We start from the raw sequence: 55404 nt of genomic DNA, 5'->3' as shown, positions 1-55404 counted from the left end.
TCTTCAACTTGCCAAACCCGATCATCGTCGGGGAAGTCCACGAAGATCGGCCGCATTGGTGGTACCCCGTCGCGGGCGGCAATCCGCATCTGATCATGGATGTACGGTCGCAACTTCTCTCGCAAGTGGAGGGCAGCCGAGATATGTTCGTACGCTTCTTCCCCGAACGACCAAACTTCGTTGGGCCCGCCAGTTTGAGTGTGACCCGTCGGCATTCTTGGGTCTCTGTTGCCGTGTGTACGGAAAATTGGACAAAAGACTCCATACTGAAACCAACGGACCACCAACTCAGCAAACGCGGGATCTTCAACATTCCCGCCATGGAAGCCACCAACATCAGTTGTCCACCAAGGAATTCCCGCAATAGCAATACTGAGCCCGGCCGAGATCTGCGCACGCAACGACTCCCATGTCGACGCAATGTCACCCGACCAGACTGCCACTCCGTATCGTTGCGAACCTGCCCACGCGGACCGCGCAAGCAAGACCGTCTGGTCAAGCCCGGCGGCCGCCATCCCATCTGAGAACAGTCTTGCGTTTTCACGCGGATAGATATTGGTGACTTGTGCGCCAGGACCAGCGAAGTACCTTGTGTTTGCAGGTGTTGCCGGGTTGATTTCAGGTTCGGAAGCGTCCAGCCAAAAGACGCTGATGCCCTTATCCACGTAATTTTGCCTCACACGGTCCCAGACCGTCGCTCGCGTCTCTGGGTTGGTTGGATCGTAGTACGCGACCGCCATCGATTCGGCCATACCCTTGTCCCTGATTGTCTGGAAGAATTCCACGCCCTGATCGGCGCCAATCAACAGCCCACGGTCACGAAAGTCCTTATAGTTCTCTGAAAGTGGTGAGACCGTGGGCCAGACTGACACCATAATTTTCACACCGAGGTTGTCAAGCTCGGTTACCATCCCTGCTACATCGGGCCACTCCGTCTCGTCGAATCGGAAGTCGCCCATCGCTGTCCAGTGAAAGTAGTCGATGACGATCACGGACATTGGCAATCCGCGCGACTTATGCTCGCGAACGACTTCGAGCAGTTCGTCCTGTGTTCGATATCGCAGTTTGGATTGCCAGAATCCGCTGGCCCATTCAGGGAGTTCAGGGGTGTGCCCTGTCGCATCGGCATAGCGGCCGAGAATCCTCTGTGGGTCTGGCGAAGCGGTGAACCAGTAATCGACGCCCAGCGCTTGGTCTGACCTCCAGCGAGTATGGTCCTGGCTGAATGCGACGCTCCCCAACGCCGGGTTATTCCACAACATCCCATAGCCGCGACTCGACAAGACGAAAGGTATTGAAACCTCGCCATTGCGCTGCTGAAGATCGATCGACATGCCTTTGAGGTCGAGTCGTCCATGGGTGTACTGACCCATGCCATAGAGACGCTCGCCTTCATAAGCTGCGAACTGTTGACGCGTCTCGTAGCTTCCTGCGCGATTGCCGATGTAGACCCTTGCTCCCGGCACCCAGAAATGCTCTCTCTGCTCAGCGAGCAGCTCTTCTCCCGTTGCCAGGCTGGTAAAACGCAATAGAGGCTCGGGGAACTTTGACGCGACGTCGAACGAGACATTAACGCACAACTCGCCTACAGTGATGCGAGCCCAAGAGTCAAGAATTTCTACTTCAGATTTGGTTCGAGGCGCCTCGACGGCCAGAGCCCCGTGTTCTCCGTGTGGAAGTCGGTAGGGGGCCGACCTCACACGCACGGAGCCATCCCCCCAAGGCTGGATGAGCATCACTTCATGTTGATGCCGCACCTCTAGGGCGTTGTCCACTTGCCGAAATCGGACCATAGTCATTCTCTCCTTCTACCTCTGGATGTGTTCAGATGCTTGTGTCGCCGCGTCCAATTGCGCTCGGGACGGCAGACCTTCCCAGTCGCCCGAGCGGGTGACGGCGAAAGCGGCGAATACCCGAGCGCGTGCCATCCGTTCCGTGACACTCGCGCCGTCTACAAGAGCTGACAGATAGCCCGCAACGAATGCATCCCCAGCACCGATGGTATCGACTGCGACTGCGGGAAAAGCGTCGACTGTCACCTCGCTACCCTGCACGAATGCGGACGCACCAAGAGCGCCTCGCGTCACGATTAATTCTTCTACACCGAAAGAGGGAAGCTCTCGCTGGATTCGCTCCAGAGCGTCATCACCAGGCCCCTCAAGGAGCAGATCCAACTCTTCTTCGGAGGCAAATATGATGTCTGCGTTGCGAGCCAAATCCCGCAGCGCGATGCCGGCATCTTTGCGGGACCAGAGCTTTGCCCGATAGTTGAGATCGAGGCTAACGAGGGCCCCGCTTGCTCGAGCTGCCCGCATCGCTACATCGGTCGCCGCCCGAGCAGAATCTGAGAGGGCTGCGGTCACTCCAGTCACGTGAACGATTCGCGGTGCCCTTTCCGAAACCTTCTCTCCGTCGACCTTGCCGAGGAATGAACCAGCGGATCCGTGCCGGAAGTAGTTCACACTCAATACGTTCCCGGCCGGCCTGTCGAACGTAATCAGGCCGGTGTTGGCCTCGTCGATGACACGAATATCCTCTACATCGACTCCCTCAGCACGCAAGGTCCTCAGGACGAGGTCACCGAACGGATCAGATCCGACAACGCCGACCAGGCCCACCTTGTGGCCCAGCCGAGCCATTCCGATCGCCACGTTGAGTTCAGCGCCAACCGCTGCGAGCATCACCGCCTCTCCTGCAGCTATAGAGCCGCCACTCCGGAGTCCAACGAGAGGTTCACCAATGGCTACGAGATCGAACCCATGGCGCGCCGTCGACTCACTCATCATGGCCAAAATCAGCAACGGCGGCGCGGTATTCATTCAAGCGACGATGGATCTCGACACTGTCCAGCCGAGCGGCGCCCGATCCAACGAGAGGACTCCCGACGCCTACAGCGGTCGCGCCCGCCGACAAGTAATCCGCCACGCTGGCGGCGTCAATGCCCCCGACTGGAACGAAGGAAATATCGGGAAAGGGTGCCCGAAGCTGACGAAGCAGCCCGCTGCCACCCCAATTAGCTGGGAACAGCTTTACCGCTGTAGCGCCTCTGCGGTGCGCTTCAAATACTTCCGTCGGCGTGACGGCTCCAGCGAAAACCTGCATTCCTAGTTCGCGCGCAACTTCTATTGCAGGGCATAATGCTGGGGTTACAACGAACGCCGCACCGGCTGAGTGTGCCCTTCGAGCGTCGTCGGCCGAAAGAACAGTCCCCGCCCCCAAGATGTATGCGGTGGAGTTATCAGAGCGGTATCGGGCGATCGTATCCTCCGCGTCAGGTGTGGTGAGGGAAACCTCGATTACCCTTACGTTGCCTCGAACAAGCGATTCGACCATGTGCGAGGCGATGTCGACTCGTGAAGCGCGAACAATGGCAAGCAGTCGACTCTCCACAAGTGCCCCGAGAGCGTCCACGGGGTCTCGGACCGATCCTTTTTCGGAGTCATGCACGAATTGACGGCTCCTCGATATGGGGCAGCTGAGCGCTAAGCCCGCCGTCTACTGTCAACGTGATCCCTGTAATGCCCGACGACCGCTCATCGGCTAGGAAAAGAATGGCTTGCGCTACTTCAGCGGGTGAAACCATCCGGCCTAACGGGTGCAGTCGGGCCACGGCGGCGGCGGCGGCGGTCGGGTCGGCTTGCCGTGACAGCCAAGACTCGACCAGACGCGTAGTTGTCCAGCCCGGTGCAACACAATTGGCTCGCACGCCCTCAAGGCCAAAATCGATGGCGATTCCCCTTGTCATTGCCTCGATAGCTGCTTTTGCAGCAGCATAGGGAAATGATTGCCGGGAGGTCATGCGCGCGTGAACCGAACTAACGTTTACGACGCTCGCTCGTTTACTGAGGCGGAGGAAAGGCAGGGCACTCTGAAAAGTCAGCCAACTCGCTTTCAGGTCGATGTCCATCACCTCATTCCACGCCTTTTCATCAGCGGTCTCGGCGCTGTCGTTTGCATTGATACCTGCGCAGTTCACGAGAATGTCTATCCCGTCCAAATCCGCAGCTGCCGACCCGATCGCGCTCCGAACCGCCTCACTGTCGCGAAGGTCGCAGACACGCGAAAGTGCCTTCTCGCCGTTGTGGAGGAGTTCGCCTTCAGTCAAGTCAAGCGTGGCTACTCTCATGCCTGCGTCCAACATCGCTTGGGCTGTGGCGCGCCCGATACCACCTAGGCCGCCTGTCACAATTGCCTTAGTCGGAATGGAGTGGTGGACGGATCGGGAGGGCGACAATTCCGGTTTCCCTGCAGTGTTCATTTGACCGATCCTGCTGTGACGCCCGCCGAAATGAAGCGCTGCGCAAAGACTAAGAGGACAATCGCAGGGATGGAGCTGATGACAGCCGTCGCCATCACTGCATTCCAGTCCGTCGCGTTTACGCCGATGAATTGATATAGCCCGACAGTTAGTGGCACAAACTTTCCGCCGGAATTCAGCGTCACGGCGAACAGAAAATCCCCCCAACCGGACAGAAAGGCAAAGAGACCTGCCGTAACAAGGGCGTTTCGGCTGAGCGGAAGAACTATCGACCAGAACACGCGGAATCTGGAAGCACCATCAACTTCCGCAGCCTCAATAAGCGCTGGCGGCAGTGTCGACATGAATGCCGTAATGATGATCACCGCGAAGGGAACACTTGCCGTGCTATCGGCGAGGATAAGCACGAATAAATTATCCAGCACCCCCAGCTGACTGAAGATCGAGTAGAGGGCGTTCGCCATGACGATGCCCGGAATCAACTGCACAACAAGAATTACGATGCTTACCGCCATCCCGCCTCGAAGCTTGAATTGGGCCAGCGCATAGGCGGCTGGTGCTGCAATGGCCAGAGTCAGGAGGACCACTCCGAGTGCCACTACGACGCTGGTAGCGATGGAGGCACCCTGAACACGGAAGGCGCTTTCATATCCGGCCCAGTTCGGCACGCTTGGAAACCAAGACGGCGGGATCCGGAACAGATCGCTTGCCTGTTGAACGGACGTGTTGAACATCCAATACAGCGGGAAAAGCATGATCAAAATAATCATTGCTGCACCGACCGTATAGGCCACACCGGCGCCACGAATTCGTTTCACTGGGACACCTTCCATTTCTCGCTGTTGGTCACCCGAATGTAGAGAAGGGCGAAGACCATCGCAACCACAATGAGGATGTTGCTGATGGCACTGCCTTGCCCGAAGTCGAATGTGGTGAAGGACCTGAAATAGGAAAGCGTAGCTAGCGTCTGAGTTGAATTAGCGGGCCCACCCTGGGTCAACAAAATGATGAGGTCGAACGCACGTATCGTGTAAATAAGACCGAGAAGCTGCACAACAAGGATCACCGGTCGAAGCAGTGGCAATGTAATCGACCAAAAAACCCGAATTGCCCCCGCGCCGTCAATTTTCGCAGCCTCAATCACGTCGTCTGGGATTCCTTGCAATCCGCCATACAGCGTCACGAAGACGAATGGGATGCCGACCCAGATATTGACCAGAGTGACGGAAAGTAGGGCGATCTGAGGGTCAGACAGCCATGGGACTCCCTCGGATGCAAGCCCGACATTAACGAGAATCGCATTGAAAACTCCATGGTCCTGATCGAGTGCCCACCGGAAGATAGTGCCCGAGACAACGAGCGGCAGAAGCCAAGGAAGAAGAAGGAGCGCCCGAAACAAACGGTTCAAGGCAAACCGCCGATTGAAGTAGACGGCAAATGTGAACCCAATTACGAATTGGCCGACGAGTGACACGACCGTGAATATTGCTGTGTTCGCAACAGCTCGCCAGAATAGGGGCTCATTGAATATTGCTGCGTAGTTGTCAAACCCGATAAACGGAGCGTTGCCCCTTAGAAAGGTTTGAATTGTCGAGCCGCGGAAACTCTGCTCCAAGTTTGTCAAGACGGGGAAGAAAAAGAACATCGAGACATAACAGATGACGGGAAGCAGAAACAGCCACTTATAGATCAGTTGCCGCCTCGCGGCTGAGGGATTGCGAGTCATCTGTGGTCAGTTCACTTTCGGAAGAAGGATTGGTGGCCGGCGCTAGCCGACCACCAGTCTGAAACGAGTTCGCTCGATAATCGAGCTGGGAGTTATTTCACGGAGGCCTGAGCTGCGTCGAGCGCTTCCTGTGCTGTCTGCTGCCCGGTGAGCGCAGATTGGATGGCTGTCCACAATGCCTGGCTGACGGTTGGCCACGCGTCGCCGACAAGGCCAGCACGCGACTTTGCAGTCTGAATCTGCGTTACGAACGGGGCGAGAGCGGGGCTAGTGGACGCGACCTTTGCCCCAAGATCCGTCAGCGAGGGGATCCCTGCAATCGTGTCGTTGAAGGTTGTCATGACCTCCGGAGAGACGAGACAAGCCAGAACCTTGCCCGCTGCGTTCTGCTCGGCCGTATTCGTTGTGGGGACGGTCCAGACCTCTCCGCCAAGCGGCACGACCGGTGCATCCCCAACCTTCGGGGTCGGGATAGTAGTGGTACCCCAGTTCAAACCAGCGGCTGCGTCAAAGGTCGGGATGTTCCACGGTCCGGTTTCGGCCATCGCTACATTGCCTGCAGCGAAATCACTTGCAATATCGCCGTCGCCATAAGTGGTGACCGACTGGGAAGCACCTCCGCTCTGGACCAGGTCGATCCACAGCTGCAGCGCTTCAACCGCCTGAGGAGAGTTCAGCTTGTCCAGCTCTGCGCCGTTTGACCAGAACCACGGCAGAAACTGCCACGTAGCGCCGCCGTCCGCTGCGGCGCTGAACGCAATTCCCTTGACATTTCCTTTGGACAAAGTCGCCGCGGCAGACTTCAGTTCGTCCCACGTCGTCGGGGGCTGGATTCCGGCCGCGCTGAAGAGATCTTTGTTGTAAAACAGCGCCAGATTATTCACTGACCAGGGAAGGCCATAAAGATTGTTCTGGTATGAACCAATCGACAATGCGCCGTCGCTGAACCCCTGGGCATCCACACCCACGTCCTTCAATGGCACCAGGACCCCTGACGCTGCAATGGAGGGCATGTCGGGATTGTCGAGCATCAGCAAGCTCGGAAGAGTTTTCGTCGCTGCAAGTTGAAGGACTTTGGTGACGAGCTGATCGGGCGGCGTGGCTTGGCGGTCGATCTTGATACCCGTCTGAGCCGAGCACGTATCCATCGCCGCGACGGTTGCCGCCGATTCGGCTTCGCCGACCCGATAGTCCAGGACGGTAATTGAGGTTGCTGCTTCACTCGACGTGCCAGAACTCGCTCCTCCCGAAGCGCAGCCCGTGACGGCGAGAAGCGACAGTACCGTGCCGGCGGCCATCACTATCCTAAGGTTTTTGCTTTCCATGCTGCTGTTCTCCTCTTTGAGATAGAGGTTTTCGGGGTGTGCCGAAAACACAAGTGGATTTTTGTGAGCTTCCACTTGATTATCATATAATATACACATATTCGGTTTATCGGCAATGGGGCTCTAATGAAAATTGATCGCATCGAAACATTCTTGGTTCCACCTCGGTGGCTCTTTTGCCGCATAGAAACCGACTCGGGCATTGTCGGTTGGGGGGAGCCAATCGTAGAGGGACGCGCTGAAGTCGTCCGAACTGCCGTAGAAACATTGGCCGAATACTTGCTTGGAGCTGATCCTCTGCGGATTGCTGATCACTGGCAGGTCATGTCGAAGGGCGGCTTCTACCGAGGCGGCCCAGTGCTGTCGAGTGCGGTGGCCGGATTGGATCAGGCGCTCTGGGACATCGCTGGAAAGTCGGCGGGATTGCCTGTATCTTCGCTGCTTGGCGGCGCGGTACGTGATCGAGTTCGGGTTTATTCATGGGTCGGCGGTGACTCGCCGCACGAACTTGAGGACGCCGTGGCTGAACGACTACAACTTGGCTTCACGGCCGTCAAAATGAATGCAACCGACAAAATGTCGCCAATTGCTACCGTTGCCGAATTGAACGCTGTCGTCGGCCGCGCAGAGCACGTCCGAAATTTGCTCGGCCCCGAGAGAGATTTCGCCATTGACTTCCACGGGCGGGTCAACGTACCGAACGCGATAGCTCTGGTGCGTGCATTAGAGGCAGTCCGGCCCATGTTCGTCGAGGAACCGCTCCCCCCCGAGTTAAACGTGGCGCTACCTCGCGTCATCGACTCGACATCCATTCCAATCGCGCTGGGGGAGCGGCTTTTTAGCCGCTCCGAGTTTCTGCCCGTGCTGCAAAGCGGTGTCGCTGTTGTTCAACCGGATCTATCTCACGCAGGCGGAATCTCGGAGGTAACGCGCATAGTCGCCCTATCCGAGACCTTTGGTGCGTTGTTTGCGCCACACAGCCCACTAGGCCCCATTTCCTTAGCCGCGAGTCTTCAAGTCTCATTTTCTACCCCGAGCTTTCTGATTCAAGAACAGAGCGTCGGTATCCACTATCACGACAGCACGGAATTTTTTGACGTCGTGGCAGATCCGACCCCGTTCGATTTCATCGATGGCTATGCGACGCTTTCCACTGAGGTCGGGCTCGGGATCAAAGTCGATGAAGCCGCTGTACGAGCGGCAGATCGCACTGGGCACTCGTGGCGGAACCCTATCTGGCGGGGAAAGGACGGGGCTTTCATAGAATGGTGAACCGCCCTTCGTCCGCCCTGAACTTCCGAGGTCGGGAGTCTCTGAGAAACGCAGACGCGCTATGGCAATGTGTAAGCCTGTAAAGTCGGGCTCAAGCTAATCGAGGAGACCATGAGCTACCGCCAATACCTCAACCCGCGAGAACAGATCGTCGAAACGATCGGGCGCCAGATCGTTCAGGGAACGATTGGGCCGATAATTGACGTGGCGAGCCTAGAGACGGAATTCGGCGTAAGTCGCACCTTAGTTCGCGACGCGATCCTCGCCCTCTCAGAAAAAAATCTTGTCGACGCCAAACCAAAGCGGGGAACGATGGTTCGTCCTCGCTCTGAATGGAATCTTTTAGACCTTCAGGTACTGCAGTGGGACGTCGAGACCCGCAATCATGCCAGGCAAGATCTCACTGAAGTACGACGGGTTATAGAGCCGCTCGTCGCTGGCCTAGCCGCCGAACGTCGACAGGAGAGCGATATTGTTGCCCTCTCTAGTGCATTGTCCGCGATGAGGGAAAGTATTGGAGACGCCGCATCGGCGGCGAACGCGGATGTAGAGTTTCATCGAGCGATTGCGCGCGCCTCCTACAACGACTTCCTGGTCCCAGTTCAAGAGGTCATCCTGGTGGGCCTTCGTGTACGGGATCTTTCCATTGAGGGAACTTCTCAAGACAGCGCCCTTGATATTCATGTGGCGTTGGCCGAAGCCATCGAGCAAGGCTCCGTAGTGGACGCGCAGCACTTTGCGGAGCAGATTGTTCGTCGTGCCGAACTTGATGAAACGAGGGCAGGGCACGGTATCGATAGACCTACAGATTCCTGAGCAGACGTTCGCCGCCAGAGTCCAATTGACTACGGTCCCGCTTGTCCCGCATTCGCTACGAAGTGCTCGGGTACTTCCGGCAGGGTGACGCGGTGTTTTTCACCTTCCTCTTTCCGGTGGTGATGTTGACCATATTCTCGGTCGCATTCAGCGAACAAAGCTTCGGTGTGGATGCGGCGGGTCATGTGGTCAACGCAGCCAGCTACTACCTTCCGGGCATGCTCGCCGCGGGGGTGCTCCTGAGCGGTCTGCAACACATGTCGATCGACATTGCGATGGAAAAGAGCGACGGAACGCTCAAACGCCTTGCCGGTACGCCACTCTCAGTGATCAGCTACTTCGCCGGAAAGATCGCGCAGGTGCTCGTGACCGGAGCGCTGCAGGCGGCCGCACTTATCCTGATCGCCCACTTCGCGTTCGGCGTGAACCTGCCGACCGAACCCTCTGCGTGGCTCACGTTCGCCTGGGTCTTCCTGCTTGGGGTCACGACCTGCGCCATCCTCGGGATCGGGCTGAGCGGGCATCATTGCAGGTACCTTTCCTTGTAGCTGGCTAAAATTTACGTCGGCGGAGCCTGAATCGCCATGAACTATCCCGCTGAGACACTTAGATTTTTTACTCTGCGACCCACTGGTCCTCCAGCATGGCCGACCGACGGAGAGCGGCCTCTGGGAGAGCGGGTCGTCGCCACCCCGGCGACTATCGCAACCTTGTGTCGCCTCTGCTTACCCTTATCTCGGTGTCAGCCGTTAGCTGCTGGACACCTTCGAGAACTTTGGGGTAGCTGTTCGGTTGCGCGCCGCTATCAGCGCGCACGAAGAGAGTCTCGTGAAACGTGGGCGACCGGTGGCCGATAGACCCGAAATTGATGGCATGTGCCGCTCAATTGTGGGCAATTGGGGCTTATGGCAGCCAAACAATGGACTAAATAGTGCCTCTGACCAGCATTTTTGACGTGTGCCCCTGGAGGGACTCGAACCCCCAACCGTTTCCTTAGGACGGAACTGCTCTTCCATTGAGCTACAGAGGCTGGCGTGGAAAGCCTAGCCGAACCTTTTAGAAAGGTGCGCCGAGGAACGCTTCCACAGTCGAGGCGAGGATGGTGCGCTGCCCGTACGAGCTCTGCACGTAGTTGTACTCCTCGATGACGATGTATCCGCCGTCGAGAACGGTCTTCACGTACGCGACGTGGTTCTGCGAACCGAACCAGGCGACGTCACCGACGGTGGGGGTGTCGTTGATCGGCCAGCCGTGCTGCTGCCAGGCGTACTTCCACTGGCTGGCGTTGCCGCCGGTGGGGGTCATGTTCGACCAGACCCACTTGAACGGAGCCTTGTACGAGCCGGCGTCGCGGTTGATGCGCCACGCCACGAAGTCGGTGCACTGGCGGTAGTAGTAGTTGAGCTCCGAAAGGCCGCCGCCCTGCTCCTCGCCCAGCTCGTAGAACCATGGGTAGTCGTCACCGAGTTCGCGAGCGCCAGAGAGCAGGTACTTGGCGTTGTTAGCGGCCCGCACGTCATCCCGGGTCGCCGCGGCGATCTGCTCAGCGGAGGTGGCCTCGTAGCTGTCACGCACAGTGGCGACCGACGACGATTCGCCGTTGACGGTCACGGACTGGATCGCGGCGACGGCACTCACGCCATCAGTTTCGGGGGTCGAGATTGCGTAGGCGGGAAGGCCAGCAACGGCGAACAGCCCACCGACGACAGCCATCGTGGCCAGCACGCTCACTGGGTGCTTGCGGGGCGCCTTGGGGGCGGCGGTGCCAGCGTGGATGTGACGCACCTCGGCACGACGCAGCTTGCGTGGCGCAGCAGCGGCACGAGCGTTCGTCGAGCGGCGGGTGGGCGCATCCTGAACAGACGGAGCAGAAATCTGGATGCCGCCGGCCGAGAAGTCGGGAACCGACACCGACAGGCCGAGCAGGTCGTTGAAGTGCGGCTCAGCAGCCGCCGGAGTCACGTCAGCCGGGGTTACGGCGACCTCGGTCACGACCAGATCGGCCACAACCTCGTCGGCGGCAACGGTCTCGACTGCGGGTGCCTGAGCGGCTGCCGCGGCGGCCTCAGCGGCACGCATCTCGCGGCGGGTGAGGAACTGCTGCGGCGCGGCGGGTGCATCAGCAGGCACAGCGGCACCGGGTGCGGCCGTGTCGAACAGGTCATCCATGTTGCTGGATGGCATGACATCAACCACGTTTAGATAATTCCTTCAGATTTTTCAAACCTCAACGAGGTTAGGGGAAGTACTGCGATTTGTCTAACAATCACAGAAGAATGACAGATAGCGGGGGTCAACCAGGGGGGTAGAGATAGGTCGCACTGCCCGCAGAGATGACGCGCTGGCCGTACTGGTGGTAGTTGCCGAAGTTGTATTCCTCGATCAGAACTGTACCGTCGCCGCGTACCTCTTTGACGTAGGCGACATGCATGTATTCGGTTACGGCCACAGCGCCAGCGACCGGAGTGCCGCTCACGGGCCACCCGTGGCTGTTCCAGGCGCTGATCCACTGGTTGGCGCTTCCGCCGCCCGGGGTGAGGTTCGACCAGTCCCACTTCCACGGGGCGCCAGTCGAGCCGGCGTCGCGGTTCAGGCGCCACGCGACGAAGTCGGTGCACTCGCCCATGTAGTAACGAAGCGCTGACAGCCCCGTGCCCATGCCATTGAAGGGGTAGTCGTCGCCGGCTGCGCGAACACCCGGGTCGTTGTAGACGTAGCTCGAGACGAGCGCTGCGGCTGACGCCTGCTGCGCGGCCAGGGTCTCGGCGGCGAGCTTCTCGGCCGCCAGCTCTTCTGGGGTGGTCGCGGTGAAGCCGTCCCGAGCAGACACGACGGTGTCTGCACCAACGGATGCCGCTACAACGGACTGCGCGGGAAGGCTGCTCACATCGGTGGTCGTGGCCGAATCGACGGGATTGACTGCGTACGCGGGGAGCCCGATAACGGCGAACATGCCACCGACGGCCAGCATCGTGAACAGCACTGCCAGCGGGTTCTTCCTGCCTGCGCGGGCGGCCTCGGCCTTGCGAGCGGCGGAGCGGGAACCACGAGAAACTGACGAGCCTGAGGCCGAAGGTTCTGGGTTGACCGAAAGATCCAGTTCACTGGATTTCGTCAATTTTACCAAAGTTTCGTATACCTTCCGGGGGTCAGGACGTGAACGAGATTACCCGACCCATGGCACGCTGTCCACTCTTTGTCACAAATTGGTAACAAACTATGCGGCCGGGGCGAGGTACTCCTCCCAGTCCGGAAGCGCCCTTTCGACGCCCCGAATCAGCCATCCGGTTGTGTGTGGCGGTCGGGGTGTCATCCTCAGATTCCACCCCATCTCGGCCGGCGTGCGGTCGCCTTTGATGTTGTTGCAGCGGAGGCAGCAAGCCATCAGGTTCTCCCAGCTGTCTTTGCCGCCGCGCGACCTGGGCATCACGTGATCGATCGTGGTGGCCGAGCCACCGCAGTACCCGCAGCGGTTGTTGTCGCGCCGCAGCACGCCGCGCCGCGAGACGGGCATGTGCCGACCGCTGGGGATGCGCACGTAGTTGCGCAGGATGATGACCGACGGGCGATCCCATGCCCCAGCGGCGGCCCAGACGGGATGCCCGACATCGGCGGCAATGATCGTTGCCTTTTGGTTCATCACAAGCACCAGGGCTCGTTTGAACGACACGATGGCGAGCGGCTCGTAGCCGGCATTCAGGACAAGGGTTCGCATAGTCATCCTCTCGAAAGTGCCTGCACGGCTTGCAGGCAATCACGCTCCAGGAATCCCGTTGTGGAGAGGGCAGAAAACACAAAAGGCACTGTCGTAAGACAGTGCCTAGGCGTTACGGACGCGAACTATCTCGCATCGCTTGCTGCTGCGTCGTATGTAAAGGTGCGCACGCGCGTCCACGGTTTGGATGCTGTGCACTCTCGACATTCGACTCTCCGGTTCACTCGTGAACTCCAAGAGCTTCAGAGTACCGCGGAATTCGCGGACGACCGTCGCGCCACAGTGGTGCGGCGTGCGAGCTATTTCGCGACGAAAATGTGCACGGCCACCTCGCTGGGCAGCTCCAGCCCGTCGCCGAACCCGTCGACCTGCACCGAGACGTACGATCCGGCGGCAGAGATGGATGCCACGGCTCCCGGCATCACGCCGGCTGCCTGCAGCTGCTGCAGCAGTTCCGGCTCGAACTGCACGGGTTCGCCGAGGCGACGGATGACCGCGCTGATGGGCGTCGTGCTTGCGCCGACGGCATCCACGAGGTTGATGACCCCATCCATGAAGGCGGGCGCCGCTGGGTCGCCGAGCTCTTCCAGCCCCGGGATCGGATTGCCATACGGGCTTTCGGTCGGGTGGTCGAGCATCTCGAGCAGGCGACGCTCGACCTGCTCGCTCATGACGTGCTCCCACCGGCAGGCCTCGTCGTGAACGAAGGCCCAGTCGAGTCCGATGACGTCGGCGAGCAGTCGCTCGGCCAGGCGGTGCTTGCGCATGACGTGCACGGCGCGACGGCGGCCCTCGATGGTGAGTTCGAGGTGACGGTCGCCCTCAACAACGACGAGGCCGTCGCGTTCCATGCGGCCGATCGTCTGCGAGACGGTGGGACCGGAGTGGCCGAGACGCTCGGAGATTCGCGCCCGAAGTGGCACGATGTGCTCTTCTTCGAGATCAAGGATGGTACGCAGGTACATCTCGGTTGTGTCCACGAGATCTGTCATGTTCTCAGCCTAACCGGATGCCGACAATACAATTGGACGCATGGCCAGCCTGACTATCCCCTCCGACATCCTGCCCGCCGACGGTCGCTTCGGTTGCGGTCCATCCAAGGTGCGGCGGGAGCAGCTCGACTACCTCGCTGGTGCCGGCGCCGCCATCATGGGCACCTCGCACCGCCAGGCTCCCGTCAAAGACCTCGTCGGTCGCGTGCGCAGCGGTCTGGGCGAGCTGTTCCGCATCCCGGACGGCTACGAGGTCGTCATGGGCAACGGTGGCTCCACAGCATTCTGGGATGCAGCGGCCTTCTCACTCATCGAGAAGCGCAGCCAGAACCTGACGTTCGGCGAGTTCGGCTCGAAGTTCGCCGCGGCTGCGGCCGCCCCGTTCCTCGAGGCGCCGATGGTCATCAACGCTCCGGCAGGCTCTCGGGCCGAGTTCGAGATCGCCGACGGAGTCGACGTCTACGCCTGGCCGCAGAACGAGACATCCACCGGGGTGATGGCGCCCGTGACCCGGGTGGCAGCGCCCGGTGCACTCACCGTCATCGACGCCACCTCCGCAGCGGGTGGCATCGACTTCGACGCCAGCCAGGCCGACGTCTACTACTTCGCACCGCAGAAGAACTTCGCCTCGGATGGCGGGCTGTGGTTCGCTCTCTTCTCCCCCGCCGCCATCGAACGGGTCGAGCAGATCGCGGCCTCGGGTCGCTACATCCCGGAGTTCCTGTCGATCAAGAACGCCATCGACAACTCGCGACTCAACCAGACGCTGAACACCCCGGCGCTGTCGACGTTGCTGCTGCTCGAAAACCAGGTCGACTGGATCAACGGCAACGGCGGGCTGGCCTGGGCCTCCGCGCGCACCCTCGAGTCGTCGGGCGCGCTCTACGACTGGGCAGACTCGGCTTCATACGCGACCCCGTTCGTCACCGAGGTGTCGCACCGCTCGCAGGTTGTCGCCACCATCGACTTCGACGACGCAGTGGATGCCGCGGCCATCGCCAAGACCCTGCGGGCCAACGGAATCGTCGACACCGAGCCGTACCGCAAGCTCGGACGCAACCAGTTGCGCGTCGCAACGTTCGTGGCCATCGACCCCGCCGACGTGCGCCAGCTGATCGCTTCGATCGAATACGTGGTCGAGAACTCCTAGCCCGCTCGACTCCCGGTCAACGGAACGGGGCGCCCGGCTACCTCTGGCATCTCAGCACATTTGTGTGAGTCCTTTACGAATGTGCTGAGCTACCAGAACGTTGTGGAGGCAGGGCCGCTAGTAGGACTTTTCCTGCTCGTCGTCGTCTGAATCGTCGTCTGCGTCAGAGTCGTCGTCGGAGTCAACGTCGTCTGAGCCAGCGTCGTCGAGCGAGTCGATGTCGACACCGTCGAGGTCGCCGCCGTGAAGGACGTCGTTGTTCAGGTCGTCGTCATCGTCGTCGTCCGACTCGTCGTCGTCGTCGTCGGAATCCTCGTCATCGGACTCGTCGTCGTCATCCTCGGAGTCGTTATCGTCGTCGTCATCCGAATCGTCGTCGGAGTCGTCGTCCGACTCGTCATCGGACTCATCACCGTCTGCGGCGGCCTGGGCCGCCTTGTACTCGGCGAGGCGGTCAGACCACGGCACCCAGTCCGGTGAGAGCAGCGCGCCCTCACTGGGCATCAGCTCGGCCTCGAGAACCGACGGCTCAAGACCCTCAACGTGGGCGATGGAGACAATCCACTTCCAGTCCGGATATCCGGGCATGGCCGAGTCGAAGCGCACGGAAACGACTCCGTCGCCCTCATCAACCTCGTCGAAGTACGCCCCGACGTTCTCGGCTGGCGTGATTTCGAGCAGAGCGGTGCGAGCGAGGCTTTCGAAAGCCGACTCAGGCATCCAGTTCGTCCGCGACCTTGCGCAGCATCGCTGCGATCTTGGTGCTGTGCGACTTGTCGGGGTAGCGGCCACGCTTGAGGTTGGTGCCGATGCCATCCATCAACTTGACGAGATCTTCAATGATGATCGCCATGTCGTCTGCTGGCTTGCGGTTCAACTTCGCCAGTGACGGCGGAGACTCGAGCACGCGAACGGAAAGCGCCTGCGCACCCTTCTTGCCGTCGGCGATACCGAATTCGAGCTTTGTGCCTGCCTTGATACCCGTGGTGCCTGCGGGCAGGGCGGACGCGTGAAGGAAGACTTCCTGGCCGTCATCAGAGCTGATGAAGCCGAAGCCTTTCTCGTCGTCGTAGAACTTAACCTTGCCGGTGGGCATCGTGATACTCCTTATTGCTGGTGCATCAAGCCTAGAGGACTCGCGGCGACCCGTATCCTTGATCCGTGGCACAAGATACTCCCATTAGCGACAACCGCGGCGAACGCATCCTCGCCTTCATGATCGCATCCGCCGTCGGGCTGTCGATCATCGCCTTCCTCACGATCATCATCGGCACAGCAACCGGGGTCACAAACTTCGGTGAAGGTCTCTGGCCGGTGGCCATCGTGCTGCCATCAATCGGGCTGCCCATCGGGCTGATCCTGATGATCGTCCTGATCGTCAAGAGCGGCCTTCGTCGGGGTCGTGAAACGCGGGATGCCGGCAACTGACGAGTCAACGCTCGCGCTGGCAGCCCAGCTGCGAGCGCTCAGCGACCACGAGCTGAGTGCGCTGCTCACCGCTCGTGACGTGCGCGGATCGTCAATCAAAGACTTCTTCGACCTGGCAGACGCCCTGCTCGATCCCGACTCGATCCAGAACGCACTCGGGCGACTCGACCGGACGGCGCTGATCACAATCGGTGCGCTCGGCACATCGACGGTGCCGCTATCCGCTCAGGATGCCGCTGCGCTCGTCTCCGAATGGGGCGCAGAGCCCGCCGCGGTCGCCCAGCACCTCGCCGCCGCCACCGAGATCGCGATCGTCACTCATGCCGACGGGCACTACGCCGTACCCCCCTCGGTCTCGCGACAGCTCGAGCAGTGGCCGACCCTCGGACTGCCCGGTCTCGACGAACTCGCCTCAACGCCACCACCCGCCGCCCTCGTGCCGGTGAGCCAGACGGAGGTGCGCGTCACCGACGCCGGCTCCGCCGAGCATGCCTTCGCCACGTCGACCTCCATCGCAGAACTGATCTCGGAGCTGCAGCATGAGTCTGCGCGGGAACTCGCGCGCGGGGGCGTGGCGCTTCCGGACAGCAAACGGCTCGCGGCATCCATGAGCGTTGACATCGAGCGCGTGCCCGAGTTGCTCGAGATCGCGTCACGCGCCGGGCTGGTTGCCCTCGATTCTGGCCGCTGGATGCCGACCTCGGCGAGCGCAAGCTGGCTGTCCGGCACCTCGGGTGAACGCTGGGCCCGCCTCGCGGCCGCCTGGCTGCAGAGGCTGCCGCGCGACATTCGCGAGATTCTCGGCCATCGCGCGCACGCCGTCTGGGGCGAACAACTGCAGAATTACGTCGACTGGCTGTTCCCGGCCGGCGGCGAACGGATGCACGAACGCGTGCTGGTCTACACGCGCGACGCGCAGCTGCTGGGCATCACCTCCGAGCACGTTCCCAGCACCCCCGGCACGGCGCTGATCACCGAGGGGCCGGTGCAGGCCGCCGCCGCGATGGTCGCGCTGTTCCCCGCCGAGGTCACGCAGGTCTACCTGCAGCACGACCTATCCATCGTTTCCCCCGGCCCGCTCGCCCCACGAATCGACGCACGGCTGCGCACCATCGCAGACGTAGAGGGTCGCGCCCTGGCCTCCAGCTACCGGGTGTCAACGGCCAGCATCTACCGTGCAATGGCGGGGGGCGAGACGGTGTCGACGATCAGGCGGTTCCTGTCGGAGATCTCGCTCACGGGCATCCCGCAGCCGCTCGAATACCTCCTCGCTGAGGCCGGATCCCGCTACGGTCTCGTGCGGGTCGCGGCCGTCGACGGCGGGCGGGCATCCGTTCGGTCGACTGATGACGCGATGCTGCGAACTCTTCTCGTCGACCACGGCATTTCTGCCCTCGGGCTCACGCGTGCGGGCGATGGGCTCATCAGCAGGTTCAACCAGGACATCGTGTTCTGGACGCTCAGCGAGGCCAGATACCCGGTCACCGCCGAGAACAGCGACGGTGAGGTGATCGTGTTGAAGCGGCCCACCGCAAGCCGCTCGAACACGAGCGAAAGCGTCGACACCACCGCCAGCCTCATCGAGCGGCTTCGGCTCGGCAGCTCATCAGACCCCGATGTCACCGGCGCCGCCTGGCTGACCCGGCAGTTGGATGTCGCCATCAAGGGCAAGGTGACCATCACCGTGACCGTGCAGCTGGGCGACGGCTCGACCGCCAACTACCAACTCGAACCGGCCAGTGTGGCCGGCGGCAGGCTGAGGGCACTCGATCGCAAGGCCGACATCGAGCGCACGCTTCCGCTCGCCAGAATCCTCTCGGTCAGCCCTGCCAAATAGCGGGGACTGGCAGCCGCTCCCAGTTAGTCGAACTAAGCTAACGGGGTGAATCCGGCTCCGAACGGTCCCCTTATCGTGCAGTCCGACCGCACGGTGCTGCTGGAGGTGGCGCACCCGGACGCCGAGGATGCCCGCCACGATCTTGCCGTCTTCGCCGAACTCGAGCGTGCGCCGGAGCACATCCACACCTACCGCATCACCCGGCTCGGGCTGTGGAATGCGCGAGCCGCTGGCCACGATGCCGTCGACATGATCGCAACCCTCGAGAAGTATTCGAAGTTCTCGATACCGCAGTCGGTCACGGTCGACATCACCGAGACGGTCGGTAGGTACGGCCGCCTGGTGATCGAACGCGCCGACGATGGCGCCCTCACCCTCACCGCGACGGATGCCGCCGTGCTTTCCGAGATCACGCGCGCGCGCAAGGTCGCGGGGTTGCTGTTCGAGAAGCGCGGCCCGCACACCTACGTCGTGCAGGCGTGGGCTCGCGGTCAGCTCAAGCAGGAACTTCTGAAGCTCGGCTGGCCCGCCGAAGACCTCGCCGGCTACACGCCGGGAACCCCGCACGAGATCGACCTGACCGACGACGGCGGCTGGCACCTGCGCCCATACCAGCACCAGGCGATCGACAACTTCTACGCGCACGGCTCCGGTGTCGTGGTTCTGCCCTGCGGTGCCGGCAAGACCCTCGTCGGACTGGGGGCGATGGCCGCCGGAAAGACGACCACGCTCATCCTCGTCACCAACACGGTCTCCGCCCGGCAGTGGCGGGCAGAGCTGCTCAAGCGCACCACCCTGACCGAGGATGACATCGGCGAGTACTCCGGCCAGGTCAAGCAGGTGCGCCCGGTGACCATCGCGACTTACCAGATCCTGACTGCGCGCCGGAAGGGCGAGTACGCCCACCTCGCGCTGCTCGACGCCCTCGACTGGGGGCTCGTGATCTATGACGAGGTTCACCTCCTGCCAGCACCCGTCTTCAAGCTGACAGCCGACCTGCAGGCGCGCCGCCGACTCGGACTCACCGCAACGCTGGTGCGCGAGGATGGTCGCGAAGGTGATGTCTTCAGCCTCATCGGCCCCAAACGGTTCGACGCACCCTGGAAGGAGATCGAGGCTCAGGGCTTCATCTCCCCCGCCTCCTGCTACGAGGTGCGCATCGACCTGCCCGAGGGCGATCGGCTCGAGTACGCGGCATCCGCCGACGACGAGCGGTACCGGCTGGCAGCGACGGCGCCCGCGAAACTCGGGGTCGTTCGTGAGCTCGTCAAGAAACATGCCGGTGAGCGCATATTGGTGATCGGGCAATACCTCGACCAGATCGACCAGCTTGCCGATGCTCTGGATGCGCCCCAACTGACGGGCTCGACACCGATAGACGAGCGGGAACGGCTGTATCAGGCGTTCCGCGAAGGCAGCCTCACGGTGCTCGTGGTGTCCAAGGTCGCGAACTTCTCGGTAGACCTACCGGAGGCGACGGTTGCCATCCAGGTGAGCGGGTCGTTCGGCTCCCGTCAGGAGGAGGCGCAGCGGCTCGGTCGTCTCCTGCGCCCGAAGGAGAGCGGGCTGCCCGCGAACTTCTACACGCTCGTCGCACGCGACACCGTCGACCAGGATTTCGCGCAGAACCGCCAGCGGTTCCTCGCGGAGCAGGGCTACAGCTACACGATCCTCGACGCCCACGACCTGGCGGGATAGCCTGCCGCGCGTCACCACGGTCGACCGCGCCCGTTCGGCTCGGGCGCGGCTGTGCGCCCGCGCGCGCTCGCGCCGAGGGGCAGCGCTCGGCGCTGAGCGGGCCCTGTCGCCCGCAGCGCTCGGCGCGCCCCGAGCCGGAGGTCACCCGACTCCCAGTTATCTCACAGGTGACATGCAGATACTTGCTCCATGGCTGACGGACCGAAGATTCTGATTGTCGACGACGAACCCAACATTCGCGACCTCCTCACCACGAGCCTGCGCTTCGCAGGATTCGCTGTGCGAGCGGTCGGAAATGGTGCACAGGCGATCTCTGCCGTGCTCGAGGAAGAACCCGACCTCATCATCCTCGACGTGATGCTGCCCGATATGAACGGTTTCGGCGTGACCAAGCGCCTCCGGGCATCCGGCTACACCGCGCCCATCCTGTTCCTCACAGCGAAGGATGACACGGAAGACAAGATCACCGGCCTCACCGTCGGTGGCGATGACTACGTGACGAAGCCGTTCAGCCTTGACGAGATCGTCGCCCGCATCAAGGCGATCCTGCGTCGCACGATGCAGGACGACGAGGAAGCGGTCATCCGCGCCGGCGAGCTGACGATGGACCAGGACACCCACGAGGTGACCATCGGTTCCGAGCAAATCGAGCTGAGCCCCACGGAGTTCAAGCTGCTGCGCTACCTCATGCTCAACCCCAACCGCGTGCTGTCGAAGGCGCAAATTCTCGACCACGTCTGGGAGTACGACTTCAACGGAGACGCCGGCATCGTAGAGAGCTACATCTCCTACCTCCGCCGCAAGCTCGACCAGTTCTCTGACGAGCCCGTCATCCAGACCAAGCGTGGCTTCGGATACATGCTTAAGGCAGCAAGGGTTTAACCTAGTTACCTGATGCACGCTCTCACCGAGTGGTGGAACCGGATCTCGCTCCGCACCAAAATCACTGGCGTGACGGTTCTGCTACTCACAATGGGCCTCCTGGTCGCCGGCGTCGGCACGATGACGGTGCTGCGCAACTACCTCCTCGAGGAAGTCGACAAGAAGATCGACTCCGCCGTCGAGGCGCTGCCCGACCGCACCATCAGCTTCACGGGCACCGACGACGACCTGCACTGCACTGTGCTTACCCTGCCGACCGACTTCTTCCTGGCGATCGTGCAGAGCGACGGTGAGCTGCTGTGCAGCAACGCCTCCAACAACGCCAAGCAGCCCGTCGTGACCTCCCTCGCCAGCCCGTTCATGGATGAGCATGAGGGCACCGTCAAGCTCACCCTGCCGAGCTCCTCGCTGGGCGGCCAGTGGCGGGTCGTCGCCAACCCGGTCACGGCCAACGGCACGGCCGGCTCGTACACTGCCGTCATCGGCCTCGACCTTGGCGCATCGAACGCGACCATCTCCCGGCTGGCCGCGATCTTCCTGTTCTTCGGGCTGACCGTCGTGATCTTCGGCGGCGCGCTGACACGACTGCTGGTGACATCCACCTTCACTCCGTTGAGGGAAGTCGAGGCTACGGCCGCGCGCTTCGCCGAGGGCGACTTCAACCAGCGCATCGCGGGCGCGACCCCCAACACCGAGGTCGGGCGGCTCAACCGCTCGCTCAACTCCATGCTGGGCACGATCGACAGTGCGTTCGCCGACCGGGCGCGCACCATCGACCAGATGCGCCGGTTTGTGGGCGACGCCAGCCACGAACTGCGCACACCGCTCGTCTCGGTACGGGGCTACGCAGAGCTGTACAGGATGGGCGCCCTGACGACGTCCGAGGATGTCGCCCAAGCCATGGAGCGCATCGAAAAAGAGGCGATCCGCATGGGCGAGCTGGTCGAGGATCTGCTCGAACTGGCCAGGCTCGACGAAGCGAAACCTCTGCAGCTCACCGAGGTCGACCTGGTGCCGCTGGCGCGCGACGCCGCGCTCGACGCGATGGCCTCGGCGCCCGATCGTGTCGTTACCGTCGTGGGGATCGACATCGCCGCGGAACCCGACCTCGATCTGGATGACATCGACCCGCCGACGCGCGAGCTCATCCTCCCCGACACCGAGTCGTCGACGTCGTCGCGCAGCGTGCCCAGTCTGGCCACCGGCCCCATCGCGTTCGCCGGAGCCACCCTCGCCCGGCTGGTCGCTCGCCGCTCCCGTGCCCGCGAAGACCTCGGCGGGGTTGCGCCAGCGACCGAGCCTCCGAATGTGGCCCTTCGCGCCGTCGTGCTTGCCGAGGAGAACAAGATCCGCCAAGTGGTCGCCAACCTCATCGGCAACGCTATGCGGTTCACCCCGGAGGGCAGCCCGCTCGAGATCGGAGTGGGCGTTGATTCAGCCCGCCGACGTGCGATGATCTCGGTCATCGACCACGGCGAAGGTGTCCCTCCCCAGATTCGCGGCCGGATCTTCGAGCGCTTCTACCGTGCAGACAGTTCGCGGCAGCGCGCCACCGGCGGAAGCGGACTCGGGCTGGCGATCGTCGCGGCCATCGTCGAGGCGCACGGCGGAGATGTCGACATTGTCGAGACCTCCGGCGGTGGGGCGACCTTCCGGATCAGCCTTCCCCTCCTCCCCAGCGCAGTGGATGCCCCGGCCCTCCCCGTCGCGCCGCAGGAGTAACACCCGCTCCCCTGCCCCGGATAACGTCTCGCCCATGACCCGTTATCAAGTAGACAGTGAAGCCGTCATCAGCGCCACAGGCGCTGTGCGGTCATCCATCACCCGCATCCAGTCCGAAGTGGCGGGCCTTCACGGCCAGCTGACCAACCTGCAATCCTCGTGGACCGGCCAGGCCGCCTCGGCGTTCACCGGTGTCGTCTCCGAGTGGAAGACCACGCAGCAGCGGGTCGAAGAGAACCTCGCCGCGATCAACCAGGCCCTCACCCAGGCTGGCCAGCAGTACGCAGAGATCGAGGCAGCCAACGCCCGGCTGTTCAGCCGCTAGGGCGCAGGAACAGCGAAACGGCCGGCCTCCCGAAGGAGACCGGCCGTTTGTGCGTGTTACGTGGACTTAGAAGTCCATGCCACCCGACGGGTCGCCCATCGGTGCAGCGTGCTTCTCAGGCTTGTCAGCAACAACAGCTTCGGTTGTGAGGAACAGACCGGCGATCGACGAAGCGTTCAGCAGTGCTGAGCGGGTCACCTTCACCGGGTCGTTGATTCCCGCAGCGAGCATGTCGACGTACTCACCGGTCGCGGCGTTGAGGCCCTGGCCAACCGGAAGGTGGCGGACCTTGTCTGCCACAACACCGGGCTCGAGGCCCGCGTTGAGTGCGATCTGCTTGAGCGGAGCGTCGATGGCTACGCGCACGATGTTCGCGCCCGTTGCCTCGTCGCCGACAAGGTTCTTGACTGCCTCAGACTCGAAGGCGATCTTGCCAGCCTGGATGAGTGCAACTCCACCACCGGCGACGATGCCCTCTTCGACAGCTGCCTTGGCGTTGCGCACTGCATCCTCGATGCGGTGCTTGCGCTCCTTGAGCTCAACCTCGGTTGCGGCTCCGGCCTTGATGACGGCGACGCCACCAGCGAGCTTCGCGAGACGCTCCTGGAGCTTCTCACGGTCGTAGTCGCTGTCGGTGTTCTCGATCTCGGCGCGGATCTGCTTGACGCGGCCAGCGATGGCCTCCTCGTCGCCCGAACCCTCGATGATGGTCGTCTCATCCTTGGTGATGATGACCTTGCGTGCGCGGCCGAGCAGGTCGAGCGTCGCGTTCTCGAGCTTGAGGCCGACCTCTTCCGAGATGACCTGTCCGCCCGTGAGGATGGCGATGTCGGCGAGCTGCGCCTTGCGGCGGTCTCCGAAGCCGGGAGCCTTGACGGCAACCGACTTGAAGATGCCACGGATCTTGTTGACAACCAGAGTCGCGAGAGCCTCGCCGTCAACGTCTTCCGCGATGATGAGCAGCTGCTTGCCGCTCTGGATCACCTTGTCGACGATGGGCAGCAGGTCCTTGATGTTGGAGACCTTGCTGTTGACGATCAGGATGTAGGGGTCTTCGAAGACCGCTTCCTGGCGCTCGGGGTCGGTGACGAAGTATGCCGACAGGTAACCCTTATCGAAGCGCATTCCCTCGGTGAGCTCGAGCTCGGTGCCGAACGTGTTCGACTCCTCAACGGTGACAACACCTTCCTTGCCGACCTTGTCGATCGCCTCGGCGATCAGTGCGCCGATCTCGGGGTCACCAGCGGAGATGGATGCGGTGGCCGCGATCTCTTCCTTGGTTTCGATCTCCTTGGCGCTGGCGATGAGTGCCTCGATGACGGCTGCAGTAGCCTTCTCGATTCCGCGCTTCAGGCTGATCGGGTCTGCTCCGGCTGCGACGTTGCGCAGTCCTTCGCGAACGAGCGCCTGTGCGAGAACGACCGAGGTGGTCGTTCCGTCGCCTGCGACGTCATCGGTCTTCTTTGCGACCTCTTTGACGAGCTCAGCACCGATCTTCTCGTATGGGTCGTCAAGCTCGATCTCCTTGGCGATCGACACACCATCGTTCGTGATGGTGGGCGCGCCCCACTTCTTCTCGAGTACGACGTTGCGACCGCGTGGGCCGAGGGTGACCTTGACTGCGTCGGCCAGGATGTTCAGGCCGCGCTCGAGGCCGCGACGGGCCTCTTCGTTGAAAGCAATGATCTTTGCCATGTGTGTTTCTCGTCCCTCCCGGACGTCGTACCAGCGAGTTCGTTAGCACTCGAAACATGCGAGTGCCAGAGGCTAAATTAGCACTCGACGGGGTCGAGTGCAAGACAGCCAGAATGCCCCGGATGCATCGTTAACGCACGCGACGTCGCCCACCGAGGTGGGCGACGTCCGTCGCGGTCCAGTCGCGCGGCTAAGCGGGCCGAACGGCGTCTGCCTGTGGGCCCTTGGCGCCGGTGCCGACCTCGAAGATGACGCGCTGGCCCTCCTCGAGAACCTTGTATCCGCCCATGTCGATGGATGAGTAGTGCACAAACACATCCTGACCGCCCTCATCGATGGTGATGAAGCCGTAGCCCTTCTCGGCGTTGAACCATTTGACGACTCCGTGTGCCATGACTTTCTCCCTGCTATGAACTGGCTGAGGCCGGAAAGGTGGCCGCATTTTCAGATCGTAACGGGGCAGATCAGCCTCACCGGGGGTTGGCAACAGCACTGCCGCACAGATTAAACACAGCCGAAACACTGGCCGCAGATACGCGGTTTTTGACCCCGTTTAGCCAGCGGGCGTTGCGCCCGGGTAGTCGGAGCCGATGACGATGTTCAGTGGGTTACCGGGGAAGGTTTCTGCCGACACCAGCTGGATCTCGCCTGCGCCGAGAGCGATGACCAGCCCACGCGCGACATCCTCATTCGCTGGATCGCTGTAGTAGACGGTCGTCTTCCCGACATCGCTGGTCGACGCGCGTGCGCGGGCATCGATCGTCCAGCCCGCGGCGGCGAGCGCATCCCCGACCGTGTTCTGAAGCTCGGCCGTCGTGGTGCCGTTGTAGATCGAGATGGTGATGTTGCGGGCAGGGTCGATGGTGGCCGGATCGAGTACAGGCTCAGCGGTCGCCGTCGGTGTCTGCGGGACGATCGGGGCCGGGGTGGACTCGGCCGACAAAAACGGTATATCGATGTCGATGCCCGTGAACGCCTTAAGTCCGGCGATGCCGCCCACCACCAGCAGCAGTGTGGCCAGCGCAGCCCAGGCGAACGCGATCCAGCCGCGTCCGCGCTGGGCGGGGCTGCGGTGTGCGCCGACGCGCTGAAGGTCTTCGGGGAGCTGATCGAACCGGTCTTTGGGATACGCCATAGGTCAGTAGGTCGTTTCTTCGTCGTGGTGCGCAGCGGCGCCAGTGTCTGGACTTGAGAATGCCCGTGCTGCTCGCGAGGATGTTCGCGCGTCGCGAGCTCGCTGCAACCTTCCCACCAGCATGGGATCGTGTCGCACGGCTGCGGGCAGATCGATCACTGCATTCAGAACCTGATAGTAACGGGCGGTGGACAGTGAAAACTGTGAACGAATCGCCTCTTCCTTCGCCCCAGCGTGCCGCCACCACTCGCGCTCGAAATCGAGGATCGAGGCATCCCGTGCAGACAGGCCGGAGGCCGAATCGTTAGCTGGCTGCTGCTGCGAGCTCATTCCTCACCTCCAAGTCGCTGTCATCTTAGGCCGCGATCACCACTCGGCCGGGAGGTGACTCGCTCGTCGGCAACCTCGCGCGGCTAGTTCGTGCCAGCCCGATACATCGAGATGTGCATGATGGTGGCTTCCTCGTACGGCTCGCCGAAGGCCACGAACCCGAACTTCGCGTAGAGGGGTGCCACGTACTGCTGGGCGTGCAGCATTGTGGGCGTCCCGGCGAAGTCTTTGAGTACCTGATCCATGAGCTTCTGGGCGAGGCCCTCACCGCGACGGTCCGTGCGCACGACCACCCGCCCGATGATGTGGCGCGCATCCAGGTGTTCTGGCTGCTCGTTGACCAGCACCCGCAGGTATGCCGCTGTGCCGGACGAGTCGGCAATCCAGTAGTGGCGGGTGCCCGGCTCCTGGTCACGGTTGTCGAGTTCTTCCTCGTCGACCTTCTGCTCGACGAAGAACACATCCGTTCTCAATTTCAGAACGTCGTAGAGTTCGCTAGTTGTGAGTTCGCTCCATGAGCGTGAGACTACGGAACATTCAGACACGGTCCCGAGTTTAATACAGGGAGTACCGCATCCCCGTATGAAGGAGAGACTAATGACGTACAAGGTTGAGAAGACCGAGCAGCAGTGGCGCGATGAGCTCGGCGACCGTTACTCGATCCTGCGTGAGGCTGCCACCGAGCGCCCATGGTCCGGGGCGTTGCTCGATGAGAAGCGCGACGGCACATACACCTGCGGGGCGTGCAATGCCGAGCTGTTCAAAAGTGGCGCGAAATTCGATTCCGGATCGGGCTGGCCGAGCTTCTTCGAGTCGGTCGACCCTGACGCGGTGGAACTGAAGCGCGACAAGTCGCTCGGCATGATCCGCACCGAGGTCGTCTGCGGCACCTGCGGATCCCACCTCGGGCACCTGTTCGACGACGCGTACCAGACCCCCACCGGTGACCGGTACTGCATGAACTCGCTCTCGCTCGGCTTCAAGGAAGACTGATTGTCTGCCCTTCACGCCGTACTGCGCCGGCAGTCGTACCCCCAGGTCACTGCCGACGCCCCCACCCACGAACAACTGGTGCCCTTCGTCGAGGCCGCAGCCACGATCGCCGATCACGGCTCGCTGAAACCCTGGCGGTTGATCGAGTTGCGCGGTGATGACCGGGTAGCGCTCGGCAAGGCCTTCGCCAAGGAGGGCGGCTCGGCAGACAAACCCCTGCGTGCGTCGCTTCTGATCGCCGTGGTGGCGATACACCGGTCGAAGAGCAAGCCGAAGTGGGAGCAAGAAGCCGTGGCATCCGGTGTCGCCTACATGATGAGCCTGCTGCTGGATGAGGCGGGCTGGGGCGTTTTCTGGCGCTCCGGAGATCTGACGCGCAACAAGCGGGTCGCGAAGATGCACAAGCTCGCGAAGAACGAGAAGCTCATGGGCTGGCTTTATGTGGGCGGCAAACCGGCGAAGTCGAAGTCGCCGAAGCGATCGAAGATCACGGTTTCCGAGTACCTTTCGGCCCCCTGAGCACGTGTGACGGCACCATGGCGACGGCGAGCGCGACGAGGGTGATGGCGGTGCCCACGACGGTCGTCCAGGCGAGTGGATGCCCGGCGGCCGGTGTCACGATGTCGAGAAGCAGCGCCACAATGAGTTGCCCCGAGATCGTTCCGAGCGCCAGCAGCAGCACACCGATGCGCGGCGCCAGGATCGCGCCGAGTCCGATGAAACCAGCGCCGATCACGCCGCCGAGGTAAAGCACTGGGTTGGTTGGATACAGGGCGGGGAGCCCGGCGTACATGGAGTGAACGGCCGTCACCCCCACCAACAGGGTGAGTCCGACGACGAAGTTCAGCACGGTCGCCGTCACGGGTGAACCCGAGATGACCCGCACCTCGCCGTTGGCGGCCTGCTGCCACGGGATGGCGAGGCCGGCAAGGAAGGGAAGCACCACAAGCCACAGGGGCACGGTTCCGAGAAACTGGGTCGACACCACCAGCACCACCGCGACGAGCATCATGGCGGAGCCTGCGATGCGGGCCGTGGTGATGGCGCGCGGGGGCGTTGACCCGATGCCGCGCCGGTCGACGGCGAGCCCGCTGAGGGTCTGCCCGAACACCACCGCGACGGTGAACACTGCAATGCCGAGCAGCCCGGCCGACAGCCCCTGCGACAGCACGAAGAGTGCGCCTGACGCGCCACCCATGACCATCCACCACGGCATCCGCCCAGCCCGCAGGTCGTCGTGGATGATGCGGATACCTCTGCGCCCCGGCTTGGAGATCGCCAGGATCAGCAGCATCAGGATCATCCCGGTCCCGAAGGAGATCACGGAGGCGACATAGCCGTCACCGAGCTCCGCACCCAGCTGGCCGTTGATGCGCGCCTGCACCGCGATGCCCGCGCCACAGAGCAGGGCGCCCAGCACCCCGGGCACCAGAACCCTGGGTTCCGGATGCTTCAGCTCAAGTATCGACACGGGACAACGCTAGTCGTACCGGGAGTCCCCTATTATGGACGAGGTTGATTTGCCCCCTTAGCTCAGTTGGCCAGAGCACCGCTCTTGTAAAGCGGGGGTCGTCGGTTCGAATCCGACAGGGGGCCCAGTAAAGATGTCGAAGGCCGTCGGTGATAGATCCATCGCGGTGCAACCGTCGGGCCTGTCAACGCCCATGGGTTTCATAGGAAGCGCTGGTTTCATGGGTAAACATGGATGCCTTCTTCAATTACACCGGAGCCCGATCGCCCCATTCCCGGGCCGTATCGATTCTCTCGATTCATCGCTCCGGAGTTGTCGCGTGACCGCCGCCGCGTCGTCTCCGACTCCTCTGCGCCCTTCAGCGAAGGATGTGCTGGCAGAGCTTCGTCGTCGCGCAATCGCCCATCCGGGCGGGTTCGCAGACCTCGCCACCGCCTCCCCCGTTGACCCGACGCCGCAAGTCTTCGTCGATGCGCTGGCAGCAGCGGGCGGCGCGCCGGGTTATCCCTTGACCATCGGGGTCGTCGAGTTGCGCGACGCGATGGTGCACTGGTTCGATCGCGTACGCGGCGTCACCCTCAATCGAGCGGGTGTGCTACCCACGATCGGGTCTAAAGAGTTGTTGGGCTTGCTGCCGTTCTTGCTCGGTCTGGGTCCTGGCGACGTCGTGGTTCGCCCGTCGCTGGCCTATCCGGCCTATGAAGCGGGGGCGGTTGCCGTGGGTGCCAGCGTCGTGGCTGAGGACGATCCAGCTGAGTGGCCTGAAGCGACCAAACTCATTTGGCTGAACTCCCCGCGCAACCCCGACGGCCAGACCCTGACCATTGAAGAGTTGCGTCGTGCTGTCGCCCGAGCTCGTGAGCTCGGTGCTGTGATAGTCGGCGACGAGTGTTACGCCGTGTTGAATGAGGTCAACGGGGAGCGGATACCTTCCATCCTGGATCCGAGAGTGGTTGGCGACGACATGAGCCAGATCCTCGCCAGCTATTCGGTCAGCAAGCAGTCGAACATGGCTGGATACCGGGCCGGCATGGTAGCCGGGGACGAGCAGCTGATCGGAAAAATCGCATCGCAGCGCCGCAACCTAGGTCTCATGGTCCCTGCGCCCGTGCAGCAGGTGCTCAGCGCAGTCCTGTCCGATGACGGGCATGTGGCCGAGCAGCGCGCCCTCTATACCTCCCGACTCGAGCGTCTCCGATCGGCCGTCGAGGCTGCCGGATTCCAGATTCACGGGTCGGAAAGCGGCCTGTACCTCTGGGCCACGCTGGGCGAAAGTGGAGTCGATACTGCCATGGAACTGGCCGACATCGGCGTCCTCGTCTCACCGGGCGAGTTTTACGGCCCGAGCGGCGCGGAATTCGTGCGGTTTGCCGTGACGGTTCGGGATGAGTACCTCGACCGGGCGATCAGCGCCCTACGGTCTTGGGCCCGCTGACCAGAGAACAGCTCAGGTCTTAGAAGGCGATCATCACCTTGAGGCTTTCGCGGGTGTCCATGGCGGTGTATCCCAGCGCTACCTCGTCGATGCCCACGACGCGATCGAAGACGCGACCCGGAACGATCGAGCCGTCAAGCACGTCTTTGAGCGCGGATTCGATGTAGGCGCGCACGGGGGCAGGTCCACCCGTGAGCGTTATGTTGCGGCTGAAGAGCGAACCCCAGCCGATCGGAGCCTCGGAATACTGTGGAACGCCGACCCGCGAGATGGTGCCGCCCGCGCGGACGGACCCCAGTGCTTGCTGGTACGCCGGAAAGTGACCGACCGCCTCGATGACGACGTGACTACCCTCGCCACGGGTGAGTTCGCGCACCCTGGCGACTCCCTCTTCTCCGCGCTCGGACACGATCTCGTCCGCCCCGAACTCGACACCGATATCAGTGCGCGACTGGTGCCGACCCATGAGGATGACCCGCTCGGCCCCCAGCTTTTTTGACGCCAGCACGGCCGACAGCCCTACGGCGCCGTCGCCAATCACCGTCACAGTCTTGCCCGCACCGACCCGCCCCATATGCGCGGCGTGGTAACCAGTGAGATAGACATCGGACAGGGCGAGGAGCGACGGAAGCAGCTCACTTTTCTCGTCGACGCCCGGCACTGTCACCAGGCTGCCGTCTGCCTGCGGCACCCGCGCATACTCTGCCTGGAAGCCGCCGACGTCGGGCTTATTGTAAAAGCCGCCGTGGAGGCAGGATGTGTGGAACCCTTCTCGGCAAAAGATGCAGGTATTGTCCTGGTACGTAAACGTGGCGACGACCAAATCTCCCCGTTTTACAGTGGATACCTCAGAGCCGACTTCCTCGACTATCCCGAGCATCTCGTGGCCCATCGGAGCACCGATCGGCCCCGGCTTACGCGTGTGATACGGGTGCAGGTCCGACCCGCAGACACACGCACGAACCACCCGGACAATGGCGTCTGTCTTGTGTTGGATCACCGGGTCCGCTACCGACTCCACTCGGACGTCGCCCGCGCCGTAGAGAAATGCTGCCTTCATAGGGTTTCCTCACGAAATAAACCTGCGGCTGAGGTCGCTCTCCACTTGGATCCGTGAATGCGCGACCAGACCATGACACAACCTTACGGGCCAGGTCATCGATGTCCGGCGTCTCGGTGAACCTCGACTGCACCGGGCTCGTCCGCCCGGCCCGATCATGAAGCTCGCCACCGAGAGGAAGGGCCTCAATGTCGGCGACGAGATTGTGGTGCACGCCTCAGACCCGGTTTCGCCAGCGACGCCCCCGGCCTGGGTGCGGCGCAACTGCCACGAATGGGGATCGCCGAATCCGATCTCATCGACGGGGTCGAACTCGGCGGTGTTGCCACATTCCTCGGCGAGGCTGCGGAGTCGACCACCACGCTGTTTATCTAGCGTCGCGGGCTGAGCACCACCACGGCGGTCTCGGTTGAGCGCAGCTCGGCAAACTCATCGAGGTCCTTGTTCAGCTCGCGCCACCGTTCCCAGAGACGCGCGCGCTCGTCACCTTCCGCTGCAGCCGCTCTCACGATCCGTCGATCGTTCGCCAACACGACCGTCGCCTCAGGGTGCGCAAGCAGGTTGAGCCACCAGGCCGGTTCACCCTCGCCCCATCCATTCATCGCCATGGTGACGAGGTTCGGGCCGTCTTCGAAATAGCCCAGGATGACGCTGCGCAGCTTGCCGGTGCGACGACCGATCGTCGTGACGCGCATCGCTCCCCACTTGTCGGGCTGCGCCAGCCATAACCCGCGGCGACCGCCGGTGATCCGGTAGATGGCGCGATGGATCCGCCAGGCGACGCGAATGAACCATCTCGGCGGGAGTTTTGGGGTCTTGTCAGACTTATTCATGAGCGTGCTCCTTCGCGGTACCGGTTCAGTAAACTTCGGAGGCGATGAAAGTGCTGATCCCCAACACCATAGAACTTAAGCTTCCCGATGAATACACCCTCGTGGAGTACGCGGCAGACGAGCCCATCGCCGACGGGCACATCGACGCCGAGGTTCTCGTTGTCTGGGCGAACAGCGCGGCGAACCTTCAGGACGCCGCCAAACGCCTCACCTCGCTGCGCCTCGTGCAGACTCTCGCGGCCGGCCCGGATGCAGTGCTGAATGCCGGCTTCGGTGCGGTTCCCGTTGCGTCTGGACGCTCGCTGCACGACGCCCCTGTCGCGGAGCACGCGCTCGCACTGACCCTCGCCCTGGTGCGTCGACTCGACACCCTCGGCGACGCGCAGCGCGAGTCACGGTGGGACGACGGCTTCCTCACCGCCCAGCGCACCCCCGAGACCGACCACCTGTACACGCTGTCGGGTGCGGAGGTGCTGATTTGGGGCTTCGGTTCGATCGCTGCAACCCTCGCGCCGATGCTCGAACTGCTCGGCGCACGGGTGACCGGGGTCGCGTCGACCGCCGGCACACGCCACGGCTATCCCGTTGTCTCGACAGAGCAGCTGCCCGCCCAGCTGGCAACCACCGACGTGCTCATCTCGCTCCTGCCCGCGAGCCCGCAGACCAGGAACGCCTTCGACGCGTCACTCATTTCGGCGATGAAGCCCACCGCCCTGTTCGTGAACGTGGGCCGCGGCGCGACTGTCAATGAAACTGACCTGATGGATGCCCTGCGCTCAGGTCGCCTGCGGGCCGCCGCCATTGACGTGATGCAAGAGGAGCCGCTGCCGTCGTCGTCACCGCTGTGGACGACGCCCAACCTGATCATCACCCCTCATGCCGCAGGCAACCGCCCTCGTGGGGCGAGCACGCTCGTCGCGACCAACCTTCGCAACCTGACCGCGGGTGCGCCTCTGGAGAACCTGGTCTAGCGGTTTGGCGGTGCCCTTAGCCGTCCGTGGGCGGCGGCAGCGCTGCAACTACCCGGTGGTGACGACCGCGAGTCCCGTCGATGACGACGCACTCGACATGCCGCCGGCATCCACGAGGTCGGTGAAACCGAGGTTGGCCATGCGCGAGACGGCGGAGGCCGAGCGATTGCCCGAGGCGCAGTAGACGACGTAGCGCCCGTCCTGCGGCAGCTCGGACACTCGAGTGTCGAAGTCGGCCGCGCGCACGTCGATGTTGACCGCACCATCGAGATGACCCGCGGAGTATTCATCGCTCGTACGCACATCCACGACGACCGTGTCCGGCGTCATCTCGATCGACGCCGGCGCGCATCCGGCCAGACCGACGAGAACGGCGGCGGCGAGGGCGATCCTGGCGATGACTCTCTTCATCGCTAGCGGTTGGACAGCGTGGACGACGTCGCGTCCGAGCGAGAGTCGTGACCCTCGCACTGCTCGCTGCGCGGAACGTTCTGCATCACCTGGTCGACATGCTCACCACAGCCTGCCCACGTCGTCTTCCCACAAACCTCACACGTCAGCGCACTGCACATTGGCTTCCCTCTCCACTCTCAATCGAACAACCATATACCCCGGGGGGTATTCACCATCATAGGACATAATGCTGTCAATGACCTCTGAGCACCGCAGCACGGCCCGGATGCCACATCCGGCCGGAAAGGCAGCAGACCATGGTTAAGAGTGAATGGCGCGAATCCTTCTTCCGCCGCGGGTTCGTCAAACTGTCACCGATCATGGATGCGCGTGGTGGCGATGCCCATCGCGCGCACCTTCTGGGCGCGGTGTCCGGCACCGTGGTCGAGGTTGGGGCGGGCACCGGCACGTCGTTCCGCCACTACGGCGCGGCGGTGGATTCCGTTGTGGCCGTCGAGCCTGATGCCGAGCTGCGGGCCATCGCCGAGACCGCTGCGCGCTCGGCCGACGCAACCATCACGGTCACCGACGGCACCGCCGAAACGCTGCCGGTCGCATCCGGCAGTTGCGATTGGGTCGTGTGCAGCCTCGTGCTCTGCACTGTCCCCGATCAACGCGCAGCTTTCGCGGAGTTCGCTCGGGTGCTGAGGCCGGGCGGCCGCCTTGCGTTCTACGAGCACGTGCGCTCGAATCATCCGGTCATTGCGACGATGCAGGATGCGCTCACGCCCGCATGGTCCGCCCTGGCCGGTGGATGCCACCCCAACCGCGACACTCTGGCCGCGATCACGTCGGCCGGGTTCGAGATCGAGTCCGTTGACCGGTTCGGTTTCTCTCCGCACCCGGCCGCGCCGGCATTTGCACACATCTCGGGCACCGCACGCCTGGGATCCGCGTGATCAACGGTCGTCTCGCCGCCGAAGCGCTCGCAGCGCGTTGAAGATCGTCGCAAGGTCGACGACCTCCTGAATCCCCGCCCCCAGTGTCGCGGGGATGTAGCCGAGGGCGGCAATCACCATGAGACCCAGGCTGAGGCCGATACCGAGCCAGATGCTCTGCAGCGCGATCCGCACGGTGTCCTGACCGATCTCGACGGCCCGCTCGACCCGGGAGATGTCGTCGACCAGAATGACGGCTGACGCCGCCTCGCTCGCGGCCGACGCCCCGCGAGCACCCATCGCGATTCCCACCTCGGCCGAGGCGAGCACCGGTGAGTCGTTGACGCCGTCGCCGACCATGATGACGGGGCGCTGCTGGATGACCTTCACAGCGTTGACCTTGTCGATGGGGAGGCAGTTCGCCTGCACCTCGGTGATGCCGGTGACGTCCGCGACGTGATCTGCCGTCGCCTGCGCATCACCGGTCAGCATAAGGATGCGAGCCACCCCGCGGCTCCGAAGCCCTTCGATCGTGGTGACCGCGTTGGTGCGCACGGCATCCGTGGCAATGATGCTTCCGGCAAACTGCCCGTCGAGCGCAACGTAGATCGCCAGCTCGCCACCGGACAGCGGCGACTCGACCGCATCGGACGCCATACTCCGGATGAACGCCAGAGTGCCGACCGCCACAACCCGGTCATTCACCGTCGCGACAACACCACGCGCGGCGACCTCGCTGGACTCGGTGACGAGGTGGAGGGTGAGACCCCGCTCGCGGGCGGCCGTGACGATCGAGGCCGCTAGCACGTGGGAGGAGAACTGTTCGGCGGAGGCGACCAGCACGAGCAGGGCCTGCTCGTCGAGGGGCGGCAGCGCGTCTATCCGCGCGATGGTGGGCACCCCGTGCGTCAGCGTGCCCGTCTTGTCGAATACCGCGGTGCGCGCTCGGGCGAGTTGCTCAAGCACTCCCCCGCCCTTCACGATGATGCCCTCGTGGGCGGCTCGGCTCATCCCGCCCATGAAGGCGACCGGGGCCGCCAGCAGCAGGGGGCAGGGGGTGGCGAGCACTAGAACCTCGGCGAATCGCACCGGATCTCCGGAGAGCGCCCAGGCCGCCCCCGCGAGCAGCAGCGACACCACGGTGAAGGGGATCGCGTATCGGTCGGCGAGACGCACCACGGGCGCGCGATTGGTGGATGCCTGTTTCACGAGCGCGACGATCGCCTGATACTGGCTGTTCTCGGCGAGCGCTGAGGCGACGATGGTTGCCGCGGTGTTGCCGTTGACACTCCCACTCAACACCGTGTCGCCCTCGCGCCGGTTGCGCGGAAGACTCTCGCCGGTCAACGATGACTCATCGAACGACGCCGTGGTCGAGGTGAGAGTTCCGTCGACGGGCACAACCTCGCCTGACCGCACCAGCAGCACATCACCGATCGCCACATCCGTGGCACTGATGTCGTCCACGAGCGACGACCCGGTCACCACCCGATGTGCCGTCTGCGGTTCCCGGCGCAACAGGGCGCTCAGCTCCCGCTGAGCGCGTCCCTGCGCGAAATCTTCGAGGGCCTTCCCGCCCGACACCATCAGCACGATGATCATGCTGGCGATCACTTCGCCGACGGCGACGGTCGCCAAAATCGCGATGATGGCGAGGATGTCGATTCCCACCCGTTTCTGGCGGAGTTCCCGGATCATCCGCACGGCTTCGATGCCCGCTATCACCAGGGCGAAGATGCCGAAACCCCACCGCGCCACGACCTCGAAGCCTGCGAGCCACACGGCACCGCCCAGCAGCCCCCAGACGACGGTCAGGATGACGATGGGATAGCGCATCATGAGCGCCACGAGGGCTACGCGCGCGCCGGGGGTCGACATCGCTCAAGGCAACCACGGTTGAGGCTGCGCGAACAGGGTCGATGGTCCCACTGGGCGGAGGACTTTCGGCCCTGTGGCATCAGGGCGGGCCGGAGGACAGTGGTGTCATGAGCAATCAACCGTCAGTCGTGGTCGGTGTGAGCGGACCGACCCTCAACGACCCAGCCATCGAATGGGCTCTCTCGTACGCGCAGAGCCTGAACGCCGAGGTCGAACTCGTTCACATCGTGGACATGAGTTGGCGATCCACCCCCGCGACGTTCGCCGAGGCGGCGCTGCTCGCCGCCGAGCGCGAGCTGCGCGACATCGCGACCCAGCGCGCCGCCCGTACGGGTCTGCCGGTGCACGCGACGGTGCTGGTCGGGCATCCCACCAGACTGCTCGTGGAGCACGCTGCCAGTGCAGCCATGCTCGTACTCGGAACGCGCCGGAAGGAAAACCTCGGACAGTTGCTGTTCAACACCCGGGCGACGCGGGTGGCCAGCAAGGCTGGCGTGTCGACCGTGGTGGTTCCCAACACGGTCGTGCCGGGAAAGGGAATCGTGGTGGGCGTTGACGGATCGGAGTTGTCGGCGGCCCCGCTGGCCTTCGCGGCTCGGGAAGCCGACCGCACCGGCGAGCCGCTGAGGGTCATCTATTCCTGGTACGCACCCCGCCCGTGGACCGACGGCCAATTTGACGGGTGGCCGGCCGAGCCCGAAGACGAAGCGCGCCGCATCCTCGCCGAGGCGACCGCGGGGCTGGCGCAGACCTATCCTGACCTGAAGGTGCAAGCGGAAGTCGCGTTCGGGCGGGCGGCCAGCACGCTCTTCTCCGCATCCGAGGGCGCCACGATGCTCGTGGTCGGCAGTCACGGACGGCAGGGGTTCGAGAAAGCCTGGCTGGGATCGACGAGCGAAGAGCTCATCCTCGCGATGCCCACCACGGTTGCTATCATCCGATAGCGGTGCGGGTACGCTTGCACCAATCGTCTCCTCAAACCCCGAAGAGCGGAATCGAGTCTCGTGGGAACCCTGTACTACGCCGATGGCAGCCGAGTCGCTGTAACCATCAGCGACCGCGAGCTCGCTCACCTGAAGTACGTCATGGTGACCAAGCTTCGCCGCGGTGAACCATTCACGTTCTCTTGGGACATTCCGGAGACAGAGGGCGGCGGTCGATCGAGTGTGTGGGTCTCCCGAGAGATCCCCCTGCAATTCGTGTTCAATGACACTGCCCCGCAGGACATGAACCGGGCGTGGCTCGACGAGCTCTCACAGCTGGCATCGACAGTTTCCGGGCTCGCCCTGACGCCAGAACCCGCGTAGCCGGCAAACCAAAACTTCCGCTCGATGCGATCGCACGCGAGCAGTGCCCTAGAGTCGAATTTCACGCGCGGCGCATAATCACCAGCCGTCTATCGCGAGGAGTTGACGTGCCTACGGAGCGATCTGTGCCGAGCCACCCGTTCCGGGAACTCGCGCGCTCCTCACCCGCCCGCGCGGCAGCACTCGTCTTCGTGCTCGCGGCCGCGTTCTTCAGTGCGCTGCTGGCCCTTCCGATCTCTACAGACGACCCCAACGGCACCCCTCTCATCGACGCGATCTTCACCGGGGTTTCAGCGGTGACCGTGACCGGGCTCACGACAGTCGACACCGCCACCCACTGGTCGCTGTTCGGTGAGATCGTCATCCTCGTGGGAATCCAGACCGGTGGCCTGGGGATCGTGACAATCGCACTGCTCCTTGCCCGAGCCGTCACCCGCCATCTCGGCGTGCAGAGCAAGGTCTTCGCGCAGCAGAGCATCGGCACCTCCAAGATCGGCGAGGTCGGCACACTGCTGCGCATCGTGGTGCTCACGACCTTCGCGATCGAGGGCACCATTTTCCTCCTCCTGCTGCCCCCGTTCCTGATCGAGGAGTCGACCTGGTACGAGGGCGTCGGAAACGCCCTCTTCTACGCGGTCTCCTCCTTCAACAACGCGGGGTTCTCGGTGCACCCGGGCGGTCTCCAGGCGCTCGGCACCAACGTCTGGATCATCGGGCCCGTCATGCTCGGCGTCTTCGTCGGCAGTTTCGGATTCCCCGTCTTTCTCACCCTGATCACTCAGCGCTGGAACCGTAAGCGCTGGACGCTGCACACCAAGCTCACGCTCGCCATGACCACGGGCCTCCTGCTCATCGGTGCCATCGGCTGGGGATTGTCAGAGTGGAACAACCCGGGCACGGTGGGCGACGAGTCCCCTCTCGACAAGATTCTGCACGCCCTCTTCGCGTCGACCATGATGCGGTCTGGCGGGTTCACCCTCACCGACACGGCGGCGGCACACCCCGTGACACTGCTGCTGACCGACGCCCTCATGTTCGTCGGCGGAGGTTCGGCATCCACAGCCGGAGGCATCAAGGTCACCACCCTCGCCGTGCTGTTCCTCGCCATCATCGCGGAGGCTCGAGGCGACAAGGACCTCCGGGTCGCAGGTCGATCGATTCCCAGCGAGAGCCTCCGGGTTGCCATCAGTGTGACCTTCCTCGGCGCCACCCTCGTGCTCGTCGCCACCGCACTCATTCTTGCCGCGAACCCCTCCATCTCACTGGCCAGGGTGGCGTTCGAGGTGATCTCGGCATTTGCGACCTGCGGCCTGTCTGTGGGCCTGTCTGCTGAGCTCGACACGTTCGGAAAGTTCGTACTCAGCCTGCTGATGCTCGCCGGGCGCATCGGGCCGATCGGACTCGCGGCAGCACTCGCCCTCAAGCAACGCACCCTGCTCTACAGCCTGCCGGAGGAACGCCCCATCATCGGTTAGTTCACAACCGCGGGTCGGATAAGCTGAAGGTGGTGTGCCGGGAAGTCGGGTCGGCGGGTGACAGCGGTGTCGCCCACTACGACGACCGCTCTCGAAAGGTGCTCCATGGCTCACGAACCAGATGACACATACCGTCATCAGTTGCCCCACACCCTGTGGCGAGGCATCCACCAGACACTTAAGCAAGACACCGTCGGTGGAGCGCTACTGCTGGGCGCAACCGTGCTCGCCCTCATCCTGGCGAACTCCCCTGCCGCCGGGTTGTACGAGACTGTTCGTGAATTCACGTTCGGCCCCGAGGCTCTGCACCTGAACCTCTCGGTGGGATCGTGGGCTGCGGATGGGCTCCTCGCGATCTTCTTCTTCGTCGTCGGGCTTGAACTCAAAGAAGAATTCGTCGCGGGCAAACTGCGGCAGCCCAGCACGGCCGCCCTGCCGATTGCTGCGGCGATCGGCGGTGTCGCGCTCCCCGCCCTCATCTACGTTGCCGTCGTCTCCTCGGTCGGTGAGGCCGGACTGCGTGGCTGGGCCATCCCCGCCGCAACAGACATCGCGTTCGCCGTGGCCGTGCTCGCCGTCGTCGGCCGCAGCCTGCCGCCGGCGCTGCGCACCTTCCTGCTCACCCTTGCCGTGGTGGATGACCTGCTCGCGATCTCGATCATTGCCATCTTCTACACCGACGACCTTGAGCCTCTCATCCTGCTGCTCGCGCTCGTACCCCTGGCAATCTTCGCCGTGGCCGTGCAGCGAGGCGTCAGGAGCATCTGGATCCTGCTGCCGCTGGGCATCATCACCTGGGGCCTCGTGCATGCGTCCGGCATCCACGCCACAGTCGCTGGGGTGCTGCTCGGCTTCGCCGTGCCCGTCATCGCCACCCGCAGGGCACGCGTCAAAGTGGGAGTGGATTCCACCGGTGAACCGGTCTACGACGGCCTGGCCGCACACTTCGCGGACCGTTGGAGCTCGGTGTCGTCCGCAGTGGCTGTGCCGATCTTCGCGTTCTTTGCCGCGGGAGTTGCCGTCGGTGGTGCCACCGGGCTCGGAGAGGCGTTCAGCGACCCGATCGCCCTCGGGATCATCGCCGGACTGGTGCTCGGCAAGGCGATCGGCATCACGGGGACGACCTTCCTTGTCACCCGACTGCCCGGCCTCGCCATCGATGCCAGCCTGAAGTGGATCGACATCATCGGCATGGCCTTCGTCGCCGGTGTCGGATTCACCGTGTCGCTGCTGGTCGGCGAACTGTCATTCGGAGCCGGCAGCGAATCCGACGACCACGTCAAGGTTGGCGTGCTCGCCGGATCACTGCTCGCTGCCGTGATCGGTGGAATCATCCTCCACTTCAGAAACAGGCACTACGCCCGCCTCCGCTACTAAGCGGCGGTTGCGACCTACACGGTGCGCTGCGGCAGCTTCCATCCGGGCCGCACAGAGTGGCACGTGTATCCGTTCGGGTACTTCTCGAGGTAGTCCTGGTGGTCGTCTTCGGCCTCCCAGAAGTCGCCAGCGGGCTCGACCTCGGTGACGACCTTGCCCGGCCACAGGCCTGAAGCATCGACATCAGCGATCGTGTCGAGGGCGACCCGCTGCTGCTCCTCGTTCGTGAAGTAGATCGCCGAGCGGTAGCTGCGGCCCACATCGTTGCCCTGGCGGTCTTTCGTCGACGGGTCGTGAATCTGGAAGAAGAACTCCAGGACGTCGCGGTACGAGATCTGGGCGGGGTCGAAGACGATCTCGACTGCCTCGGCATGATCGCCGTGGTTTCGGTATGTCGCATTCGGAGTGTCTCCACCCGAGTAGCCGACGCGGGTCGACAAGACGCCGGGTCGGCGACGCAGCAACTGCTGTGCTCCCCAGAAACATCCGCCTGCGAGGATCGCGGTCTCAGTCGTGGCCATGGTCAGGCCCCCTTCGTGTTGTGTGAGCCGCCAGCTGCGGCCTTCATGGGTGAAAACAGTTGCCTGTCAGAAATAGTTCCCGCTGCAACTGGGAATCGCCCCCGAGGTGCACCGAGGTGCTCTTCGAGGGCGATCGCAGAGTGAGCCGGAGCTAGCCCGCGGGGGTTGCCGTCGGGGTCGGCGTCGGCGTCGACTGCTCGTTGAAGTCGGCTCCGGTCGCCTGCAGCACGAAGGCCTGGAATGAGGCGAGGTCGGAAACCGAACCCTCGTACTTGAGACCGTTCACGAGGACGGTGGGCGTGCCCTCGACCTTGTCGATGTTCGAGTTCGGGATCGGACCGTTCAGGGCGCGTGCGGTCGAGGCATTCACCCACGACTTGAACTCCTGGTCCTTGATGCACGATTCGATGGAGCTGGCAGATTTCACGCCCGCCTCCTTCGTTAACGCGATCAGCTCGTCGTTATCGAGTCCGGACGAGTTCTCGGCCGGCTGGTTCGCAAACAGCAGGTTGTGGAAGTCATAGAAGTTGTCCGGCGAGTAGTTGGCGACGCACGCGGTGGCGTTGGCCGACCTGGTCGAATACTTGGTGCCCTGCGACAGCCTGTCGAGGATGGTGATCGGGTGAATCTCGACCGTGGTCTTGCCGTTCTCGACCAGGCTGGAGATGTACTCGCCGTTGGTCGCCTCGAAGTCGCCACAGATCGGGCAGAGGTAGTCGACATACATCTGAATGGCGAGAGCTCCGGATGCCTCGTCGCGCTCATTCGGGATCGGCTCGTCATCAGACTTCAGCGCTGCGCTCTCGGCGGCGACGAACCCTTCACTGATCAGGATGCCGTCGCTGGCCATGTTGCGTGGACCAGGGCCGACGGGACGAACGGAGTTGACGATCACGAGGGCGATAATCGCCACGATCGCGAGCGAGGCGAAGATGATTCCGCCCTGCAGCAGCACCTTGGTGCGGCGATCCTTCTTCTTCTGGCTTTCGCGAAGAATTCGGGCTTTATCGCGGGCGGCTTCGCGCTTCTCGTTTTTCGAAAGTCGCCCGTCGCCGGGTGTGACGTTGCTCAATCGATCCTCATTCATCCGTCGGTATCGTGCACGTCAGGTTCGGCGCGCCTGTGGAATTCTACGAGGGATCACTGGGTATTACCCAAACAAACTCTGACACGACCCCGGTTTGGGTGGCATAATGGCGGATGGTGACATCGTCACCACTTCCATTCACAACGGATCGTCCGGCACGTACCTGCCGGTGAAGGAGCATTAGTAGTCATGGCATCAGTCACTTTTGACAAAGCAACACGTCTCTACCCCGGCTCGACCAAGCCCGCTGTAGACGCCCTCGACCTTTCGGTCGCCGACGGCGAGTTCCTCGTCCTCGTTGGCCCATCCGGTTGCGGAAAGTCAACAAGCCTCCGCATGCTCGCCGGCCTCGAAGAGGTCAACGACGGCAGCATCCTCATCGGTGACCGCAACGTCACCGACGTGCCGCCGAAGGACCGCGACATTGCCATGGTCTTCCAGAACTACGCGCTGTACCCGCACATGACGGTCGCCGAGAACATGGGCTTCGCCCTGAAGATCGCCGGCGTCAACAAGGATGAGCGCGCCAGCCGCGTTCTCGAGGCCGCCAAGCTCCTCGACCTCGAGCCCTACCTCAGCCGCAAGCCGAAGGCGCTCTCGGGTGGCCAGCGTCAGCGCGTCGCCATGGGCCGTGCCATCGTGCGCCAGCCGCAGGTGTTCCTCATGGACGAGCCGCTGTCGAACCTCGACGCCAAGCTGCGCGTTCAGACCCGCACGCAGATCGCATCACTGCAGCGGCGTCTCGGTGTCACCACCGTTTACGTCACCCACGACCAGACCGAGGCTCTCACCATGGGTGACCGCATCGCAGTGCTGAAGGATGGAATCCTGCAGCAGGTGGGAACCCCTCGCGACCTGTACGAGGCTCCGCAGAACGTGTTCGTTGCGGGCTTCATCGGAAGCCCCGCCATGAACCTGTTCGACGCCGAGATCGTGGAGGGCGGACTCAAGTTCGGCACCGCAGTGGCAGCAGTCGACCGCACGACGTTCAGCGGCACGAACGCCAAGACGGTCACGATCGGCATCCGCCCCGAAGACGTCAAGGTCTCCACCACCGGAACCGGACTCGCCGTTGACGTCGACCTCGTCGAGGAACTCGGCGCAGATGGCTACCTCTACGGCCACGCTGACATCAGCGGCAACCGCGTCGACATCGTCGCGCGCGTCGACGGTCGCAGCCACCCGCACGCCGGTGACAAGGTCTTCATCACCCCGGAGCCCAACCACATCCACGTGTTCGACACCGAGTCGGGCCTTCGCCTCAGCAAGGCCGTGCACGTCGACTAAGCATTCAACCGTGATCGGGCCTGTCGGGTTTTCCGGCAGGCTCGATCCACTTTAAGGACACCATGACCGGCTCACTGAACATCACCGCCGCGACAGTCGACCCAGCTTTGCTCGACCTCCCGTGGTCATTGCCGCTCGAGATCTGGCCAGACGAAACGATCGCCGCGCTGCCCAAGGGCATCTCGCGGCACCTGGTGCGGTTCGTCAACCTCAGCGGTTACGTGGTGGCCATCAAAGAGACCTCGGCGGAGCTGGCGCGCAAGGAGTACGACATGCTGCGCGCGCTGCAGCGGCTCGACATCCCCTGCGTCGACCCGGTCGCCGTCATCACCAACCGAACCACCCCCACCGGCGAGCCGCTCGAATCGGTGCTCGTCACACGACACCTTCGCTTCTCGCTCCCGTATCGAGCCGTGTACTCGCAGAGCCTTCGCCCCGAGACGGCCACCAGGCTGGTCGACGCCCTCGCGGTGCTGCTTGTGCGGCTTCACATTGTCGGTTTCTTCTGGGGCGACGTGTCGCTGTCCAACACCCTCTTCCGACGGGATGCCGGCGCATTCGCCGCCTATCTCGTCGACGCCGAAACCGGCCAGCTCTACACCAGCCTGTCGAACGGCCAGCGTGAGAACGACCTCGAGATCGCCAGGGTCAACATGGCCGGCGAGCTCCTCGACCTGCAGGCCGGTGGGCGACTCGACGAAGACATCGACCCTGTTGAGATCAGCAACGGCATCGTGGCGCGCTACCGCACCCTGTGGAAAGAGCTGACCGCCTCCGAAGAGTTTGACCAGTCCGAGCGCTGGCGTATCAACCAGCGCGTCGAACGGCTCAATGAGCTCGGTTTCGACATCGAAGAACTCGCCATCCGTACCGACGAGACTGGCACGCAGGTGCGCATCCAGCCGAAGGTCGTGGATGCCGGCCATCACTCCCGCAGGCTGTTGCGCCTGACCGGGCTCGACGCGCAGGAGAACCAGGCGCGCCGGCTGCTCAACGACCTCGACTCGTACCGGGCCACCGTCGAGAAGCAGAACCTCGACGAGGAGCTCGTGTCACACGAGTGGGCCGCGCGGGTGTTCGAGCCGGTAATCCGCGCCATCCCGAAAGACCTGAAGGGCAAGCTGGAGCCGGCCGAGATCTTCCACCAGTTGCTCGATCATCGGTGGTTCCTGTCGCAGAACCAAGCTCGCGACATCCCTCTCGCCGAAGCGGTTGCGAGTTACATCGACAACGTGCTCGTGCACCGTCGCGACGAAGCAACCATGATCGACCCATCGACCGGCACCTTCACCCTGCCGACACCGGTCGTCGACGAGGATGATTGGCGCCTGAAGGTCTAGGCAACCGTCGGTCGGGAGGTAATCTCAGATCATGGCTATTGCGAGCATCAACCCAGCGACCGGCGTTACCGAAAAAACCTTCGAGGCGCATGACGCCGCTGAGGTCGAGAGGCGCATTGCGCTGGCGGATGCCGCGACCACAGCGATGCGCACCACCACCTTCGAGCAGCGTGGCCAGTGGATGAATGCTGCCGCGGATCTGCTCGAAGCTGATGTCGACGAGATCGCTCGCATCATGACCGTCGAGATGGGCAAGCCGCTCGCTCAGGCCAGGGCCGAGGCGTTGAAGTGCGCCAAGGGCATGCGCTTCTACGCGGAGCACGCCGCAGAATTCCTCGCGGCCGAACCCCTCGACAACCCCGCGAGCGTCAACGCGTCGAGCGCGTACTCCGTCTACCAGCCGCTCGGCGCCGTGCTCGCCGTCATGCCGTGGAACTACCCGCTGTGGCAGGTCGTGCGCTTCGCCGCTCCCGCACTCATGGCCGGCAACTCCGGTCTGCTCAAGCACGCCTCGAACGTGCCGCAGTCGGCCATGTACCTCGACGCTCTCTTCACCCGCGCCGGCTTCCCCGAAGGCGCCTTCTCAACGCTGCTGATCGGCTCGAAAGAGGTCGCTGCCGTGCTGCAGGACCCGAGGGTCAAGGCCGTCACGCTGACCGGGTCTGAGCCCGCCGGGCGCGAGGTGGCCGCCAACGCCGGCAGCCAGATCAAGAAGGCCGTGCTCGAGCTGGGCGGATCAGACCCGTTCATCGTGATGCCGAGCGCAGACATCGACAAGGCTGTCGACGTCGCGGTCACGGCACGAACGCAGAACAACGGGCAGTCGTGCATCGCGGGCAAGCGTTTCATCGTGCACGCGGACGTGTACGAGCAGTTCGCCGCCCTGTTCGCCGAGAAGCTCAGTGCGCTCGTCGTCGGTGATCCCATGGATGCCGCGACCCAGGTCGGGCCACTGGCCACCGAATCCGGGCGCGACGAACTCGCCGAACTCGTCGACGATGCTGTGAAGCACGGCGCCACGATCCTCGCGGGTGGATCCGCACCCGACGGTCCGGGCTGGTTCTACAACCCGACGCTCATCGCCGACCTGCACGAAGGCATGCGCCTGGTAATGGAGGAGGCCTTCGGTCCGGTGGCATCCCTCTACCGCGTCGAGTCGCGCGAGCAGGCGGTGGAGATTGCGAACCAGACCACGTTCGGTCTGAGCTCGGCGGTGTGGACCACCGATGCCGTCGACGAGGAGTTCTTCATCGATGCGCTGGATGCCGGAGCCGTGTTCATCAACGGCATGACCATCTCCTACCCCGAGCTGCCCTTCGGTGGCATCAAGGCGTCTGGTTACGGCCGCGAGTTGGCGGCCGCGGGCATCCGCGAGTTCTGCAACCTGAAGACGGTCTGGAAGGGCTGAGTCAGCTGCTGAGCAGTTCGTCGAGGCCGCTGCCGATGACGTGCTCGAAGACGAGGTTCGTCTCGGTGTGGGCCACGGCCGGATGGTCGGCGAGGTGCGTGATCACGAAGTCGCGCAGGTCGGTCGCGCTTGCCGCGGCGATGTGCAGCATGTAGTCGTCCGCTCCCCCGGTGTGGAAGAACGACAGCACGCCCGGCCAGGTGGGTGCAGCGCGGCGGAACGCATCGACCTCGGCGCGTGCGTGCCTGACGAGCTTCACCGAGATGATGGCCTGCACTGTCATGCCGAGGGCCTCGACGTTGATGTCTGCGTGGAAACCGCGAAGGTAGCCGTCGTCCCGCAGTCTGCGCAGGCGCAGCGCGACTGTTGACTCCGCGACCTGCGCCTCGCGCGCCAGCGTAGAGCCGGAGGCGCGGGCGTTGCTGTAGAGGGCGCGCAGCAGGGCTCGGTCGATCCGGTCGATGGAACGCCTGGCATCCATTGCACTTTCCTCGATTCTTGAAACCTATTTCGCATATTCTTGCAGACCGCTTGCTGATACTCGCAGTATCCGCTCATCATGAGGGATGCGCGATGATGCAAGGCTCGAGACAATTGCTGTCCACTCCGGGATGAACGGTGTCACTGAGGGCGGCCACCACGTGCCTCCCATCGACCTGTCCACGACCTTCCCGCTGCCCGATGTCGAGACTGGCGGTGACGCCTACGAAAACCTCGCGACCGGCGGTGACCTGCTGCCGGGGCAGTCCGCGGTCTACCAGCGCCTTTGGCAGCCCGGAGTCGCACGCTTCGAAGACGGGCTCGCCGCCCTCGAAGGGTCGGAGGCCGCCGTTGCTTTCGCCAGCGGCATGGCGGCGCTGTCTGCCTGCCTCATCGCCACCGTCGTCGCCGGCAAACCACACATCGTGGCGTTGCGCCCCCTCTACGGCGGCACCGACCACGTTCTCGAGACCGGCCTGCTCGGCACGACCGTCACCTGGGTGACCGTCGATGAGGTGGCGGCGGCGATCCGCCCAGACACCGGACTGGTCATCCTGGAGTCGCCCGCCAACCCCACTCTCGAACTCGTCGACATTCGCCGGGTCGTCGAGGCCGCACAGGGCGTGCCCGTTCTCGTCGACAACACCTTCGCCACCCCGGTACTGCAGCGTCCGCTCGAGCTCGGCGCCACGCTCTCGCTGCACAGCGCCACCAAGTACCTCGGCGGTCACGGCGACGCGATGGGCGGCGTCATCGCGACCAACCGCGACTGGACCACGAGGCTGCGCCAGGTTCGTGCGCTCACCGGTGGCGTGCTTCATCCCCTTGCCGCCTACCTTTTGCACCGTGGCCTTCGCACCCTCCCGGTGCGCGTCAGGGCACAGCAGGAGACTGCGGGTGACCTCGCTCGTCGTCTCGGCGCTCACCCCGCCGTGGCTCGGGTGCTCTACCCCGGACTCCCCGGCCAGGACCCCAACGGCCTCATTGGATCGCAGAGTGCCGGCGCGGGATCACTGATCGCGCTGGAACTCGCGGGCGGATACGCTGCTGCCGCGAAGTTCACGGAGTCGTGTGAGCTCATCACGCACGCCGTATCGCTCGGCGGTATCGACTCGCTCGTGCAGCACCCGGCATCGCTCACCCACCGGCCGGTGGCTGAGCATGCGCGGCCCGGGGCGGGGATCGTGCGACTGTCGATCGGCCTGGAACACGTGGAAGACCTGTTCGCGGACCTCACCACTGCGCTCGACGCTGCGCTGCTGGTCGCAGAATCGGCGCGAGAACTTCACCCTCACTCGGCGTAGGTCGTCGCCAGCAGCTCATCGAAGATCGCGATCTCGAAGGTCTGGGTGGCCGAGGTCTGGAACGCGATCTGGCGCACCGGCGCGGTCGCCGCTCCGGTCGCGGCATCCGCCATGTGCACACCGCCGACGTGATGGGCGCGCATCAGCGTGAGAAACAGCCGACCCTTCGCGAGCCCGTCGGTGGTGGCAAGAGTGCGCATGTCGAGCGCGCTCGCGAGGCCAGGCATGTCGGCCGCGGGCATTGCCCTGCCCATCCAGCCCATGACGGTCGTCGGCGCCACGGTGCTCTCGCCCCACGACTGCAGCCAGGTGTGCATCATCCCGCGCTCGTATGACTGGTTCTGCAGGATGTCGGCCGCCGCCGTCTGCACCTGAGATCCGGTGTCACGGCCCAGCACCCGCTGGCACATTGCGAGAGCCTGCTCGTGGTGGAACGCCATGTCCTGACAGAAGCCAATGTCGATCTCGTTGGGTGCGGGACTGGGTGCGGGATCAGCCGACGTCTGGGTGCAGGCGGCGAGGCCAGCACCCACGACCGCGAGCGCGGCGCCCCCGAGAAGGGAACGCCGCGTGGTGGCCGCTGGCGTTGCCACTAGCCCCGCGCCGGTGGGCCGCCCGGCGCTCCCCCGGAGCCGACAATCGCATCGTCTGCGACCTCACCGTGATAGCAGCCGAGGAAGTACGGGAACGTGGTCGTCGTGTAGTAGCGATACTGGCCGTCACTGTCGACGCGACCGTTGCACTGGTCGAGGTCGCCGGAGCCCTCCACATAGCTGTGCGCAGACCAGGTGTCGGATGCGAAGAGCGACTCGTCGGTGAGCTGCCAGCTGCTGGCCAGCTGCGTCGTCGATGAGCAGGTGTCGTCGGCGCAGACCAGGCCGGACATGATCGGATAGCCGTCGGGAGACCAGCCCACGACGGTGGAATCACCCGACTCAGCCTCGGAGGCGGGGTAGAGGCAATCCACCGCATCTGCCCAGCCGAACAGGTGCATGTGGAACTGGACGGGGCTCGAGTGGCTTCCGCACTCGGAGAGTGCGCCGACCAGCGACAGCACGTCGCCGCCGGTCGACTCCGTGGGGCCGTAGATCGCGACGCCGTTGACCGCGACCGCGATCGTTCCGAGCATCGGGATGTCGGTGGGGGTGGCGGCGTCGACCGGATTAACCGGGATCGTCACGGTCTGTTCCGATGCCTGCAACACCTCGGGGGTCGTCGCGACGTACTGATAGTCGGGGATGCTGTTGCTCGCAACGATCAGGCTGTCGCCGTCGCAGGTGGCGCTGAGCGTCGGGTCGACGGAGTCGGGGTTGGCGCTCGTCACGGTGCGGAACGTCGCGGCCATGGCGTCGCAGTCGCCGTACGATGCGGCAAAGTCGGCGGCAGTTGCAGTCGGTGTCGCCGTCGCGCTGGGTGCGCTCGTGGCTGTTGCGGTCGGTTCGACCGTCTCGGTGGCGCAGCCAGCGGCAATAACTGCGACTGTAAGGAGCAACGCTCCGCTTGCGGCAATGGTGCCGAATTTCATCTGGATTCCCTCACGGTAAGTTGCAGGCGCGTTCGAGCGCCTGCAACCCACGTTTCCAGACGGATATCTGAGTCGTTGAAGAATCGGCAATGAATCCGATAAGGATTTTTGGCGGCTACCGCTTCTTCTTCGCGGCGGCACGCAGCTTCGAGATCTCGTACAGCGTCACGCTTGCCGCGATTCCGGCGTTCAGCGACTCGGTCGCCGCGCTGATCGGAACCGAGACGATCGCGTCGCAGTTCTCCGTCACCAGTCGCGATAGGCCCTTGCCTTCGCTGCCGACGACGACCAGCACGGGCTCGCGAGCGAGCTGCAGGTCGGGCAGCATCGTGTCGCCGCCGCCATCGAGGCCGAGCACGAACACGCCCTGCTCCTTGAACGCCTTGATCGTCTGGGTGAGGTTGGAGGCCATCGCGACCGGTGTGCGCGCCGCGGCGCCGGCGGAGGTCTTCCAGGCCGACGCGGTCAGGCCGACCGAGCGGCGCTGAGGAACAATAACACCCTGGCCACCGAACGCGGCAACCGAACGGATGATCGCCCCGAGGTTGCGCGGGTCGGTGATGCCGTCCAGCGCGACGAAGAGCGGTACCTGTCCACGGGAGATGGTCTTCTCCAGCATCTCCATGGGATGCGCGTACACATACGGCGGCACCTTGAGTGCAACACCCTGATGCACCGAGTCGAAGCCGGCGAGGCGGTCGAGCTCTGGCCGCATCACCTCGAGGATCGGGATGCCACGGGTGGTGGCGATCTGCAGGATCTCCTTCACGCGGTCGTCGAATTCGATGCGCGCCGCCATGTACAGCGTGGTCACCGGGATCTTCGCCCTGAGTGCTTCCAGCACCGAGTTGCGGCCTGTGACCATCTCGGACTCGTCACTGGTCTTCGGGCTGCGGCGGGTCTGCGGGCGCTGGGGTGCTGCGGCATCCTGGCCCTGCTTCTTGCGGCCGCCGGCGGCCTCGAAACGTTCGTTGGCAGCCTTGCGCTTACCCGCGGGGTGGTACGGACGGTCGACGGCCTTCGGCGTGGGCTTCTTGCCCTCGAGGGCCTGGCGCCCCTGCCCGCCGGAGCCGACCTGCGGTCCCTTGCGTCCCTTGCGGACGGCGCCTGCGCGTGGCTTGTTTCCTGGGCTTTTCATTAGTCAATGCTCCAATGGGATCCGGTGGCGCCGTCTTCGACGGTGATGCCCGCAGCGGCAAGTTCATCACGGATCCGGTCGGCCGCTGCGAAATCTTTGGCCGCACGTGCGGCATTGCGATCGGTAATAAGGGTTTCAACGAGTGAGGCGAGTGCCATCTGCGACGGGCTTTCCCGCGCGTCCCTCCACTGGGGCGAGAGCGGGTTGATGCCGAGCACCTCGCTCATCGCGAGCACAGCGCCACGCGCATCGGCGACAGCGCGCAGGTCGCCATTGTCTAAGGCGGCGTTGCCTGCGCGCACGGTTTCGTGCAGCACGCCCAGCGCCTGGGGCACGGCGAGGTCGTCGTCCATGGCTGCGGCGAACTCGTCCGGCACGACCTCGACCCCACTGCCGGCGAACCGGGTGGATTCGAGCCTGCGGTCGGCTCGGATGAGGAACACCTCGACCCGGTCGAGCGCGGCATCGGCTTCGGCCAGCGAACCGTCGTGGTAGTCGATGGTGGATCGGTAGTGCGCGGCGCCGAGGAAGTATCTGACCACGATGGGTGGCGCCTTGCGCAAAAACTCGGCGGCGAAGATCGAGTTGCCGAGCGACTTCGACATCTTCTGGTTGTTCACGTTTACGAGGCCGTTGTGCACCCAGTAGGTCGCGAACGGGTCGCCCGCAGCGCTCGACTGCGCCAGCTCGTTCTCGTGGTGCGGGAAGCGCAGGTCGAGCCCTCCCCCGTGAATGTCAAACGCTGCGCCGAGGTAGCGCCTCGACATGGCGGAGCACTCGATGTGCCAGCCGGGACGGCCATCGCCCCACGGCGACGGCCACGAGGCATCCACCGGTTCGGTGTCTTTGTGGCCCTTCCAGAGCGCGAAGTCCCTGGGGTCACGCTTGGACTGCGACTGGGAATCGGCGGCCGCGACCATGTCGTCAGCTTTCTGGCGGGTGAGTGACCCGTAGGCGGGCCAGCTGGCTGTGTCGAAGTAGACGTCTCCGTCTGTCGCATAGGCGTGCCCGGCGTCGATGAGTCGCTCGATGATGTCGCGCATCTCGCTGATGGATGCCGTCGCCCGCGGTTCGTACGTCGGGGGCAGGATGCCGAGGGCGGTGTAGCCCGCCGTGAACTCCAGCTCGAACCGGTACGCCAGAGCCCACCACGGTTCCGCACCGTCGGCGGAGGCGAGGATCTTGTCGTCGATGTCTGTGACGTTGCGCACCAGGGTCACGTCGAAGCCGCGGTAGGTGAGCCAGCGGCGCCACAGGTCGTAGACGAGCGCGGAGCGAAGGTGACCGATGTGCGGGCTCGACTGCACGGTGGGTCCACAAACGTAGATGCCCACTTCGCCCTCAACAAGAGGAACGAAGTCGACTTCGGCCTGCTGCCGTGAATCGTAGATACGCACTGTCACCATGCAACTTTAGCGATCTGAGCGCACCAACGCCGTCGCGATCACGGCGACGCCCTCCGAACGGCCGGTGAAACCGAGCCCATCCGTCGTGGTGGCGGCCACACTGACCGGAGCACCAACCAGCTCGGTGAGGTGCTGTTCGAGTTCGGTTCGTCTCGCCCCGAGACGTGGATGCTTCGCCACAAGTTGCACCGAAACGTTGCCGACCACGTAGCCGGCGCCCTCCACGAGTGCCACCGTCTCGGTGAGGAACACGTCTCCGTGGGCGCCAGCGAACCGCGGATCGTCCGTACCGAAGCGCCCGCCGATGTCACCAAGTCCCGCAGCAGACAGCAGTGCGTCGCAGATCGCGTGGCACAGGGCGTCACCGTCGGAATGCCCGGCAAGCCCGACCTCGTCTGGCCAGTAAAGACCGCCGAGCCACAGCGGCTGCGACGGATCGTACGCGTGCACGTCCATGCCGACACCTGTGCGCATCGCGGTCGTAACTCCGAGCATGCGCTCAGCGCGCTGAAGATCCCAGGGGGTGGTGATTTTGAACGCGCGTGCGTCGCCCTCGACGGTTTCGACCCGGTGGCCCGCCTCGGAGAACAACGCTGCGTCGTCGGTGTGTTCGTGGGTCGCGGCCGCGTACGCGGCGTCCAGAGCCGCGCGGGGAAAGCCCTGCGGGGTCTGCACGTGCACGAGTTCGCTGCGGTCGACGGTGTCGAGAACGGTCGACCCATCCACTCTTTTGATGGTGTCACTGACGGGCAGGCACGGGATGATGCCGTTGCCACTGGACCGCACTGCACGCGTGACGGTGTCAAACGCGTCGCCGGGTGTCATTGCTCGGGCCGCGTCGTGCACGAGCACGATGTCGACGTCGTCGCCCAGGGCGGCGAGCCCCGCGGCGACCGAGGCCTGGCGGTGCTCGGCTCCGGCGACGACCGAAATAGCTCCGGATGCCGCACCCGCCGCTCTGCGGGCGATCGCCCTGGCTGCCTCGAGGTGTGATCGCGGCGCGACGACCACGACCTGCGCGGATTCGACGGACTGGAACACGCCCCCGAGCGCACGCTCGAGAATCGTGACGCCGCCCAGTTCCACGAAAGCCTTGGGCTGTGATGCGCCGAGCCTGGTGCCGCTGCCCGCAGCGACGACGACAATGCCGATCATGAAGCTACGATGCCAAAACCTCGTCCAGCACGTGCGATGCCTTCTCTTCGTCGGTCTTCTCGGCCAGGGCAAGCTCTGAGATCAGGATCTGGCGAGCCTTCGCCAGCATGCTCTTCTCGCCGGCAGACAGGCCGCGGTCCTGAGACCGGCGCCACAGGTCACGCACAACCTCAGAGACTCTGATGACGTCTCCGGATGCGAGCTTCTCGAGGTTGGCCTTGTAGCGGCGCGACCAGTTGGTCGGCTCCTCGGTGAAGGGTGCGCGCAGAACTTCGAAGACCTTGTCGACGCCGTCGCGGCCGATAACGTCACGCACGCCGACGAGGTCGACGTTCTCAGCGGGAACATCGATCACCAGGCCACCTTGGGCGACGTTGAGTTTCAGGTAGAGCTTTTCCTCGCCCCTGATGACTCTTTTCTTTACTTCAATGATTGTTGCGGCGCCGTGATGTGGGTAGACGACGGTCTCACCGACCTCGAATTGCATGATGAAATGTCCTCTCGACGAACCTCCAGTTTACCACAGGGACCTCTAAGTTAGGGTGGCCTTACTCTTCCCCTGCAGCGCTCAGAAGATAAGCTGGGCGGGTGAAATCTCGCACCCCTCTCGCCCGCGCTGCGGCATCCGTCGTCCTCGCCGTTGCCCTGCTTGCTGGCACAGCCGGCTGCACCTTCATTTCGAGGCAGGCCACGCTGATCCAGTACGACCCCAGCAATGGTGTCGGAGCAAGCGTTGGTGACGTCAAGGTGCGCAATGCGATCGCCCTGATCAACGAGGACGGCACCGCGGTGAGCCTGCTCATCACGCTGGTGAACTCCGGCCAGGATGACGTTTCGGTCAAGCTGCAGTACGAGGCGAACGGCAAGAAGCTCACCGAAATCAAGGCTGTCCCTGCTGGCGGTGTCTCATCGTTTGGAAACGTTGACGGTGAAGACCAGATCGTGGTCACCAACCCCGGCGTCAAGTCGGGTGCGCTCATGCCCGTCTACGTGCAGTACGGCGACAACCCCGGCTCTGAGCTGATGGTGCCTGTGCTTCCGGCCGAGGGCGCCTACGAGGGCCTCGGGCCTGTCGTCAACGAGGGCTAATTCTCGAAGCGGTACCCGAGACCACGGACTGTCACCAGCATCGTGGGCTCTGACGGCACCTTCTCGATCTTGGATCTGATGCGCTTGATGTGCACGTCTAGCGTCTTCGTGTCACCGAAGTAGTCCGCGCCCCAGACGCGGTCGATCAGCTGGCCGCGTGTCAGCACACGGCCGGAGTTGCGCAGCAACAGTTCGAGCAGCTCGAACTCCTTGAGGGGCATAGCTGTGGTGACCCCATCCACGGCGACGGTGTGTCGCTCGATGTCCATCCGCACGCTTCCCGCCTCCAGGATCGCCTCGCCGTCATCATCGGTGTCGACGCGGCGGCGGAGAACGGCCCGGATGCGCGCCAGCAGCTCGCGAGTCGAGTACGGCTTCGTCATGTAGTCGTCGGCGCCCAGCTCGAGCCCCACCACAATGTCGACCTCGCTGTCTTTGGCGGTCAGCATGATGATCGGCACGCTGGAGCGCGTGCGCAGCTCACGGCAGACCTCCGTGCCGGGAAGCCCGGGGAGCATGAGGTCGAGCAGCACCAGGTCGACTCCCCCGCGATCGAACTCGACGATGGCGGACGGGCCGTCCTCCGCTATCACCGTCTCGTACCCTTCCCGTCCGAGAAGGTAGGCGAGAGGTTCGCTCAGCGACGACTCGTCTTCGACGATCAGGATCGTGGTCATTTCTGTACTCCCTGGGTTTTTGCGAGTGCGCTGGTTGCTTCGGGCAGCCGAATGGTGAACGTTGACCCTTTGCCGAGCTGGGACCACACGCGAACGTCGCCGCTGTGATTTTGGGCAACATGTTTGACGATGCTGAGACCGAGGCCGGTGCCGCCGGTGTTGCGGCTGCGGGCCGGGTCGCCGCGGAAGAACCGCTCGAAGACCCGGTCGATTTCGTCGGCGGGGATACCGGCGCCCTGGTCGGTGACGGCGATTTCGATGACATCGTCGCGCCGGATGACGCCCACCCCCACCCGCGATCGTGATGGTGAGAATTGCAGGGCGTTGGAGATGAGGTTGTCGAGGGCGGTGACCAGCATCGTCTCGTCGCCGTACACCTGGGCGCCGGATTTCGCTTTCGTCACCAGATTCACGTCGTGAGCTTCGGCGGCGACACGGTTCTGGTCGATGGCCATCGCAACCACATTGTCAATGTCGACCAGCTCGGGCTTGGACAGGGCATCCGATGCCTGCAGTCTCGACAGCTCGATGATCTCCTGGGTGATGCGAG

60 protein-coding genes and 2 tRNA genes (2 of these 62 running past the window's edge) are annotated in these 55404 nt (G+C 63.6%); 26 read left to right on the top strand and 36 right to left on the bottom strand.

What is annotated here, in order from left to right:
* The 7 genes from QMG83_RS12720 to QMG83_RS12690 all read right to left on the bottom strand — a co-directional run.
* Window positions 1-1736: the 5' portion of a glycoside hydrolase family 31 protein gene (locus tag QMG83_RS12720; RefSeq protein WP_502949037.1), read on the bottom strand. The gene continues 226 nt to the left of window position 1, outside the view; only the first 1736 of its 1962 coding nucleotides appear in the window; its start codon is at window positions 1734-1736; the stop codon falls past the left edge of the window.
* Window positions 1737-1808: 72 nt separating this feature from the next.
* Window positions 1809-2684, bottom strand: a complete 876-nt coding sequence (locus tag QMG83_RS12715) for a sugar kinase (RefSeq protein WP_283505776.1) — start codon at window positions 2682-2684, stop codon at window positions 1809-1811.
* Between the two features lie 91 nt (window positions 2685-2775).
* Window positions 2776-3333, bottom strand: a complete 558-nt coding sequence (locus tag QMG83_RS12710) for a bifunctional 4-hydroxy-2-oxoglutarate aldolase/2-dehydro-3-deoxy-phosphogluconate aldolase (RefSeq protein WP_283505912.1) — start codon at window positions 3331-3333, stop codon at window positions 2776-2778.
* A gap of 106 nt (window positions 3334-3439) precedes the next feature.
* Window positions 3440-4258 (bottom strand): SDR family NAD(P)-dependent oxidoreductase, encoded by an 819-nt coding sequence (locus QMG83_RS12705; RefSeq protein ID WP_283505775.1) that lies wholly within the window; start codon window positions 4256-4258, stop codon window positions 3440-3442.
* On the bottom strand, window positions 4255-5076 hold the full coding sequence (locus QMG83_RS12700; protein WP_283505774.1) for a carbohydrate ABC transporter permease: 822 nt from the start codon (window positions 5074-5076) through the stop codon (window positions 4255-4257). Before QMG83_RS12700 ends, QMG83_RS12705 begins: the two co-directional genes overlap by 4 nt.
* Complete coding sequence (locus tag QMG83_RS12695) at window positions 5073-5984, bottom strand: carbohydrate ABC transporter permease (RefSeq protein ID WP_283505773.1); 912 nt, start codon at window positions 5982-5984, stop codon at window positions 5073-5075. Before QMG83_RS12695 ends, QMG83_RS12700 begins: the two co-directional genes overlap by 4 nt.
* A 92-nt stretch (window positions 5985-6076) precedes the next feature.
* On the bottom strand, window positions 6077-7384 hold the full coding sequence (locus QMG83_RS12690; protein WP_283505772.1) for a sugar ABC transporter substrate-binding protein: 1308 nt from the start codon (window positions 7382-7384) through the stop codon (window positions 6077-6079).
* 51 nt (window positions 7385-7435) lie between these two features.
* On the opposite strand from QMG83_RS12690, the gene dgoD reads away from it, so the two are divergent.
* From dgoD to QMG83_RS12675, 3 genes are all read left to right on the top strand, one after another.
* Window positions 7436-8581, top strand: a complete 1146-nt coding sequence (dgoD, locus tag QMG83_RS12685) for a galactonate dehydratase (protein ID WP_283505771.1) — start codon at window positions 7436-7438, stop codon at window positions 8579-8581.
* A gap of 111 nt (window positions 8582-8692) precedes the next feature.
* On the top strand, window positions 8693-9397 hold the full coding sequence (locus QMG83_RS12680; RefSeq protein WP_283505770.1) for a FadR/GntR family transcriptional regulator: 705 nt from the start codon (window positions 8693-8695) through the stop codon (window positions 9395-9397).
* A 41-nt stretch (window positions 9398-9438) separates the two neighbouring features.
* Entirely contained in the window at window positions 9439-9945 is a 507-nt protein-coding gene (locus QMG83_RS12675) for an ABC transporter permease (protein ID WP_283505769.1), read from the top strand.
* A gap of 410 nt (window positions 9946-10355) precedes the next feature.
* On the opposite strand, the gene QMG83_RS12670 is transcribed toward QMG83_RS12675, so the two are convergent.
* The 5 genes from QMG83_RS12670 to QMG83_RS12650 all read right to left on the bottom strand — a co-directional run bounded on the left by QMG83_RS12670 (window position 10356) and on the right by QMG83_RS12650 (window position 14104).
* Window positions 10356-10427 (bottom strand) — tRNA-Arg (locus QMG83_RS12670).
* Window positions 10428-10453: 26 nt separating this feature from the next.
* Window positions 10454-11581, bottom strand: coding sequence for a CHAP domain-containing protein (locus QMG83_RS12665; protein ID WP_283505768.1), 1128 nt, complete (start codon window positions 11579-11581; stop codon window positions 10454-10456).
* Window positions 11582-11690: 109 nt separating this feature from the next.
* Complete coding sequence (locus QMG83_RS12660; RefSeq protein ID WP_283505767.1) at window positions 11691-12515, bottom strand: CHAP domain-containing protein; 825 nt, start codon at window positions 12513-12515, stop codon at window positions 11691-11693.
* 99 nt (window positions 12516-12614) lie between these two features.
* Window positions 12615-13112, bottom strand: coding sequence for an HNH endonuclease (locus QMG83_RS12655; protein ID WP_283505766.1), 498 nt, complete (start codon window positions 13110-13112; stop codon window positions 12615-12617).
* A 299-nt stretch (window positions 13113-13411) separates the two neighbouring features.
* Window positions 13412-14104, bottom strand: coding sequence for an iron-dependent transcriptional repressor DtxR (locus QMG83_RS12650; protein ID WP_283505765.1), 693 nt, complete (start codon window positions 14102-14104; stop codon window positions 13412-13414).
* A 40-nt stretch (window positions 14105-14144) separates the two neighbouring features.
* Between QMG83_RS12650 and serC the strand changes: the two genes are divergently transcribed.
* Window positions 14145-15254 (top strand): phosphoserine transaminase, encoded by a 1110-nt coding sequence (serC, locus tag QMG83_RS12645; protein WP_283505764.1) that lies wholly within the window; start codon window positions 14145-14147, stop codon window positions 15252-15254.
* A gap of 117 nt (window positions 15255-15371) precedes the next feature.
* Here the strand turns inward: serC and QMG83_RS12640 are convergent, their stop codons facing one another.
* The gene (locus tag QMG83_RS12640) at window positions 15372-15974 is read right to left on the bottom strand and encodes a DUF3027 domain-containing protein (RefSeq protein ID WP_283505763.1); all 603 of its coding nucleotides are present in this window, start codon (window positions 15972-15974) and stop codon (window positions 15372-15374) included.
* A complete protein-coding gene (locus QMG83_RS12635; protein ID WP_283505762.1) occupies window positions 15967-16350 on the bottom strand; it encodes a cold-shock protein in 384 nt (127 codons plus the stop codon). The genes QMG83_RS12640 and QMG83_RS12635 overlap by 8 nt, the downstream gene beginning before the upstream one ends.
* 65 nt (window positions 16351-16415) lie before the next feature.
* Here QMG83_RS12635 and QMG83_RS12630 point away from each other — a divergent pair, with 65 nt between their 5' ends.
* The 6 genes from QMG83_RS12630 to QMG83_RS12605 all read left to right on the top strand — a co-directional run bounded on the left by QMG83_RS12630 (window position 16416) and on the right by QMG83_RS12605 (window position 23146).
* On the top strand, window positions 16416-16682 hold the full coding sequence (locus tag QMG83_RS12630) for a multidrug ABC transporter ATPase (protein ID WP_283505761.1): 267 nt from the start codon (window positions 16416-16418) through the stop codon (window positions 16680-16682).
* Window positions 16669-18519 carry a helicase-associated domain-containing protein gene (locus QMG83_RS12625; RefSeq protein ID WP_283505760.1) on the top strand — a complete coding sequence of 617 codons (1851 nt, stop codon included), beginning with the start codon at window positions 16669-16671 and terminating at the stop codon, window positions 18517-18519. Before QMG83_RS12630 ends, QMG83_RS12625 begins: the two co-directional genes overlap by 14 nt.
* 45 nt (window positions 18520-18564) lie before the next feature.
* A complete protein-coding gene (locus QMG83_RS12620; protein WP_283505759.1) occupies window positions 18565-20217 on the top strand; it encodes a DNA repair helicase XPB in 1653 nt (550 codons plus the stop codon).
* Between the two features lie 189 nt (window positions 20218-20406).
* Complete coding sequence (locus tag QMG83_RS12615) at window positions 20407-21099, top strand: response regulator transcription factor (RefSeq protein WP_283505758.1); 693 nt, start codon at window positions 20407-20409, stop codon at window positions 21097-21099.
* A 12-nt stretch (window positions 21100-21111) separates the two neighbouring features.
* A complete protein-coding gene (locus tag QMG83_RS12610) occupies window positions 21112-22821 on the top strand; it encodes a sensor histidine kinase (protein ID WP_283505757.1) in 1710 nt (569 codons plus the stop codon).
* 34 nt (window positions 22822-22855) lie between these two features.
* Window positions 22856-23146 carry a WXG100 family type VII secretion target gene (locus tag QMG83_RS12605; protein ID WP_283505756.1) on the top strand — a complete coding sequence of 97 codons (291 nt, stop codon included), beginning with the start codon at window positions 22856-22858 and terminating at the stop codon, window positions 23144-23146.
* A gap of 66 nt (window positions 23147-23212) precedes the next feature.
* Here QMG83_RS12605 and groL read toward each other — a convergent pair whose 3' ends face one another.
* The 5 genes from groL to QMG83_RS12580 form a co-directional block, all read right to left on the bottom strand.
* The gene (gene groL / locus QMG83_RS12600; protein WP_283505755.1) at window positions 23213-24841 is read right to left on the bottom strand and encodes a chaperonin GroEL; all 1629 of its coding nucleotides are present in this window, start codon (window positions 24839-24841) and stop codon (window positions 23213-23215) included.
* Window positions 24842-25031: 190 nt separating this feature from the next.
* A complete protein-coding gene (locus QMG83_RS12595) occupies window positions 25032-25235 on the bottom strand; it encodes a cold-shock protein (RefSeq protein ID WP_283505754.1) in 204 nt (67 codons plus the stop codon).
* Between the two features lie 159 nt (window positions 25236-25394).
* On the bottom strand, window positions 25395-25976 hold the full coding sequence (locus tag QMG83_RS12590; protein WP_283505753.1) for a LytR C-terminal domain-containing protein: 582 nt from the start codon (window positions 25974-25976) through the stop codon (window positions 25395-25397).
* Window positions 25977-25979: 3 nt separating this feature from the next.
* Window positions 25980-26306 carry a DUF3263 domain-containing protein gene (locus QMG83_RS12585; RefSeq protein ID WP_283505752.1) on the bottom strand — a complete coding sequence of 109 codons (327 nt, stop codon included), beginning with the start codon at window positions 26304-26306 and terminating at the stop codon, window positions 25980-25982.
* 83 nt (window positions 26307-26389) lie between these two features.
* Entirely contained in the window at window positions 26390-26851 is a 462-nt protein-coding gene (locus QMG83_RS12580) for a GNAT family N-acetyltransferase (protein WP_283505751.1), read from the bottom strand.
* A gap of 52 nt (window positions 26852-26903) precedes the next feature.
* On the opposite strand from QMG83_RS12580, the gene msrB reads away from it, so the two are divergent.
* The gene (gene msrB / locus QMG83_RS12575) at window positions 26904-27299 is read left to right on the top strand and encodes a peptide-methionine (R)-S-oxide reductase MsrB (protein WP_283505750.1); all 396 of its coding nucleotides are present in this window, start codon (window positions 26904-26906) and stop codon (window positions 27297-27299) included.
* A complete protein-coding gene (locus QMG83_RS12570) occupies window positions 27300-27818 on the top strand; it encodes a nitroreductase family protein (protein ID WP_283505749.1) in 519 nt (172 codons plus the stop codon). It abuts the gene before it with no gap.
* Here QMG83_RS12570 and QMG83_RS12565 read toward each other — a convergent pair.
* The gene (locus QMG83_RS12565) at window positions 27787-28770 is read right to left on the bottom strand and encodes a DMT family transporter (protein WP_283505748.1); all 984 of its coding nucleotides are present in this window, start codon (window positions 28768-28770) and stop codon (window positions 27787-27789) included. The genes QMG83_RS12570 and QMG83_RS12565 overlap by 32 nt on opposite strands.
* A gap of 51 nt (window positions 28771-28821) precedes the next feature.
* On the opposite strand from QMG83_RS12565, the gene QMG83_RS12560 reads away from it, so the two are divergent.
* Window positions 28822-28895 (top strand) — tRNA-Thr (locus QMG83_RS12560).
* Between the two features lie 194 nt (window positions 28896-29089).
* Window positions 29090-30205, top strand: coding sequence for a succinyldiaminopimelate transaminase (dapC, locus tag QMG83_RS12555; protein ID WP_283505747.1), 1116 nt, complete (start codon window positions 29090-29092; stop codon window positions 30203-30205).
* A gap of 19 nt (window positions 30206-30224) precedes the next feature.
* Here dapC and QMG83_RS12550 read toward each other — a convergent pair whose 3' ends face one another.
* Entirely contained in the window at window positions 30225-31265 is a 1041-nt protein-coding gene (locus QMG83_RS12550; RefSeq protein WP_283505746.1) for a zinc-binding dehydrogenase, read from the bottom strand.
* Window positions 31266-31538: 273 nt separating this feature from the next.
* Here QMG83_RS12550 and QMG83_RS12545 point away from each other — a divergent pair, with 273 nt between their 5' ends.
* Window positions 31539-31640 (top strand): DsrE/DsrF/DrsH-like family protein, encoded by a 102-nt coding sequence (locus QMG83_RS12545; RefSeq protein WP_283505745.1) that lies wholly within the window; start codon window positions 31539-31541, stop codon window positions 31638-31640.
* Here the strand turns inward: QMG83_RS12545 and QMG83_RS12540 are convergent.
* The gene (locus QMG83_RS12540) at window positions 31637-32098 is read right to left on the bottom strand and encodes a nitroreductase/quinone reductase family protein (RefSeq protein WP_283505744.1); all 462 of its coding nucleotides are present in this window, start codon (window positions 32096-32098) and stop codon (window positions 31637-31639) included. The two genes, QMG83_RS12545 and QMG83_RS12540, sit on opposite strands and share 4 nt — an antisense overlap.
* A gap of 44 nt (window positions 32099-32142) precedes the next feature.
* On the opposite strand from QMG83_RS12540, the gene QMG83_RS12535 reads away from it, so the two are divergent.
* Window positions 32143-33069 (top strand): NAD(P)-dependent oxidoreductase, encoded by a 927-nt coding sequence (locus QMG83_RS12535; RefSeq protein ID WP_283505743.1) that lies wholly within the window; start codon window positions 32143-32145, stop codon window positions 33067-33069.
* Between the two features lie 48 nt (window positions 33070-33117).
* Here the strand turns inward: QMG83_RS12535 and QMG83_RS12530 are convergent, their stop codons facing one another.
* Together QMG83_RS12530 and QMG83_RS15470 are read right to left on the bottom strand one after the other, a co-directional pair.
* Window positions 33118-33480: a rhodanese-like domain-containing protein gene (locus QMG83_RS12530; protein ID WP_283505742.1), complete on the bottom strand. Its 363-nt coding sequence runs from the start codon at window positions 33478-33480 to the stop codon at window positions 33118-33120.
* Window positions 33481-33482: 2 nt separating this feature from the next.
* Window positions 33483-33641: a DUF8730 family Cys-rich protein gene (locus tag QMG83_RS15470; protein WP_502949035.1), complete on the bottom strand. Its 159-nt coding sequence runs from the start codon at window positions 33639-33641 to the stop codon at window positions 33483-33485.
* A gap of 138 nt (window positions 33642-33779) precedes the next feature.
* Between QMG83_RS15470 and QMG83_RS12525 the strand changes: the two genes are divergently transcribed.
* Complete coding sequence (locus tag QMG83_RS12525; RefSeq protein ID WP_283505741.1) at window positions 33780-34421, top strand: class I SAM-dependent methyltransferase; 642 nt, start codon at window positions 33780-33782, stop codon at window positions 34419-34421.
* Here the strand turns inward: QMG83_RS12525 and QMG83_RS12520 are convergent, their stop codons facing one another.
* Complete coding sequence (locus QMG83_RS12520; protein WP_283505740.1) at window positions 34422-36278, bottom strand: heavy metal translocating P-type ATPase; 1857 nt, start codon at window positions 36276-36278, stop codon at window positions 34422-34424. It abuts the gene before it with no gap.
* Window positions 36279-36385: 107 nt separating this feature from the next.
* Between QMG83_RS12520 and QMG83_RS12515 the strand changes: the two genes are divergently transcribed.
* The 4 genes from QMG83_RS12515 to nhaA all read left to right on the top strand — a co-directional run bounded on the left by QMG83_RS12515 (window position 36386) and on the right by nhaA (window position 40437).
* Window positions 36386-37222, top strand: coding sequence for a universal stress protein (locus QMG83_RS12515; RefSeq protein ID WP_283505739.1), 837 nt, complete (start codon window positions 36386-36388; stop codon window positions 37220-37222).
* 60 nt (window positions 37223-37282) lie between these two features.
* On the top strand, window positions 37283-37585 hold the full coding sequence (locus QMG83_RS12510) for a DUF7882 family protein (RefSeq protein ID WP_283505738.1): 303 nt from the start codon (window positions 37283-37285) through the stop codon (window positions 37583-37585).
* A gap of 107 nt (window positions 37586-37692) precedes the next feature.
* Window positions 37693-39060: a TrkH family potassium uptake protein gene (locus QMG83_RS12505; RefSeq protein ID WP_283505737.1), complete on the top strand. Its 1368-nt coding sequence runs from the start codon at window positions 37693-37695 to the stop codon at window positions 39058-39060.
* 105 nt (window positions 39061-39165) lie between these two features.
* The gene (gene nhaA / locus QMG83_RS12500; protein ID WP_283505736.1) at window positions 39166-40437 is read left to right on the top strand and encodes a Na+/H+ antiporter NhaA; all 1272 of its coding nucleotides are present in this window, start codon (window positions 39166-39168) and stop codon (window positions 40435-40437) included.
* A 14-nt stretch (window positions 40438-40451) separates the two neighbouring features.
* Here nhaA and msrA read toward each other — a convergent pair whose 3' ends face one another.
* Window positions 40452-40958: a peptide-methionine (S)-S-oxide reductase MsrA gene (gene msrA, locus QMG83_RS12495; RefSeq protein WP_283505735.1), complete on the bottom strand. Its 507-nt coding sequence runs from the start codon at window positions 40956-40958 to the stop codon at window positions 40452-40454.
* 151 nt (window positions 40959-41109) lie between these two features.
* Window positions 41110-42030 (bottom strand): DsbA family protein, encoded by a 921-nt coding sequence (locus tag QMG83_RS12490; RefSeq protein WP_283505734.1) that lies wholly within the window; start codon window positions 42028-42030, stop codon window positions 41110-41112.
* A 204-nt stretch (window positions 42031-42234) separates the two neighbouring features.
* Between QMG83_RS12490 and QMG83_RS12485 the strand changes: the two genes are divergently transcribed.
* The 3 genes from QMG83_RS12485 (at window position 42235) to QMG83_RS12475 (ending at window position 46080) form a co-directional block, all read left to right on the top strand.
* Entirely contained in the window at window positions 42235-43332 is a 1098-nt protein-coding gene (locus QMG83_RS12485; RefSeq protein ID WP_283505733.1) for an ABC transporter ATP-binding protein, read from the top strand.
* Window positions 43333-43394: 62 nt separating this feature from the next.
* Window positions 43395-44672 carry a DUF4032 domain-containing protein gene (locus QMG83_RS12480; RefSeq protein WP_283505732.1) on the top strand — a complete coding sequence of 426 codons (1278 nt, stop codon included), beginning with the start codon at window positions 43395-43397 and terminating at the stop codon, window positions 44670-44672.
* A gap of 31 nt (window positions 44673-44703) precedes the next feature.
* A complete protein-coding gene (locus tag QMG83_RS12475) occupies window positions 44704-46080 on the top strand; it encodes an NADP-dependent succinic semialdehyde dehydrogenase (RefSeq protein ID WP_283505731.1) in 1377 nt (458 codons plus the stop codon).
* A gap of 1 nt (window position 46081) precedes the next feature.
* On the opposite strand, the gene QMG83_RS12470 is transcribed toward QMG83_RS12475, so the two are convergent.
* Entirely contained in the window at window positions 46082-46561 is a 480-nt protein-coding gene (locus QMG83_RS12470) for an Lrp/AsnC family transcriptional regulator (RefSeq protein ID WP_283505730.1), read from the bottom strand.
* 85 nt (window positions 46562-46646) lie between these two features.
* Here QMG83_RS12470 and QMG83_RS12465 point away from each other — a divergent pair, with 85 nt between their 5' ends.
* Window positions 46647-47864, top strand: a complete 1218-nt coding sequence (locus tag QMG83_RS12465) for a trans-sulfuration enzyme family protein (protein WP_283505729.1) — start codon at window positions 46647-46649, stop codon at window positions 47862-47864.
* Here the strand turns inward: QMG83_RS12465 and QMG83_RS12460 are convergent.
* The 6 genes from QMG83_RS12460 to QMG83_RS12435 form a co-directional block, all read right to left on the bottom strand.
* Window positions 47852-48457, bottom strand: coding sequence for a DUF305 domain-containing protein (locus QMG83_RS12460; RefSeq protein WP_283505728.1), 606 nt, complete (start codon window positions 48455-48457; stop codon window positions 47852-47854). The genes QMG83_RS12465 and QMG83_RS12460 overlap by 13 nt on opposite strands.
* On the bottom strand, window positions 48457-49389 hold the full coding sequence (locus QMG83_RS12455) for a YHYH protein (protein ID WP_283505727.1): 933 nt from the start codon (window positions 49387-49389) through the stop codon (window positions 48457-48459). Before QMG83_RS12455 ends, QMG83_RS12460 begins: the two co-directional genes overlap by 1 nt.
* Before the next feature lie 115 nt (window positions 49390-49504).
* Window positions 49505-50527: a 23S rRNA (guanosine(2251)-2'-O)-methyltransferase RlmB gene (rlmB, locus tag QMG83_RS12450; protein WP_283505726.1), complete on the bottom strand. Its 1023-nt coding sequence runs from the start codon at window positions 50525-50527 to the stop codon at window positions 49505-49507.
* Window positions 50527-51930 (bottom strand): cysteine--tRNA ligase, encoded by a 1404-nt coding sequence (cysS, locus tag QMG83_RS12445; protein ID WP_283505911.1) that lies wholly within the window; start codon window positions 51928-51930, stop codon window positions 50527-50529. The genes rlmB and cysS overlap by 1 nt, the downstream gene beginning before the upstream one ends.
* A gap of 9 nt (window positions 51931-51939) precedes the next feature.
* Window positions 51940-53088, bottom strand: coding sequence for a 2-C-methyl-D-erythritol 4-phosphate cytidylyltransferase (gene ispD, locus QMG83_RS12440; protein WP_283505725.1), 1149 nt, complete (start codon window positions 53086-53088; stop codon window positions 51940-51942).
* A gap of 4 nt (window positions 53089-53092) precedes the next feature.
* Window positions 53093-53575 carry a CarD family transcriptional regulator gene (locus tag QMG83_RS12435; protein WP_283505724.1) on the bottom strand — a complete coding sequence of 161 codons (483 nt, stop codon included), beginning with the start codon at window positions 53573-53575 and terminating at the stop codon, window positions 53093-53095.
* A gap of 101 nt (window positions 53576-53676) precedes the next feature.
* On the opposite strand from QMG83_RS12435, the gene QMG83_RS12430 reads away from it, so the two are divergent.
* Complete coding sequence (locus tag QMG83_RS12430) at window positions 53677-54177, top strand: hypothetical protein (protein ID WP_283505723.1); 501 nt, start codon at window positions 53677-53679, stop codon at window positions 54175-54177.
* On the opposite strand, the gene QMG83_RS12425 is transcribed toward QMG83_RS12430, so the two are convergent.
* Together QMG83_RS12425 and QMG83_RS12420 are read right to left on the bottom strand one after the other, a co-directional pair.
* Window positions 54174-54854: a winged helix-turn-helix domain-containing protein gene (locus tag QMG83_RS12425; protein ID WP_283505722.1), complete on the bottom strand. Its 681-nt coding sequence runs from the start codon at window positions 54852-54854 to the stop codon at window positions 54174-54176. The two genes, QMG83_RS12430 and QMG83_RS12425, sit on opposite strands and share 4 nt — an antisense overlap.
* Window positions 54851-55404, bottom strand: partial view of a sensor histidine kinase gene (locus tag QMG83_RS12420; protein ID WP_283505721.1) — the 3' portion only. Its footprint extends 601 nt past the window's final position; 554 of the gene's 1155 nt are visible here — the last part of the coding sequence; the start codon falls outside the window, past its right edge; its stop codon occupies window positions 54851-54853. Before QMG83_RS12420 ends, QMG83_RS12425 begins: the two co-directional genes overlap by 4 nt.

It is taken from the genome of Salinibacterium sp. G-O1, assembly GCF_030063305.1.
GTDB lineage: Bacteria > Actinomycetota > Actinomycetes > Actinomycetales > Microbacteriaceae > Rhodoglobus.
This window is presented reverse-complemented; position numbering and strand designations above follow the sequence as displayed.

Excerpts from the sequence above, each read along its gene's own strand:
- QMG83_RS12710 (WP_283505912.1), bottom strand. The coding sequence starts at position 3,333 with ATGGTCGAATCGCTTGTTCGAGGCAACGTAAGGGTAATCGAGGTTTCC.
- QMG83_RS12705 (WP_283505775.1), bottom strand. The coding sequence starts at position 4,258 with ATGAACACTGCAGGGAAACCGGAATTGTCGCCCTCCCGATCCGTCCAC.
- QMG83_RS12695 (WP_283505773.1), bottom strand. The coding sequence starts at position 5,984 with ATGACTCGCAATCCCTCAGCCGCGAGGCGGCAACTGATCTATAAGTGG.
- dgoD (WP_283505771.1), top strand. The coding sequence starts at position 7,436 with ATGAAAATTGATCGCATCGAAACATTCTTGGTTCCACCTCGGTGGCTC.
- QMG83_RS12680 (WP_283505770.1), top strand. The coding sequence starts at position 8,693 with ATGAGCTACCGCCAATACCTCAACCCGCGAGAACAGATCGTCGAAACG.
- QMG83_RS12665 (WP_283505768.1), bottom strand. The coding sequence starts at position 11,581 with ATGCCATCCAGCAACATGGATGACCTGTTCGACACGGCCGCACCCGGT.
- QMG83_RS12655 (WP_283505766.1), bottom strand. The coding sequence starts at position 13,112 with ATGCGAACCCTTGTCCTGAATGCCGGCTACGAGCCGCTCGCCATCGTG.
- QMG83_RS12650 (WP_283505765.1), bottom strand. The coding sequence starts at position 14,104 with ATGACAGATCTCGTGGACACAACCGAGATGTACCTGCGTACCATCCTT.
- serC (WP_283505764.1), top strand. The coding sequence starts at position 14,145 with ATGGCCAGCCTGACTATCCCCTCCGACATCCTGCCCGCCGACGGTCGC.
- QMG83_RS12640 (WP_283505763.1), bottom strand. The coding sequence starts at position 15,974 with ATGCCTGAGTCGGCTTTCGAAAGCCTCGCTCGCACCGCTCTGCTCGAA.
- QMG83_RS12635 (WP_283505762.1), bottom strand. The coding sequence starts at position 16,350 with ATGCCCACCGGCAAGGTTAAGTTCTACGACGACGAGAAAGGCTTCGGC.
- QMG83_RS12625 (WP_283505760.1), top strand. The coding sequence starts at position 16,669 with ATGCCGGCAACTGACGAGTCAACGCTCGCGCTGGCAGCCCAGCTGCGA.
- QMG83_RS12615 (WP_283505758.1), top strand. The coding sequence starts at position 20,407 with ATGGCTGACGGACCGAAGATTCTGATTGTCGACGACGAACCCAACATT.
- QMG83_RS12610 (WP_283505757.1), top strand. The coding sequence starts at position 21,112 with ATGCACGCTCTCACCGAGTGGTGGAACCGGATCTCGCTCCGCACCAAA.
- QMG83_RS12605 (WP_283505756.1), top strand. The coding sequence starts at position 22,856 with ATGACCCGTTATCAAGTAGACAGTGAAGCCGTCATCAGCGCCACAGGC.
- groL (WP_283505755.1), bottom strand. The coding sequence starts at position 24,841 with ATGGCAAAGATCATTGCTTTCAACGAAGAGGCCCGTCGCGGCCTCGAG.
- QMG83_RS12595 (WP_283505754.1), bottom strand. The coding sequence starts at position 25,235 with ATGGCACACGGAGTCGTCAAATGGTTCAACGCCGAGAAGGGCTACGGC.
- QMG83_RS12590 (WP_283505753.1), bottom strand. The coding sequence starts at position 25,976 with ATGGCGTATCCCAAAGACCGGTTCGATCAGCTCCCCGAAGACCTTCAG.
- QMG83_RS12585 (WP_283505752.1), bottom strand. The coding sequence starts at position 26,306 with ATGAGCTCGCAGCAGCAGCCAGCTAACGATTCGGCCTCCGGCCTGTCT.
- msrB (WP_283505750.1), top strand. The coding sequence starts at position 26,904 with ATGACGTACAAGGTTGAGAAGACCGAGCAGCAGTGGCGCGATGAGCTC.
- QMG83_RS12550 (WP_283505746.1), bottom strand. The coding sequence starts at position 31,265 with ATGAAGGCAGCATTTCTCTACGGCGCGGGCGACGTCCGAGTGGAGTCG.
- QMG83_RS12545 (WP_283505745.1), top strand. The coding sequence starts at position 31,539 with ATGGGGATCGCCGAATCCGATCTCATCGACGGGGTCGAACTCGGCGGT.
- QMG83_RS12540 (WP_283505744.1), bottom strand. The coding sequence starts at position 32,098 with ATGAATAAGTCTGACAAGACCCCAAAACTCCCGCCGAGATGGTTCATT.
- QMG83_RS12535 (WP_283505743.1), top strand. The coding sequence starts at position 32,143 with ATGAAAGTGCTGATCCCCAACACCATAGAACTTAAGCTTCCCGATGAA.
- QMG83_RS12530 (WP_283505742.1), bottom strand. The coding sequence starts at position 33,480 with ATGAAGAGAGTCATCGCCAGGATCGCCCTCGCCGCCGCCGTTCTCGTC.
- QMG83_RS15470 (WP_502949035.1), bottom strand. The coding sequence starts at position 33,641 with ATGTGCAGTGCGCTGACGTGTGAGGTTTGTGGGAAGACGACGTGGGCA.
- QMG83_RS12525 (WP_283505741.1), top strand. The coding sequence starts at position 33,780 with ATGGTTAAGAGTGAATGGCGCGAATCCTTCTTCCGCCGCGGGTTCGTC.
- QMG83_RS12520 (WP_283505740.1), bottom strand. The coding sequence starts at position 36,278 with ATGTCGACCCCCGGCGCGCGCGTAGCCCTCGTGGCGCTCATGATGCGC.
- QMG83_RS12515 (WP_283505739.1), top strand. The coding sequence starts at position 36,386 with ATGAGCAATCAACCGTCAGTCGTGGTCGGTGTGAGCGGACCGACCCTC.
- nhaA (WP_283505736.1), top strand. The coding sequence starts at position 39,166 with ATGGCTCACGAACCAGATGACACATACCGTCATCAGTTGCCCCACACC.
- msrA (WP_283505735.1), bottom strand. The coding sequence starts at position 40,958 with ATGGCCACGACTGAGACCGCGATCCTCGCAGGCGGATGTTTCTGGGGA.
- QMG83_RS12485 (WP_283505733.1), top strand. The coding sequence starts at position 42,235 with ATGGCATCAGTCACTTTTGACAAAGCAACACGTCTCTACCCCGGCTCG.
- QMG83_RS12480 (WP_283505732.1), top strand. The coding sequence starts at position 43,395 with ATGACCGGCTCACTGAACATCACCGCCGCGACAGTCGACCCAGCTTTG.
- QMG83_RS12475 (WP_283505731.1), top strand. The coding sequence starts at position 44,704 with ATGGCTATTGCGAGCATCAACCCAGCGACCGGCGTTACCGAAAAAACC.
- QMG83_RS12470 (WP_283505730.1), bottom strand. The coding sequence starts at position 46,561 with ATGGATGCCAGGCGTTCCATCGACCGGATCGACCGAGCCCTGCTGCGC.
- QMG83_RS12465 (WP_283505729.1), top strand. The coding sequence starts at position 46,647 with ATGCGCGATGATGCAAGGCTCGAGACAATTGCTGTCCACTCCGGGATG.
- QMG83_RS12455 (WP_283505727.1), bottom strand. The coding sequence starts at position 49,389 with ATGAAATTCGGCACCATTGCCGCAAGCGGAGCGTTGCTCCTTACAGTC.
- rlmB (WP_283505726.1), bottom strand. The coding sequence starts at position 50,527 with ATGAAAAGCCCAGGAAACAAGCCACGCGCAGGCGCCGTCCGCAAGGGA.
- ispD (WP_283505725.1), bottom strand. The coding sequence starts at position 53,088 with ATGATCGGCATTGTCGTCGTCGCTGCGGGCAGCGGCACCAGGCTCGGC.
- QMG83_RS12435 (WP_283505724.1), bottom strand. The coding sequence starts at position 53,575 with ATGCAATTCGAGGTCGGTGAGACCGTCGTCTACCCACATCACGGCGCC.
- QMG83_RS12425 (WP_283505722.1), bottom strand. The coding sequence starts at position 54,854 with ATGACCACGATCCTGATCGTCGAAGACGAGTCGTCGCTGAGCGAACCT.